Below are 56,058 nucleotides of genomic sequence, written 5' to 3'. Positions count from 1 at the left end.
AGCTCGAACAGATGCGCGGGGAACTCGGCCAGTACGCCCACGGCTTGCGCGGCCATGTCCGGCTGCTGTCGGTCACGGCGGCGGTCGCGGCCTTCCTGCCCGACGCGCTGTCCGGTTTCCTCGCCGCCCACCCGACCATCGACATCGACCTGGAGGAGCGCACCAGCCGCGAGACCGTCGATGCGCTGGCCGGGGGGCTTGCCGATATCGGCATCGTCGCCGACACCACCGATCTCGGCGCCCTGGAGACCCTGCCGCTCTGCCTCGACCGGATCGTCCTCGTCGTGCCGGAGGGGCACGCCCTGGCGCAGCGAAGCGGCGTCGCGTTCCGGGAGGTGCTGGACGAGCCCCTGGTCGGCCTCAGCCACAACCGGGCGCTCCAGGCCCATCTCGCCACGCACGCGGCCCGGGCCGGCCGGCCGTTCAAGCTGAGGGTGCGCCTGAACGGGCTCGACGCGGTCTGCCGGATGGTCGAGCGAGGCGTGGGCGTCGCCATCGTGCCCGAGGCCGCGGCCCGGCGCGCGGGCGAGACGATGGCAATCCGCTCGATCGCGATCGACGAGCCCTGGGCCCTGCGGCGCCTGACTCTGTGCGCCCGCAGCATCGCCGCCCTGCCGCCCCATGCCCGCAGCCTCGTGCAGCATCTCGCGGCGCATCTGGGCGCCGCGCCCGCCTGAACACCGCCACGGGTTCAGGCGCCGCGCGTCGATTGCGGGACCGTCCCCTTCAGCGCCGCGTCGCTCGTCATCAGGTGCGGTCGTCGGGGATGTGGCCCGACAGGCGCGAGGTCAGCCCCTCGACGCCCCGGCGCCTGTCGCGGTGCAGCTCACCGGCCACGGCGAACCCGTTCACGAGCCGGACGCCGACATCCGGTTCCAGGCTCCGCCGCAGCGCCAAGAAACAGAAACGATGGAAACGGATTGTTTTTCCAAAATCGGGTCAGATGGTTTGCCCCCCGTCGACGACCATGGCGTGCCCGATGACGAAGGCCGCCGGCTCGGAGCAGAGATAGAGAACCGCCGCCGCGATCTCCTCGGGCCGGCCCATCCGTCCGACCGGCTCCTGAGCCACGACCCGCGCCACCCCTTCCGGGGTTCCCTCGGTGAAGCGCTGCATCATCGGCGTATCGATGATGCCGGGGCAGATCGCGTTCACCCGGATGTTGCGGGCGGCATAGTCGAGGGCGGCCGCCTTGGTGAGGCCGATCACGCCGAACTTGGCGGCGCAATAGGCGGCCTGCCCGGCAATGCCCTTCACCCCGGCGCCGGAGGACGTGTTGACGATGGCGCCGCCGCCGCGCTCGAGCATCAGCGGGATCTGGTGCTTCATGCAGAGGAACACGCTCCGAAGGTTGACCGCGGCGATCCGGTCCCACTCCGCCTCGTCGAGATCGACCATGGCCGTGACCGGCTGCTCGATGCCGGCATTGTTGAAGGCGAGATCGAGTCCGCCGAACCGGTCGACCGTCCGGTCCAACGCGGCCTTCACGTCGTCCGAGCGCGTCACGTCGCAGCACAGGGCCAGCGCCGTCCCGCCCTCGGCCTCGATCAATCGCGCCGTCTCGCGGCTGCCCTCCTCCGCCAGGTCGGCGACCGCCACGCTGGCGCCCGCCCGGCCGAAGGCCAGGGCCGTCGCGCGGCCGATGCCGCCCGTCGCGCCCGTGACGAAGGCGACCTTGCCCGTGAGTTCTGCCCGTCCGTCGCGCGTCATGCCGTCCGCCTTCCTGCTTCCGCCGCGGCGGGAGGTTCGTCCGCGCCGCTTCCGGAAGAGCTAAGGCCTGCGCCGGCGAGGGATTAGCTGCTAAAACCAGCACGGGCTCATAAGCAGGACGGATGAATGGCGCGGGAGAGCCTGGACGACCTGTTCGCCTTCCGGGCCGTCGCCCGGGAACGCAGCTTCACCCGCGCCGCCGCACGGCTCGGCGTGTCGCAGCCGGCCCTGAGCCAGACGATTCGCGATCTCGAGGCGCGGCTCGGCCTGCGGCTCCTGGCGCGCACCACCCGCAGCGTCGCCCCGACCGAGGCCGGCGAGCGCCTTCTCCTCTCGATCGGTCCTCACCTCGACGGGATCGAGGCCGGGCTGGAAACGCTGACCGCCCTGCGCGACCGGCCCGCGGGCGCCCTGCGGATCACCGCGCCCGAACACGCCGCCGAAACCCTTCTCTGGCCGACCCTGGAGCGATTGCTGCCGGATTACCCGGACATCACCGTCGAGGTCGTCACCGACCAGAGCCTGACGGACATCGTGGCCGGCCGCTTCGATGCGGGCATCCGCATCGGCGAGCACATCGAGAAGGACATGGTCGCCCTGCGCATCGGCCCGGACATGCGCATGGCCGTCGTCGGGGCGCCGGCCTACTTCGAGGGGCGGAGGCGGCCCGAGCGTCCCGAGGAGCTGACCGCACATCGCTGCATCAACCTGCGCCGCCAGACCCGCGGCGACCACTACCCCTGGGAGTTCGAGCGGCGGGGGCGCGCCCTCAACCTGCGCGTCGAGGGCCCTCTCGTGTTCACCGGCCTGCGCCTGATCCGCAGCGCCGCCCTGGCCGGATTCGGGCTGGCCTACCTGCCCGAGGACCAAGTGCAGGACGACCTGACCCGGGGCAGGCTCGAGCGGGTTCTGGCGGATTGGTGCGAGCCGTTCTCCGGCTATCACCTGTACTATCCGAGCCGGCGTCAGCACGCCGCCGCCTTCGCCGTCCTGGTCGAGGCTCTGCGCTACCGGCCGTCGGGGCCGTAGCGCCGGTTCATCGAAAGTCGGCGCCGGCAAAGAGCGGGTTCGGCGCGCGGGCGAAAGACTTGCAACAGTCGATCGGCGGGGACGCTGATCTGCGGAGACGCAGGGAAATCGCGAGCAGCCGGCAAAGTTTCACAGTCCTGTGATGTGGCGACCGTAGCGGAAAGCGGGGCCGGCCATCCGCCGAAACACTCCGTCTCCGTGCCGCGATCACCACTGTCCCGGTGTGATCGCGAACGGCGGCGCGTGCTCGCGATCCGGCCCGCGACCGATCCTTCTGCTTCGCTGCGCAGGGGCCGTCCCGAGACCGGCCCGCGACAGCCGTCCGGAGTCGTACATGGCCACCTCGCTTGCCGCCGGCGACATCGCGCTGGTCGGGTACGATGCGGACAATCCGGACGATTTCGCCTTCGTCGTCCTGCGCGACATCGAGGCGGGGACGGCGATCACCTTCACGGATAACGGCTGGACCGCGGTCGGCGGCTTCCGCGGCGGCGAGGGCAGCTACACCTACACGGCCCCGACCGCGCTCGCGGCCGGCACGGTGATCCGCCCGACCACCGACGCCACGGCGGGCGGCCCGATCTCCCCCGTCTTCACTGCGGCGAACTTCGCGCTGAACGCCTCGGGCGATCAGATCATCGCCTATCAGGGGCCGGCAACCAACCCGACCTTCCTCTACGCCATCGATTTCGCCGACGATAACGCCAGCTTCGCCGCCGACGCGACCAATGCCAGCACCTCGGCGCTGCCGCCCGGCCTCGTGCTCGGCCGGACCGCGATCGCGCTGCCGGCCGACAACGGCACCTATGCGGGTCCGCTGACGGGCACGCGCGAGTCGCTGCTCGCCGCGATCGGCTCCGCCGGCTCCTGGCGCCAGGACGACGCGAGCCGCGTCGGCGACCGGAGCTACGCGGCCTTCACGGTCACCCCCGAGCAGGTCCTGTCCGCCCTGTCGATCAACGACGTCCAGGCCGCCGAGGGCAATGCGGGGCGCACCCCACTCACCTTTACGATCTCCCTCGATGCACCGGCCCCCACGGGCGGCGTGACCTTCGACGTCGCCACCGCCGACGGCAGCGCGACGGCCGGCACGGATTACGTGGCGCGCAGCCTCACCGGCCTGACCATCGCGGCCGGCGAGAGCCGGACCACCGTCACGGTCGACCTGATCGGCGACACGCTCGACGAGGCGTCCGAGAGCTTCACCCTCGCCGTGCGGAACGTCAGAGGGGCGAGCGTCGCCGACGGCGAGGGCACGGGCACGGGCACCCTCCTCAACGACGATGCCGGGCTGCGGATCAACGGCGTCACGGTCTACGACACCGCCCCCTCCCTGCAGGGGCTCTCGGGCGCGACCGCCACGGCGGCCCCCGTCGCCAGCAACGCCCTCAACTTGGTGCGCCTGGGCGCCTTCGCCGCCACGAACGATCCGGCGACCGCCGCGTCCCCGAACGCCGAGGTCGTGGCCTACGACGCCGCCGCGAACCGGCTCTACATCCAGAACACCAACGAGAACCGCATCGAGATCGTGGCGATCTCCTCGGCGGGCGGCCTGGAGAAGACCGGCGAGATCGCGCTCGCGGGCCTCGAGCGCTACGGGGCGGTGAACTCGGTCGCCGTCTCGAACGGGATCGTGGCGGTGGCCTATGCCGACGCGGCGGGCGACCAGCCGGGCCGGGTCGCCCTGTTCGACGGAGCCGGCACCCTGCTGCGCTCGATTCCCGTCGGCATCGGCCCCGATCAGATCGTGTTCACCCGCGACGGCACCCGGCTCCTCGTCGCCAACGAGGGCGAGCAGGCGAGTGCCGCGAGCAACCCCGTCGGCAGCGTCTCGATCATCGACGTGTCGGGCGGCGCGGCCGCCGCGTCGGTCGTCGCCACCGTCGGCTTCGAGGGCCTGAACGGCAGCGAGGACGCCCTGCGCGCCCGCGGCCTCGCCCTCACCCCCGGCAAATCGGCCGCGGCCGACATCGAGCCGGAATACATCGCGATCTCCCCCGACAACCGCTTCGCCTACGTCACCCTGCAGGAGGTGAACGGCGTCGCGGTCATCGATCTGGCCAATCCCGGCACGGCCCCCATCGCGATCCAGCCACTCGGGTCGGTGAACCATTCGCTGGCGGGCAACGAGTTCGACGCCTCCGACCGGGACGGCGCCGGCGGCGGCTCGGCGATCCGCATCGCCAGCACGCCCGCGAACGCGCCGATCTACGGCCTGCTCCAGCCGGACGCGCTGGCGAGCTTCTCGACGGGCGGCGCGACCTACTTCGTCACGGCCAACGAGGGCGACCAGCGCGTCATCGGCGGCGTGGACGACGGGGGCGACGTGGCGCGCCTCAGCAGCATCGCCAACAACCGCCTCACGCCGGAGCTTCAGGCCTTGAAGGCCGATCCGGCCTATGCCCGCCTCAACGTCCTGCTGCGCACGGGCGACACCAACGGCGACGGCGTCATCGACCAGCTCCACACGCTGGGCGGGCGCGGCATCTCGATCTTCCGCCAGAACGCCGACGGCACGATCACCAAGGTGCGCGAGACCGGCGGCGAGTTCGAGAAGATCTTCGCGCAGATCGCGCCGGAGCGGTTCAACAACGATCAGGTCACCGGCAACACCCCGGACGACCGCTCGGACAACAAGGGGCCGGAGCCCGAGGGCATCACGATCGGCACCGTCAACGGGCGGACCTACGCCTTCGTCGGCCTGGAGCGGCAGAGCGGCGTCATCGTCTACGACGTGACCGATCCGGCCAACGCGTCCTACGTCTCCTACGTCCCGCCCCAGCCGGGCGCGACCACGGATCTCGGCCCGGAGGTGCTCACCTTCATCCCCGCCGACCGCAACCCGACGGGCACGCCGCTCCTCGTCAGTGCCAACGAGGTCGCCAATGGCGGCGTCGTCCTCTACGCGGCCCTGCCCCGGGGCTTCACCCAGGAGGTCGCCTTCTCCGCGAACTCGCTCGCGGTGAGCCGGGCCGAGGGCGACGCGGGCGAGACCGTGTTCACCTTCACGGTCGAGCGCAGCAACGGCACCCTGGGCGCCATCACCTTCACCGCCGAGCTCACGGGCAGCGGCGCCAACGGGGCCAACGGGGCCAACGCCGCCGACTTTTCCGGCGCGCCGGCCCTTCCGCTGACGATTGCGGGTACCATTCCCGCCGGCGCCGCCTCCGCACAGATCAGCGTCCGCGTCCAGGCGGACGCCGTGCCGGAGGCCGACGAGACCTTCGCCCTGACCTTACGCACGGCGGGTTCGGACCAGCCCGGCATCGCCGCCGCCGTGCGCGCTGCGGCAGGCACCGCCACGGGCACCATCGTCAACGACGACGCGACCCTGATCTCGGCGGTGCAGGGCGCGGGCGCGGCGAGCCCGCTCGTCGGCCGGACCGTGATCGTCGAGGCGATCGTCGTCGGCGACTTCCAGAACGGCGACGGCGACGCCCGGCGCAACCTCGGCGGCTTCCACCTGCAGGAGGAGGCGGCCGATCAGGACGGCAACCCGCTCACCTCCGAGGGCGTCTTCGTCTACGAGGGCACCGGCAACCGCCTCGTCGACGTGAACGAGGGCGACCGGGTCCGCGTCATCGGCACGGTCACCGAGTTCAACGGCGAGACCCAGATCACCGTCTCCAACGCGGCGGCGATCCAGGTGGTACGGGTCGGCGCGCTGAGCCCGGCCGAGGTCAAAGCCTCGGCGGTCGCCGTCGACCTGCCGGCGGCGGGAGTGATCGGCACCGGCACGACCGCGCAGCCCGACCTCGAGCGCTACGAGGGCATGCTGGTCCGCCTGCCTCAGACGCTGACGATCACCGAGCAGTTCAACCTCGACCGCTTCAACGAGATCCGCCTCGCCGCCGGCGGACGGACCGAGACCTTCACCAACGAGTTCGAGCCGAACGCGGCCGCCTACGCCGCCTATCTCGCCCAGACGGCGGCGCGCTCGATCACCTACGACGACGGCCTCAACGCCCAGAACCAGCCGATCGAGAATCTCGACGGCTTCGGCCCCACCTACGGCACGGCGAGCGCCCCGCGCATGGGCGACACCGTGACGGGTCTCACCGGTACCCTCGGCTTCGGCCCGACCGGCGCCTACCGGGTGCGGGCCATCGACGACGGCGACAACCGCTTCGTCGCGGCCAACCCGCGCCCCGCCGAGCCCGACCCGGTCGGCGGCACGCTCAAGGTCGGCAGCCTCAACGTCCTCAACTACTTCACCACCCTCGACACCAGTTCGGCCGCCCGCACCGCGATCGGTCTCGCGCCGCGCGGCGCGAACGCGCCGGAGGAACTCGCCCGGCAGACCGAGAAACTCGTCACGACCCTGATCGGCACCGGGGCGGACGTGCTCGGCCTGACCGAGATCGAGAACCAGTTCCGCCCGGGCGACCCGGGCAACGCGCTGGAATACCTCGTCGGGCAGCTCAACCTGCGCGCGGGCGCCGGCACCTACGCCTACGTGAATCCGGGCGTCCAGCTCGATCAGGGCCAATTCCTCGGCGGCGACGCGATCGCGGTCGGCTTCATCTACAAGCCGAGCAAGGTCAGCGTGGCGATGAACACCACGATCGAGCGGCTCGACGACGCCGACGTGGCGGCCTTCAACCCGGCCCTGCTGCAGCAGAGCACGATCGGGCACATCTACAACGGCGCCAATACCAGCCGCGCCGCGCTCGCGGTGACCTTCAACGAGATCGCCACGGGTGAGGACTTCACCGCAATCATCAACCACTTCAAGTCGAAGAGCGGTGCCGGCACCGGCGCGGATGCCGACCAGGGCGACGGCCAGGGCGGCTGGCAGCAGCAGCGCGAACTGGCGGCCACGGCACTCGCCCAGTGGGTGGCATTGCGGCCGACGGGGACGGGCGACAGCGACACGATCCTGCTCGGCGACTTCAACGCCTACATCAAGGAGGATGCCCTCGACATCCTCAAGGCGGGCAGGTTCACCAACCTCGCCGAGGACCGCCTCGCCAACCCCTATTCCTACGTCTTCGACGGGGCCTACGGCGCGCTCGACCACGCCTTCGCCAGCGGGAGCCTAAACCGGCAGGTCACCGGCGTCACCGAGTGGCACATCAACGCCGACGAGGCGGACGCGATCGACTACAACCTCGATTTCGGCCGCTCGCCCAGCTACTTCGACGGCCGCTCGCCCGCCCGGGAATCCGATCACGACCCGGTCCTCGTCGGCCTGCGCCTCGACCAGACCGCGCCGGTCCTCGTGTCCTCGACACCCGCCGACGACGCCGCGCGGGTGGCGGTGAACGCCGACATCGTCCTGCGCTTCAGCGAGGCGGTCCGGGCCGGCACCGGCAGCATCACCCTCACCGACGGCGCGGGCGACGTGCGCACCATCGCGGTCGCCGACGCCGCGCAGGTCGCGATCGCGGGCGACACCGTCACGATCAACCCGAGCGCCGACCTGCGGCCCGGGACCGCCTACGACGTGATCGTGCCGGCCGGCGCCTTCACGGACGCCGCCGGCAACGCCTCGGCCGCCATCCCCCAAGACCGTCTCGACTTCTCGACCGAGCAGGCCAAACCGATGACCTACACGCTCCAGATCCTGCACGCCTCCGACTGGGAGGGCGGGCTGCTCGCGACCCAGCGAGCGGCGAACTTCGCGGCCATCGTCGATCGGCTCGAGGATACGACGCCGAACTCGATCACGCTCTCGACCGGCGACGGCTGGATCCCGAGCCCGTTCTTCATCGCGGGCGCCGACCCGCAGATGGCGGCGACCTATAACGGGGTCTACAACCAGTTCTTCGGGCTCTCCGGCGCGGCCGCCTACGGGCGGCTGGCCGCCTCGCCCGGCCGGGCCGACATCACCATCCAGAACATCATCGGCGTCCAGGCGGCGGTGTTCGGCAACCACGAGTTCGATGCCGGCCCGACGGAAGTCGCCAACATCATCGGCGCCAATCTCGGCACGGCGGCCGGCGCGGCCGACGACACCTGGGTCGGCGCGCTCTTCCCCTACCTGTCGGCGAACCTGAACTTCTCCCGCGAGGCGGCCCTGTCGGGCCTCGTCCACCGCGACGGCGACCTCGCCACCTTCGCCCAGACCGGCCCGACCTCGACCCAGACCGGCACGGGCGCCGACAAGATCGCCCGCTCCACGGTCATCGTCGAGAACGGCGAGAAGATCGCCTTCATCGGCGCCACCACGCAGCTCGAACCGCTGCTGACCACGCTGGGCAACGTCACCCTCGACGGCTTCACCGGCCGCGACGAGATCGCGCTCCTCGCGAGCCAGATCAACGCCGAGGTCGACCGGGTGCTCGCGGCCAATCCGGGCCTCAACAAGGTGATCGTCGGCACGCACCTGCAACAGCTCGCCAACGAGCAGGCGCTGGCCCCGCTCCTGCGCAACGTCGACGTGCTGATCGGCGGCGGTTCGCACACCCTGCTCGCCGACGGCAACGACCGGCTCCTGCCCGGCGACACGGCGGGCGGGGGCTACCCGCAATTCTTCACCAACGCGAGCGGCCAGACCCTGGCGCTCGTCAACACCGCCTCCGAATACGCCTATGTCGGCCGCCTCAACGTCACCTTCGACGACCAGGGCAACATCATCCGCGACTCGATCAACCCGGCCACCTCCGGCGCCGTCGCGGTGGACGACGCCACGGTGGCGCAGCTCTACGGCTCGACCGCGGCCGCCTTCACGCCCGGCTCCAAGGGATTCCTCGTGCGGCAGGTGATCGAGGGCCTCGACGTCAACAACGACGGCATCCAGGAGACCGCGGGCGTCGCCGACATCATCCGCCAGCAGGACGGCAACATCCTCGGCCGCTCCAGCGTCTACCTAGAAGGCCGCCGCGGCGAGGTCCGTACCGAGGAGACCAACCTCGGCAACCTCACGGCGGATGCCAACCTCTGGTACGCCAAGCAGTTCGACGGGGCGGTCACCGTCTCGATCAAGAACGGCGGCGGCATCCGCGACTCGATCGGCTCGTTCTCGACCACCGGCGGCGGCACCGCCGAGCTTCCCCCGGCGGCCAACCCGGCGGCGGGCAAGGCGGCCGGCGACATCTCGCAGCTCGACGTCACCAACTCGCTGCGCTTCAACAACGCGCTCGCCCTCGTCACGGTCTCGGCCTCCGAGCTGGAGCGGGTGCTCGAACACGCCGTCTCCTCCGTCGCCCCGGGCGCCACGCCCGGCGCCTTCCCGCAGATCGGCGGCATCAGCTTCTCGTTCGACGCGACCCGGCAGGCCCAGACCCTGGACGTGAACGGCAACGTCACCCGCGAGGGGCAGCGGATCGTCTCGGCGGCGATCGTCGATGCCGACGGCTACATCCTCGACACCCTAGTCCGGGACGGCCAGTTCGTCGGCGATCCGAACCGCGGCATCCGCACCGTGACCCTCGACTTCCTGACCGCGGGCACGAGCACCGCCCCGGGCCTGGGCGGCGACAACTACCCCTTCCCGGCCTACGGCGAGAGCCGGGTGGCGCTGAGCAGCGCCGCGCCGACCTCGCTGCCCAACGTGGCGACCTTCGCGGCGCAGGGCTCCGAGCAGGACGCGCTCGCCGAGTACCTCAAGGCGTTCCACGCCGTGACGCCGTTCGGGCAGGCCGATACGGGACCGGCCGCCGACACCCGCATCCAGAACCTCGCCGTGCGCGGCGACACCATCCTCCAGAACGGCGTCAGCCGCACCGGGACGAGCGGCAACGACGTGCTGCAGGGCACGGCCTTCAACGACCGGCTCGTGGGCGGCGCGGGCGACGACATCATCGTCAACAGCACGGGCGACGACATCCTGATCGGCGGCCAGACCGGCTCGGCGCGCGGCAACGACACGCTCGTCTTCAACACGAGCTTTGCCTCCGTCACCGTCGAGGAAGCCGGCCGCTTCACCGCCATCACCGGGCCGGAAGGCCGCGACCTCGTCGCCGGGTTCGAGCGCTACCTGTTCTCGGACGCGACGATCGTGGTCGATGACGGCCAGCCGCTGGTGGACGACCTGTTCTACCTTTCGCGCAACAAGGACGTGTTCCAGGCGGGTCAGGACGCCGACGCGCATTACGCCGCCTACGGCGCCCGCGAGGGACGCGACCCGAACGCCTTCTTCTCGACGACGGGCTACCTCGCCGCCAACCCGGAGGTGCGAGCCTCGGGCGTCAACCCGCTCCAGCACTACGACCAGACGGGTTGGAAGGAGGGCCGGGATCCCGGCGCCGGTTTCGACAACGAGTTCTATCTGGCCACCAACGCGGACGTGAAGGCGGCCGGGATCGACCCGCTCAAGCACTACCTCGAATACGGCCAAGCCGAGGGCCGCGCGATCCACGACGCCGTCGGGCGGTCGGCCGACATCCGCGGCGGCTTCGACGCGGAATACTACCTGCTCGCCAACACGGACGTGGCGCGGGCGGCCGTGGGCAGCGACACCTTCGCCTTCGCCGCCCGCCACTTCGAGCAGAACGGCTGGAAGGAAGGCCGCAACCCGAACGCGGTGTTCGACACCAAGGGCTATCTGGCGGCCTACGGCGACGTGAAGGCGGCGGGCCTCAACCCGCTCACCCATTACGACCAGTACGGCTGGAAAGAGGGCCGCGACCCCTCGGCCGGCTTCGACTCCTCGACCTACCTCTCGACCTATACCGACGTGGCGGCGGCCAAGATCGACCCGATGCAGCACTTCCTGCAATACGGGCTCTACGAGGGCCGCTCCCCCTTCGCGGACGGCACCTTCGGCGGCGGCACCCTCGGCTGAGGAGGCCGCGCGGCGCACCGGTTCGTCCGATCGCGGGGGGCCGCCGGCGCCCGGGCCGAACGCCCGGCGCGGGCGGTCCCCCGGGCCGGGCCGGCGGTCAGTAGCGGTAGTCCCGGCGCGGGTAGGCCTGCGGGGTCGCGTAGCCGGCCCCGCGGGGCTGGACGCGCGAGCCGTACTCGATTTCCCGCCGCGCCCGCCGGTTCGCCAGGGCCCGTCCGGTCAGGCAGCCAGCCACCGCGCCGACCACGCCGCGCTCCGCCAGGTAATGCCCGGCGAGGCCGCCGATGATCGCCCCCTTGATGCATCCCTTCGCCTCCGCCGTCCCGACACTCAGAAGTGTCGCGACCGTCAGCGCCGATGCCGTCGCCATGATGCGCATGCTGTTCCTCCCGGATTTGGCGAGGTTAACAGCGCCGGCACCGCCGTGTTCCGCGGATGCGCCTACCGCGCCGCGGATCGCTCCACCCGCCGCAGGCTCGACAGCAGGGCGCGCGCGGCGGCGTGGCGGACCGCGCCGGTTTCGCAGGTCTTGCAGATCGCACCGAAATAGCGGCCGTCGACCACCGTCTCGGCGAACAGACCCGATTTGAACCGCGGCGCCGCCTCGGTCTCGACGGCGATCCAGTCGCGCGTCCCGAGGCGCTCGGGTCCGAACGAGCGGCGGATGGAGGCGCCGGGGCTCGTGCTTTTCAGGACCGCGCGCAGGCGGAAGTAGCGGGAGAGCGGCGAGGCGTGGAGTCCGGCGAGGCGGGCCGCGTCGTCCTCGCCCTCGACCGCCTTCATGCGCAGGCGCAGGGTGCAGGCCTCCTTGGTGCGGGCGCAGGCCGGGGTCTCGCACACGATCCGAACGACGCGCCGGCCGGTGGCGTCGCCGGCATCGTCGGCATCGTCGGCATCCTCCAGCACCCAGCCCGCGGGCAGATCGAGCACGAAGCCCTGGTCGAGGCGCAGGGTCGTCGGTCCCGGAAGGGGCTCGGCTCCGTCGGTGCTCGCCTCCGGAGCAGGTTCATCGGTGGAATTCGGCATCTCCTCGGCCCGGGCCGGGGCGATGGCGAGCAGGCACGACAGGAGAAGAGCCGCACGGCCGAGGCGGACAAGATCGGTCATCGGGCGCGAACCTCCGGGAGGTGGCGTTCGATCAAGGCCTCGGCGCGGGCGCGCGCCTCCGGCGCGAAGATCCGCAGCGGCACGGGCAGGACCTCGTCCCAGCGCATCGGCAGGATCATCAGGTCGCCGGCCCGCGCGCGCCCGCGGAACAGCGGCCAGCCGAGATGCGCGTGCGCCCCGTCCTTCGCGGTGACGATGCCGGTCTCGCCGATCGCGATTTCGGCCTCGCCGGGCGGCGCCTCGGCTTCGAGTCGACGGGCGAGATCCCCCGCGAACCAGCGGCGCGCGTAAGCGTGGACCGCGAAGAACCCTGCGATCACCACGGCAGTGAAGGCGGCGGGCTTCCAGAAGTCGCTGGCGATCATCTCGGCGAAGAGCGGCAGCGCGTCGGACAGCGGCACCCGGTAGGGATCGACCGCCCAGAGCATCAGGAGCAGGGCGGGATAGAGCAGGGACAGGCCGAGGAGCCACGCGGCAGCCCCGGTGAGCCGGGCGCGGCGAGCCCAGGGATTCTCCAGGCTGCGCAGGATGAGCGGCACCCGCTCCTCCGCGGTCAGGCGCATCGTGGCGCGCACGGAATCGGGCCCCGTCTCCGGTTCGGCCGGCGGCGGGGCGGGGGCAGGCCGGTCGGCGCAGGCCTCCACCCAGCGCCGGATGCCCGCGATCGTCTCCGCGCTCAGGGACGCCTTGGGCAGGACGATCGGTACCTCGCCGATCTCCGTCGTCAGGAAGAGGTGGTGCCGGTCCTCCGCGAGTCCGCCGATGCGCGGCCAGGGCACGAAGCTCACGAGATCCGGCGCGGTCTGGATCAGCCCGGCCCCGTCGAGACGGTAGCGCACCGGGACCGGTCCGGGATCGTGACCGCCGCCGCCTGGCGGCCCCATCAGGGCCCGCACCCGGCGGCGGGCGAACCAGGGGTGGAGCGCGTAATTCGTGAGCAGGGCGAGCGCGATGAGCCCGAGGCCGGCGGCAAGCGGCAGCCCGTCGAAGCTCGGCAGGTCGCGCCAGAGCGCCGACAGGCTGCGCCGGCCGCCCGAGGTCGCCCAGGCCGAGACCGCCCCGAGCAGCGCCAGGAACCACAACAGCGGCAGGCCAAGCGTGAGGATGCGCCGCCGCTGCGCCGCGAGCGGTGCCCTCTGCGCGTAGAGGTTGCCGGTGACCCGGTGCGCGAAGGTGAGCGGGGCCTCAAAAGTGAGCGGTGCCTCCGGAGCGGGTGGGCGGCCGGAGAGGGCGGGGACGACGGGCAGGACGAGACTCCGGGACTTGCGTTCGAGGATGTCGGGGCCGCTCAGCCGTCATGGGCGGCCGGGACGGCGGCGATGCCGGCGCCCGCGGCCCAGGCGTTGAGATCCTGCTTGCGGATCGCCGCCGCCATCATGTCGGGGAAGAGGTCCGGCGTGCAGGCGAAGGCGGGCACGCCGAGCGCGGCGAGGCGCGCGGCGAGCCTTCGGTCGTAGGCCGGTGCCCCCTCGTCGGAGAGGGCCAGGAGCGCCACCACCTGCACGCCGGCCCCGACGAGGCGCTGGGCCTGGGCAAGCAGGCCGGCCTCGACCCCGCCCTCGTAGAGGTCGGAGATCAGGACCAAGACCGTGTCCTCGGGCCGGGTGATGCGCGAGGCGCAGTATCCCACCGCCCGGTTGATGTCGGTGCCGCCGCCGAGCTGCACCGAGAACAGCACCTCGACCGGATCGTCCATCTCATCGGAGAGATCGACCACCTCGGTGTCGAACACCACGAGCCGGGTCGAGACGGCCGGCAGCGAGGCCATCACCGCCCCGAAGATGCTCGAATAGACCACGGAATTGGCCATCGAGCCGGATTGGTCGATGCACAGGATCACGTCCTTGAGCGATCCGCGGCTTTTCCGCCCGTGGCCGAGGCGAGTCTCGGGGATGATGGTGCGGTACTCCGCCTGATAGTGGCGCAGGTTCGCCCGGATGGTGCGGTTCCAGTCGATCTCGGCGTGGCGCGGGCGACGGTTGATGCTGGCGCGGTCGATCGCCCCGGTCACGGCCTGGCGCAGGGGCTCCTCCAGCCGCTTCATCAGCGCGTCCACCACCTTGCGCACCACGAGGCGCGCCGTCTCCTTGGTGCGGCCGCCGAGCAGGCCGCGCATCGAGATCAGGGTCGAGACGAGGGAGACGTCCGGCTGGACCGCCTCCAGCATCTCCGGCTCGGTCAGCATCCGCTTGAGGTCGAGCCGCTCGAAGGCGTCGCGCTGCATCACCTGCACCACGGAGGCCGGGAAATAGTCGCGGATGTCGCCGAGCCAGCGCGGCACGGAGGGCGCTGAGGCGCCGAGGCCCCCCTTGCGGTCGGAATCGTAGAGGGCGCCCATCGCCCGGTCGAGCCGCTGGTCGCGCTCGCTCAAAGTGCAGCCGGTGCCCTCGGCCGCCCCGCCGCCGAGCACGAGGCGCCAGCGGCGCAGGCGTTCCGCTTCGCTCGCGCTCATGCGGCGTCTCCCGTGGTTTCGTCCGCGGTTCGGGCGGGCTCCGGGCCGAGCAGCAGGCGCAGGATCGGCAGGACCTTGGCCGCGCGCGCCGCGTCGAAGCCCTGCGCGCCTTCCGCCTCGCCGGGGCCAGCCCCGCCCGGCCGGGCCAGAGCCTCGCCGACCGCCCGGCGCTCGGCCGGCGCCAGGGTCGCGAAGGTGCGGCGCACGAGCGGCAGCAACTCGGTGAAGAGATCCGCGTCGAGGCCGCAGAGCCAGTCATCGACCACGGCGAGCAGCTCCCGCCCGTGGATCAGCACCGTGCCGCTATCCTCCAGGAACCCCTCGATCCAGGCGGCGGCCGGGACGGCGCCGGAGGCCCGGGACAGGGCGAGGCGCAGGCGCTCGCCGGCCTCCGCGGCCGTGATGGCGCGCTCGTCGAAGAGCAGGCGCACGGCGCGGCCGACGACACGGCCGTGGACATGCTCCTGATCGGCCAGCGCCCGCAACGCATCCTGCCACACCGTCTTCAGCTCGGGCTCCTCGATCAGTGCCACCGCGCCGGAAACGGCGACGATGCGCGCCTTGGCCGCCGCCGCCGCGTCGTCGTCGAGGCTCTGGCAGGCGGCGACGAGCCCGGCGGCGGCACGCGGCACGAGGCCCCGCACCACCGCGAGCACGGGTTCGGTGTCGGAGGAGCGCACCGAGCCGTAGCGGGCGAGTTCGGCGAGCGGGGGCAGCGCCTCCATCAGGTCGAACACGTCGGCCGAGACCGCGGCGCGGTCGTTGAGCGCGCGGATCACCTCCGCCGTGGCGTCGGCGAGGTCGGCGTCGAGCAGCGTGCCGATCAGGCCGGAGAGTTCGGCGACGCGGGTCGCCTCCCGCGCGCGGACCCGCACCCGGCCGGCGGCGGCCTCGGCGACCGTGCCGCCTTCGGCCGAGGCCGCCACCAGCTCCACCACCCATTCCGGCTGCCAAGCCAGGAACCAGCCTTCCTTGAAGGTGCCGCGCCCGCGCGCCTCCCGCCGCTCCCCCCAGGGGATGCCGATCAGGGTGAGCCGGTTGAGAAAGTGGCTGCGGGCGAGATCCGTCTCCTTGCGCAGGTCGAGAGTGATCTCGCCGGCCGCCGCGCCGGGTTTGAGGCGCAGGCGCCGGCACTGCGCCTCGAAATCCGCCTCGACCGGCGTGCCGGGGCTGTCCGGCGGGGTAGCGCCGAGCCGCTCGCCGATGACGAGCTTGCGCCGGATCAGCCCCATCGGCGCCGGGTCGGCGAAGCACAGGGTTGCCTGGGCGGCTTCATCGAGGTCGTCGAGGGAGGGCCGGGACCGCCCGCGAAAACCGGCCAGCGCCTCGGCGAGCCGGGCCGCCTCGATCACCGAGGCCGGCGAGGCGTCGAGATCGTTCTCCCGCAGCAGGGCGGCGGCGCGGGCGAGCCAGCGGGCGGCGACCCGTCCCTCGTGGTGCCACAGGGTGTCGTACCATTCCGGCGAGAGCACCCCGGCGCGGTAGCCGGAGGCGAAGGCCAGCCGCTCGTAGGACCAGGGCGCCCAGGCGGCGGCGACCTTGGTCTTGGGCAGGCTTTTCAGGGTCGCGGTGTCCGCCGTGGCTTGGCCCTTGGCATCGTGGCGCATGAGCGCCGGCACGTGCCACGCGCCGCAGACCACGGCGATGCGCTCGAACCCCTCCTTGGCCGCCCGCCGGATCGCACTGCGCATATGCGCCTCGCGCGCCTCCTCGCGAAAGGCGTCGTCGGGGTCGGTCTCGGCGCCCTCGCGCAGGGCCGCCATCGCCTCATGGATCGCAGCGAACACGTCGCCGTCGGCGCCCGCGCGGCTCTCGACCAGCGCGTCCCACCAGCGCTCGCCGTCCGGATAGCCGGCGAGCGCCGCGAGTTCGCCGAGCGGATCGCGCCGGATCGCGGCCGCAGCCGGGGCGGGCTCATGTTCGGACGGCGCTTCGGTCGCCTCGGAGACCGGCTCCGCATCGATCGGCGCAGCCTCCGGCGGGGCGTCCGGCGCGCCGAAGCCGTCGGCGAGCTGGTTGGCGTGCGGCAGGTCGATGAAGCGCAGGGTCGCGCCCGCCGCGACGCCGAAGCGCATCGCCACCCATTCCGGCGAGAAGGCCGCGAAGGGGAAGAAGGCGCAGTCCCGTGGCCGGTCCGGTCGGTAGACGAGGAGCGCGACGGGCGGCGCCATCGCCGCGTGGGCGGCCAGGGGGATCAGCGCGTCGGCGTCCGGCGGCCCCTCGATCAGCAGGCAATCGGGGTTGAGCGCGTCGAGCGCCGCCCGGAGCGAGCGGGCCGAACCGGGGCCGTGGTGGCGGATGCCGAAGAGGCGGATATCGGGCATCGCTCGGGTCACGCGCTCGCGCGAGCGGCCTTATAGAAATCCTTCCAGCCGTCGCGCTCCTTGACCACGGTCTCGAGGTATTCGCGCCAGACGATGGCGTCCTGCACCGGGTCCTTCACCACGGCCCCCGCGATGCCGGAAACGAGGTCGTGCGCCGAGAGGCGGCCGTCGCCGAAATGCGCCGCGAGCGCCAGCCCGCTGCCGACGACGCTGATGGCTTCGGCCGTCGAGAGCGTGCCCGAGGGCTGCTTCACCTTGCTCTTGCCGTCGGCGGTGACGCCCTCGCGCAGCTCGCGGAAGATCGTGACGACGCGGCGGATCTGCTCGGCGCCCGGTGGTTCGGCCGGAATCTCGAAGGCGCGCCCGAGCGCGGCGACGCGGGTCTCGACGATGGCGATCTCCGCCTCGATCGTGGCGGGCGGGGGCAGCACCACGGTGTTGAAGCGGCGCTTGAGCGCGCTCGACAACTCGTTGACGCCGCGGTCCCGGTTGTTGGCCGTGGCGATGAGGTTGAAGCCCTTCTGGGCCGCGACCTCCTCGTTCAGCTCGGGGATCGGCAGGGTCTTTTCCGAGAGGACGGTGATGAAGCTGTCCTGCGTCTCGGAGGGGATGCGGGTCAGCTCCTCGACGCGGGCGATGCGGCCCTCGTTCATCGCCCGCATGATCGGCGAGGCCACCACCGCCTCGCGGCTCGGGCCCTTGGCCAGCAGCAGCGCGTAGTTCCAGCCGTAGCGGATCGCCTCCTCGCTGGTGCCGGCGGTGCCCTGCACGATCAGGCGCGAGGTGCCGCAGATCGCGGCGGCGAGATGCTCGCTGACCCAGCTCTTGGCGGTGCCCGGCACGCCGAGCAGCAGCAGGGCCCGGTCGGTGGCGAGCGTGGCCACCGCGACCTCCATCAGGCGCCGGTCGCCGATGTATTTCGGGGTGACCTCGAAGCCTGACGGGAGTTTGCCGCCGAGCAGGTAGGTGACGACGGCCTGCGGCGACATCTGCCAGTTCGGCGGGCGCGGCCGGTCGTCGGATTCGCGGAGCGCCGCGATCTCCTCGGCGAAGGCATCCTCGGCGGCCTGGCGCAGCTGCGCGGCCTTGACGGTGTTCGTCGATGTCATCCTTGAGCCGTTCCCCCTGTGGTGGTCTCCGGTCGGAAGTCGCGCCGGATCGCGGCGCGCAGTTCCAGCACGCTCGTCAATCCCGTGAGCTGCGTGCGCAGGCGGTCGCCGTCCCCCTCCGGCAGGCGCGCCAGGATGGCGGCGGCGGCGGCGGCGCTGTCGTCACCCGGCCAGAGCCGGTCGCCGAGGCGGGCGATCACCCAGGGCTTGGCGAGATCCCGCCGCAGGGCGTCAGAGCCGCGGGTGACGAAGGCGAGCCAGTCGAGCAGGGTGGCGCTGAAGGCTTCCGAGAAATGCTCCGGGCCCTGGCCCAGCACGGCCAGCACCACCTCGATCTTGCGGGCGCGGATCAGGCCTGCGACCCGTGCTTCCCACACGGCGTCGGGCAGGAGGTCGAGCGCCTCCGCCCACATCCCGAGAACCTCGTTGGTGCGGCGGACGCCGGTGACCTTACCCTCGTAGGCTTCCGCCGTGATGTCGGCCATCGCCTCCGCCCAGGCCGGGTCGAGGGTGCGCTTGGCCGCCGAGAACAGCCCGTGGAAGACCGGGTCGGCCCACTCGCTGCGCAGGGCCAGCTCGATCCAGAGCCGCGGCGGATGCGCGGCGAAGGCGTGGAGCGGCGCGCGCGCCAGGATCGCCCGCAGCAGGCCGGCCCGGGCACCGCCGCCGCGTCGCTCCCAGGAATTGGCCTCGACGCCGTCGCGGGCCAGCTCCGGGCTCTCCTCCGGCAGGATGACGACGAGATTGTGCGTGGTGCCGCCCAGCAGCTTGCGCTTGCTCTCGACGCTCAGCGCGGCCCGGGCGCGAGCCGCCATACGCTCGGCAAAGCGCGAGCCGGGAAGCCCCGGCAGCAGGTGCTGCGCGGCGAGCCGCACGCCGTTGGCGCGGTCGTCGAGGCAGGCTTCGAGAAAGGGTTCGTCGGCCGCCGACAGGCCGGTCGCCAAAGCGTGAACCAGGGCCTCGCGCGCATCGGCCTTCTCCTTGCGGAAGACCGGTTCCAGGGCGGCGCGCGCGCCTTCCGGATCGCGGGCGCGGAAGGCGGTGAAGGCGGCGCGCCGCTCGGTCACCGTGCCCTCGGTCCAGTCCGAAGGGTCCGCCGCAGCTCCTCCTTCGGCCGGGGCCTCGCCACAGGCGCGGGCGAGCCAGTCGAGTTCGGCGCCCACTACCGCCTCCGCCGCGGCGGGCAGGGTGCCGCGCTGGAGCATCAAGGCCTGGAGCAGCCAAGCGGGCGGGCGCGAGCCCGCTGCGGCGGCGCGTTCGAACCACTCCTCGACGCGGGTGCGCGCGCTGGTGCCCTGGGTGAGGAGGCCGTGGAGCCGCGTCGCGGCGGCGGGCGGGCAGTCCGGCCCGAAGCGGCCGCGCTCCTCCAGCGGCGCCAGCGCCTCCGGCCCGAGTTCCAGGCCGGCGAGGTGGTGGGCGCCCTCGGCGGCGAGCCGCGCCAGCAGGGCGGCGCCGGGATCGGCCTCGGCGACGAGGGCGGCCAGCGTCGAGGGCGCCGCGGGCGGGGCGCGCTCGGCCCCGAGCAGCGCGGCGGCGAGCGTCGGCTCCCAACCGTCCGGGGCACGTTCGGTCGCGTCCATCAGGCCACCTGCAGCAGGACGGGCTGCGAATCCTGCGCCGGCATCGCGTAGAGGCGGCCCTCCGCGATCAGGGCGAGGGGGCTCAGGCCGTAGCCGTCGTAGAGGCCGAACAGGTCGACCGGGCGGCCCGCCGCCACCGCGAGCAGGCTCGGCAGGCGCGGCTCGGCCCGCAGGGCGAGGCTGCCGGTCTCGTCGCCCGCCGCGAAGGCCGCCGCGCTGCCGGCGGCGAGGCGCCCGAGCCGCACGCTCCCCAGCCGCACCGGCCAGCGCTCGAGCCAGGGCGCGCGCGACAGCGCGTCGGCGAAGGCGTCCCGCGCCGCCGCGACGCTCGCCGCACCGGGCAAGACCGCGCCCGCGGCCGGGCCGGCGCGGCCCTCGCGAAAGACCGCCCGCAGCGGCGGGTCGCCGGGCTGGAAGGCGAGCGCGCCGGAAAAATCCTGGCCGGCAGCGGGCGCCGGCGGCAGGGGCGAGCCCGCGGTTCCGTAATCGATCACCTGGGCCAGCGCGCCGCTGGCGCGGCCGACGAGCCAGACCGAGCGGGCGGTCAGCCGGTCCTCCTCCTCGACGGCGTGGGCCAGCACCGCCCAGGTGTCGGCTTGGTCCGGCCGGGCCGCCATCTCCTCGGCGGTGACGGGGTAGCCGAGCGCCGCGCGCACGCCCGCCGCCTGTTCGGGCGACAGCGCATCGAGGCGGCGCGCGGCCCGGAGCAACAGGGCGAGCCGGCCGAGGCCGAGGCCGAGCGCAGCTTCCGGCCGGGGGGCGCCGGCCTGAGGCGCCGCCGCGATCAGCCCCGGCAGGGTGCGCACCCGGCGGGCGAGGCCCGGCGCCTGCCCGTCCACGAGGCGTCCGGCCATGCGGTCCCAGAAGGCGTAGGGTTCGCTGCGCGCGGCCGCGAGCCCGCGCCGCATCAGGTCGCGCAGCCAGAGGTCGAGTTCGTCCAGCGCCGCCGCGACCCGGTCCTCGCGGGCCTGACGCCGCTTGGCCTGCGCCCGCTCGTCGACGGGCTTGGCGGGTTCCTTCGCCCGGGTCTCGGCCGCGGCGGCGCGGCTCTCGCGCCCCTTCATCCAGGCGGCGGCCCAGTCCGGCGGCTCGCCCTCCGCGATCGGAGCGCTCGCGTCGACCAGCATCAGGCCGAGGCCGTGCTTGCAGGGGAACTTGCGGCTCGGGCAGGTGCATTTCGAGGACGGCCCGGCGAGATCCGCGACCGTGCGGTAGGGGCTCGCCCCGCTGCCCTTGATCTCGCCCCAGATCACCGTGCCCGCCCGGCCGAGGCCGGCCCATTTCTGCGGTTTCGCCTGATCCTGCCCGGCCTTGCGGCTCGACGCGTCGGGGGCGAGATCGAGGATCTGGGCAGTCGTCAGGCTCATGCGGCGGGGCGGCTTGAATGTCCGTCTATCGATACAGGCGTGAGATCAATCTGCATAAATTCAATTGCCCCGCAAGCTTGACGCGCATCGCATAGTCGGCTCAGACGTATTGTTGGGTTTCTCCTTAGACCTATTCGAACTTATTCCCTTGCGCCCAACCCGGTTGGACAAATCTGGCCGAGCCGGTGCTTCCCGGCTGTTTCGCTTCTGTCCGGCGGTTCTTGAACCGCGCCGATCCCGTGAGCCGAACCCACGCCTCAACGCTGCCTGGACGAGGTGCAAAGCCGCCAGCGCCGCTGGTATCCGGCCTCGCCGGGGCGCCCGTAGCACCAGCCGGCGGCGGTGAGGCGCTGGTCGAGGGCGTCCCGGCGGGTGCAGGCCTCAAGGGTCCTCGGATCGTCGCCGCGCCCGCCGCGGCAGGCACTGTTGAGGGCGGCCCAGTCCTCCAGCAGCGAGGGCGCGGCGGCGGCAGGGCCCGACAGAGCGGCGGCCGCGAGGAGGATCAGGCATCGTCGCGCGCTGCGTCTCCCGCGGGCAGGCTCGGGATCGGCGCGATCGAGGGGATTCATCGGGCGTCCCCGTTCCGGCGCGTCGCGATCGAGGCGGCGACGCGCTCGGCACGGGCGAGTGCGTCGGGCCGGTCCGCGCTCGTGAGGCCGAGGACCCGGACGTAGCCCGGCCCCTCGAACAGGATGGTCTGCGTCACCGCGACCGGACGGCCCGAGCGCGCATCCGCGCCGGAGCCGCGCAGGCGCAGGACGACGGCGTCCCCGCGGGTCGAGCGCTCCTCGTCCGTGACCGTGAGATCCTTGACCTCGCGCAGGGTGCCGAGCGCCTTGCGGGCGAAGGCACTTTCCTGGCCGGCTCCCACGGCGGCCCGGCCCAGGGAGGGCGCGACGATGACCATGGTCTGGCTGCCCTCGGGATCGACGTCCTTCGGGCCGTCGGTGAGCAGCAGGGCATTGCCCATCAGCGTGCGCACCGGGCGGAATCCCGCCATGTCGCCGACCGTGTAGGGCAGGGCGGCGATCTGGTCGGCGACGCTGCCGGGCGCCCGGAAGGCGACCGTGCGCAGGGCGGCCTCGACGGCGGCCTCCGGCACCTGCTCCGCCGCGCTCTCGGGAACCTGCACGGTGACGAGGCCGGTGCCGGCCCCGCCCCGGACGACCGCGACCCACTTGGCGTAGGTGAGCCCGTTGGCCCCCTGCGTGCCGCGCAGGACGAAGCCCTCGCCGCCGGCCACCGGCAGCGCCTCCGAACCGCCCTTCACCCGGAAGCCGGTCGCGGCCAGCGCCTCGGGCGTGAAGCGGCCGTTGATCTGCGCCCAGGCCTCGGGCGGCATCTCGACGAGGATGATCGAGGCGCCCGAGCGGTGCTCGAAGCCCGCGAATTTTTCGGATGGGGTCATGCCGGGCGGCGGCACGAGGCCAAGGGAGCCGGCGGGCGGGAACACCGGCTCGGCCGCGTGCGCCGGGCCGGGCGCGGCGGAGGCCAGGAGCGCGCTGGCGAGGCCGGCGAGCAGGGCGCGCAGCCCCGCGCGGCGCGGGACGAAGCGGGCGAGCAGGCCGCGCGGCGGGTGAGGGTCGGTCATGGCGGGCTCCTCGTGGGGCAGGCGCGGACGGCCGGTGCCGGGTTCAGCGCGTCGCGACGCGGCTGATGACGAAGGTGTTGCCGGAGAACTGGACCTGCCCGGGCGCGCTCATGTGCTCCAGCATCAGGCGCAGGTTGCGGCCGAGGCGGGCGGAATCGGAGCGGGTCTCGTACCAGTACTCGGCGCTCGCCCCGCTCGCGCGCACCGGGCGGTGGTGCTCGTAGCAGCGGAAGGCGGCCATGTACTCCTCGGCCGCCTGGACCTCCTGGGCCGAGAAGCCGCTCAGCTTGACCGTGTAGGCGGTGGGCAGGCCGCCGCAGGCCTCGCCGCCGGGCGCCGCCGCGACCGCGCCGGGGGAGGGCGGCGGAGCGCCGGGAGCGCCGTCGAGGAGGGGGCCCGCATCGGCGCCCCGGCGGGGAGCCACGACGCCGTCGAGCTTGGCCGTCAGCGCCGCCGCGACGTCGCCCGCGATCCCCTTCGCCTCGGCGCCGACCCGCTCCAGCAGGCAGTCGCGGTCGCACCCTTGCGGCAGGGGCGGGAGCTGCACGCCCGCCACCTCGAACGAGCCCAGCGACTGGCCGGTGCGCACGTTGAGGAGGCGGCCGGGAATGCGCACCTCCGGCCGCACGATGTCGGAATAGCCCGATTTCGAGGCCGAGGCGTAGATCTGGAACACCGCCACCACGTCGAGCGGCGGGTTCTGGACGGCGCGGGCCACCTCGATCAGCTCCGCGTCCCGGCGGCGCACGCGGTTGGGCTGGGTGAAGCCCATCGCCACGGCGGTCTCGTCGTAGACGTTGTAGCCGCGCAGGTTCATCGTCTCGGCGAGTTCGGCGATCACCCGCTGGAAGATGCGGTTGCCGCGCGGCACCGAATCCTCGTCGGCATCCTCGCCCATCACCACGACGTTGGGCTTGGCCTGGGCGAGGGCGGGAGCGGCGAGGCCGAGGAGGCCGAGCGAGAAAAGGGCCGAGGCGGCGAAGGCGCTGCGGAGGGCCTTGAGACGGGCATGCGACATCGGGATTCTCCTGAAGGGCAGGTCGGCGTTCATTCGGTGCAGGGGAGCGGCGTCGGGGCCGCGTCGAAATCGTCGAGGTCGAGCGCGCGGGCCAAGCGCGGATCGGCGAGCCCGGAGCCGGCGCAGGCCTGCTCCGATGCGGGCAGCACGAAGCGCAGGCCCCCGCGGCGAGCCGGCGCGATCAGGCTGACCTCGACCCGGCGGTTGACCCGCGAGCGGGGCGCGGCCGGATCCTTCGGGCGGCCGGGTCCCCAGCCGTGGACGCGCAGGCGCTCCGGGGCGATGCCGTAGGTCTCGACGAGATGCGCCTTCACGGCCCGCGCCCGGGCGAGCGACAGGCGGCGGTTGTAGGCGAGGCCCCCGGAGGCGTCGGTGTGGCCGGCGATGAGGAAGCCGTGGCCGGCCAGCGCCCGGTCGCGCAGGGCTTCGCCCAGCGGCTCGAGCTGGATGCGCGCCTCCGGCGTCAGGCGGGCGCTGTCGTAGGCGAAGAACACCGTGAGATCGACCGAGCGGGCGGGATCGACCCGCAGGGGCGGGCCGCCATCGCCGGGCGCCACCGCGAGCGGGGCGCCGGGATTGCCGTCGGCGAAGGGGGCGAGCGAGCGGATGATCGCGGTGGCGTTCGGGTTCAACGCCCGCGCCTCGGTCTCGGCCTCCGCCCGCTCCGCCGCCTCGTCCCGGGGCGGGGGCGCCTCCTCCGGTGCGGGCGGCCGGGACCCCGGCACCTCGGTCAGCGGATTGGCCTGCGCGGGCACGGCGAGCGCCAGGACGAGGCCGGCGGCCAGCATCAGGCTCGCGCGGCACGGGCGGCGCATGGACGCCCCTTGCTTCTGCATGGGCACATCGTGGGTCCGCATCGTTCCCCCCCTCGTCCGTCCCGGGCCTTGCTCCGGCCCCTCACACCCTGACCCGTGGGCGAGCCAGAGCGGCTTTCGCGCTCGGGCGACGAAAATTCTTCGTGGTGCGCTCAGCGCCCGCGCAGGATCGCGTTCATCCGGGCCGGATCGAGCGGGCCGTCCGCGGCGGGGGCGGGCTGGGCCGCGGTGGAGGGCGTAGCGGGCGGCGTGGTGGGCCGCGCGCCCGGGTCGGTGGCGGCGACCGGGCGCCCCTGCGCCGCCGCGATCCGCGACAGGACCGGGCTGCGGCCCAGGATGGCCGAGAGCCGGGTGGCGTTGTTGAAGCTGGTGGTGTCCTTCGGGTCGAGGCCACCCTCCTTGTGAAGGGCGATGCCCGCGACCGAGGCGTCGAACATCAGCGAGCCGGAGGATCCGCCGAGCGTGTCGCAGCGGTGGCGCAGGTCCGGCCCCTCGGCCTGGTCCTTCAGGGCGAAGCAGCGGAAGCGGCTCATCACCTTCGGGCGCCCGAGGGGGTGGTGGATGACGAGCATCGAGCGGTTGCCGGGCACGGCCTCGCCCGAGAGCCGGGCCGCACCGTAGACCGCCGTCGGGTTTCCGGCGACGCGGGCCAGCGCGTAGTCGAGCCGGGCATCGTGCTCGACGGGCTTGGGGTCGATCTCGAAGCGCCGCGAGCCTTTGCCGTCGAGCGTCAGGTAATCCATCAGGATCGAGGCCTTGACCGGGGTCAGCTCGCCCGATTGCGGCAGGCAATGGTGGTTGGTCAGCACGTAGTCGCCGGGCAGGAGCGTCCCGGTGCAGGAGGCGCCGACCTGCTGGCCGCTGCGGGTGTTGCGCAGGACGATGTCGACCCGGCCGATTGGGCGGGCGAGCGCCGCCAGCCCGTCCTTCGGGTCGAGTTCGGCAATGGGCTCGAACGCGCCCTTGTTCTGATCGACATAGGCCGCCGCGTCGCCCGTGGTCTGGCGCAGGGGCAGCTGCGCCCGGCCGTAATCGGCGGGATCGAAGCCGACGCTCTGCGCCCGCGCGGGACCGGCCGCGCCGAGCGCGAGCAGCAGGCAGGCGCCCAGCCGGGCGCGCCTCCGCCGGATCGGAACCATCGTCTTCCTCCCTCTGGCCGGCATCGCGGTCCGGTCGGACGGCGCGGGGGCGGACCGCATTCCCATCATCGTGTCACCGTGTCAGTGCGTGGAGGAGGCGGGAGCCGGGCGTCGGCGCGCCCGCCTCCGGGATTGCTTGGACGGCGTAGACGAGGTTCTGCCGGGCGCCCTCGCGCAGGAAGTAGCCCTGCGCGCCGTCCGCGAGCCGCACCGGGGGCAGGGCGGCGCCCCGCAACTCGGGGCCCACCTCGATCCGCAGGCCGGGCGCCTCCGCCCGCACGGCGAGGCCGCACAGCTCCGGCGCGAGCCGGCTCGGGGCGAGCCGTCCTTCGGCCTCGACCGCCACCGGGCGCCGCTCGGGCGGGTCGGCGCCGAAGGCGACCCGGCGGCAGGACGAGCCGGGCGGCGCGCGCAGCTCCTCGACGCGGAGCGCGGCCGGCTTCTCGACCGGAGCGGGTTCGGGAACGTTCGGCGCCGGAGCCGGCGCGGCATTCGCGGCCTGGGGCGGAACCGTCTCCGTCACCGGAGCCTCGACCGGGCCGGCGACGGGAGCCTGCCGGGCGCCGAGGGCGAGGGCTGCCGCGATCCCGGCGGCGGCGAGGGCGCCCGCCGGCAAGGCGAGGCGCCCTCGCCGCCGGGCCGCCGGCCGAACCGCTTCTCCCGGGCGCATCCCCGTCTCCAGCGCCGCCAGCGCGGCCATGATGGAGCCGGCCGGCAGGAAGAGCGGATCGCCGGAGCGGCCGAGGGCGCGGATCGCCGCCTCGGCCTGCGCCCGCTCCGGGCCCTCGGGCAACAGCACCGCGAGGCGCGCGTCCGGCGCCTCGGCCAGCAGGGCGCGGGCGCGCTCGATCTTGTCGAGGAGCGCGTAATCGCCGGGCCGCACCGCGAGGTCGAGATCGACCGCGCCGGTGGCCCAGAGGATCAGCCCGGCCTCGGCCGGCTCCGCGGCGAAGCGGGCGCCCCGCGCCGCGAGCCCGTGGGCGAGGCAGACCGGCACCTCCCAGGAGCGGCCGGCATCGAAGGAGCCCGAGAGGCGCAATTCGTGCGGCGGGAGCGGGCCGTCCGTGAGCCGGGCGAGCGGCCCGCCCGCCGCGCAGAGCCGGGCATAGTCGGCCGACCAGGGCAGGGGGCGGTAATCGCCGTCGGCGAAGGCGGCCGGCGCCGGCAGGCCCGGCCGGGCCTTGAGGGCGCGCAGGTGGAGCGGGCCGCGGGTCGTCGGGATCACGACGAGGATGGCGGGTCCGCTCATGCGGCGGCGAGCCCGCATCGACGCGCGCACCCGATGGCTGTCATCCGAGAGGTGGGACCGGGCCGGACGCTCACAGCAGGAACACCGCGCAGGCCGGGTCGCGCAGCATCCGGCCGAGCAGGGCGGCCTCCGGCACGGCCGGATCGAGGGCGAGCAGGATCGCGCCCTCCACCGGTTCACCGAGGTCGAGCCGCACCGCCGCGTCGCCGAGCCACGCCTCGATCGTGCGGGGCATCGGCGCCTGCGCCCCGCGCAGGATCAGGAGCGGCGGCGCGCCGTCCTCACCTTCCAGGATCTCCAGCTCGAACGGGCCGACCCGGCGCCGCAGGAGGGCGCCGTCGGAGGCGGCGGCAGCGAGCGGCGCGTGGGCGAGCGCCTGGGCGCCGAGCAGGGTCCGGTAGCGCCGGGCGGTGTCGGGATCGCTGCGGATCGCCCGCTCCAAGGCGAGGTCGACCGGCTGCCCGGGCGCCCGGATGGCGTGCGCCCAGAGCGCGGCGTGGCTCGGCCGGACGGCCGGGCCCTTCGCCCGCACCAGGGCGCGGGCCGCGTGGAGTTCGGCGAGAAGCCGGGCCTCGTCGCTCACGCCGCCTCCCCCGCATAGGCCGCGGTCAAGGCCTCGGCGAAGACCGCCCGGTCGGCCGCGAAGGCCGCCTCCAGCGGGCGCTGCCGGTCGAGCGCCGCGAGCGCCCGCTCCAGCCGCCCGGCTTCTTCCGCGAGGCGCAACAGGGCGGATGCGGCGGCGGCGAAGCCCGCAGTGAGGGCGGCGCGGTCCTCGAAGCCGGCCCGGCGCACCCGGCGCAGATCCGCCTCGGCCGCCTCCAGGGCGGCCTGCGTCTGCGGGGAGAGCCCGTCGCGCTCGGCGATGGCGAGCGCCGCGGCGATGCGCAGCATCCGGGCGAGATGCGCCGCGAGCGCCCCGGCGCGGGCCTGCAGGTCGGCGTAGGTCTCGGCCTCCGTGCAGGCGGCGCGCTCGGCGAGGTCGGCCCCGCCGCCGCCCCGGCGCAGGCGGTTGGCGATGCCCGATTGCACGCGCCCGAAGCTCGCCGCCCGCAGGGTCGTCAGCGGGCGGGTGCGGTGGAACGGCTCCAGGCGCAGGAAATCGGCCAGATCCTCGCGCTCGGCCCCGGTGAGGATCTTGGGGCCGTCCGGCCACGCGGCGAGCAGGGCGGCCAGGGCCTCGGCGGGCTCGGCGGCGGTGAGGTCGGCCAAGCTCGCGTCGAGGCGCTCCTCCCAACCGTCGGCGGCGGCCAGAGAGGCGGCCGACGCCAACCCCTCCAGGCCGTCGAGCAGGTGGGCCCCCGCCTCGAAGGTCACGAAATGCTCGGCCACGGTGCGGAAGCCCGGCCGCTCGCCCCCGCGCATCTCCTCGCGCCAGAAGGCGAGGATGTCGTCGTCGCCGAAGGCACGGCGCCCGGCCAGGAAGACGAGGATGGCGCGGAAGCGCCGCTCCAGCGGCGCGAGCGGCAGGTGGGCGTTGCGGTAGGCCGCGCTTTGCCGGGCGAGGCGCTTGGCCAGGAAGGCGGCGCCCTCCGCGTCGGGCGAGGCGGCCAGCTCGTCGAGCCAGCCGGTGACGGTCGCGAATTGCGCCAGATCCTCCGCCGTCAGCACGAATTCGGCCAGCGCCAGGAGCCGGGCGAGGCCGGACCAGCCGGTGCGCCAGCCCCCGTCGAGCACGAGGCCGCGCGCGTCGGTGGCCGCATTCCCGGCAAAGCGCGCCTCGACCGCGGCGGGCGTCGCGAGGCCCGGATCGAGGGCGAGGGAGACGAGGGCGCGCCCATCCCGGGCGCCGCCGGCCCGCGCCAGGGCGGCCAGCGCGTGGGCGAGGTCCCAGAGCGGCTTGTCGCGGTTGGGACGCACGGCCCCGGTCACGACGCGGGCGAGCCAGGCGCGGTCGGCCCGGGAGAGGTCGCGGCCCTCGCCCACACCCGCAAGGTCGGCCGCGCAGCGCTCGTCGTATCCGCCGGTCATGCGCCTCCCGGTGCCGGGGCTGCGCGCAACCCCTTGTGATTCCTCGATTCGCCGTATGGTTATCCCGAGCCCGGCCATCCGTCACCCTCCGGCGGCGCCCGGAAGGCGCGGCACGCTTCGTCCTGGGCCGGCCAGAGCCCGATCCGCGCGGGCCCTCAGATGAGCAGGAAGACGAGGAGCGCGGCCACGATGAGGAAGGCGCTCCAGACCAGGACCGGGCGCCGCCCGCCCGAGAGGACGCGCAGGATCATGAAGATCAGCAGTTGCGCGATCACGAGGAGCCGCAGCAGCCGCAGGAAGGTGCCGGCCGCGTGCCAGGCCGTGCGGTCCCCGGGCACGTAGCGCGCCTCCTCGCTCGCGGCCCCCAAGGCGGCGAGCGCCACCGTCAGGATCGCCACGAGGACGAGCCGCTCGCCGGCGGCCCGGCGGCGCCACGGGGCGGCGATCTCGACGGCGTAGAAGCTCAGCACCGGCGTCACGAACGCCGCCGCGACGGCCAGGGCCCGCATCGGCGCCGGCCGCCCGGTAAGGCCGGGGCCGCGGGCGAGCCGGACGACCCAGAGGAGATGCGCGACGAGCACGCCCGCGAGCACGACGAGGGCGAAGAGGAGGAGCCAGAGCGTGACGGCCAGCGCCGGACCGTTGACGAACATGCCTGAAGCGGTCCTCTCCCCCGAGCCCGGAACGGCGGCCGGACATCAGCGCGGGAGGATGTCGGCCTCGCGGGCGATCCCGACCATCGCCTCCTGCATCTTCCCGTCATCCACGTCGCCCGTCAGTTCATAGAGGGCGTCGTCGAAGGCCTTGTCCTGGCGGGCCATGAAGGCGCGGCGCGTGTTCAGATCCCGCGGGAAGGGGCTCGGGAACTTCGCGATGCCGCGCCGCACCGCCGCGGCGTGGCCGGGCAGGTCCATCGCGTCCAGGGCGTCGGCGACGTCGGGGGCGAGGCCGCCGGAGGAGTTGAAGAAGAACTGGTGCACCGAGCCGTTCAGCATCTCCGCCTGGAAGATCTCGGTGACGATGATCCGCCCGTGCGCCGTCGGCAGGGCGGCGAGGCGGGCGGCCACGGCCGGCGGCGTTCCGTAATGGTCGAGGCAGCGCCACAGGCCGCCGGTGAGGAAGCGCAGGCGGTCGTCCGCGTCGGTCCCGGCCCGAAGGGTCTCGTAGGACGCCGCGAGATCGGGGGAGCGCTCGACGCGCCGCACCGCCTCGTCCAGCGGGCGCGGCAGCGCCCGGAAGCGCTCGGCGAGGCGGTCGAGGGCGGCATCGAGCGCCGGGTCGCGGATCTCGCCACCGCCGTCGCTCCAGCGGGCGTAGCGCTCGGCCTGGGTGCCGTAGCGGGGGCCGAACAGCGCCGCCCCCTCGCGCACCAGGGCCGCGTGCTCGGAGAGCCCCGCGCCGTCCAGGGTCTCCAGCACGTCGTCGAGGAAGACGCCCTCCGGCAGGACGAAGAAGCCCTTGAGGCCGGCCCCTTGCGCGGTCCAGTGGTCGAAGGCGGCGAGCATCAGCACCGGCCGCTCGCCGGGTCGGAAGCCCGCGAGCCCCCGCTCCAGGGCGGCCCTGAGCTTCGCCGCCCCCGCCGCATCGAGGCTGTCACGGTCGAGGCCCGGATCGCGCCCTGCAGGATCGGGGAAGAACACGTCCGGCAGGCGCAAGGGGAGCGCGCGGTTCTCCACCGCCATCGCCAGGGGATAATGGCGCAGGCGCTCCAGGTCGCAGGACGCCGTCGGCGTCGGCGCGCAGGCAACGGGCAGCGCGAAGGCGGCCCCCGCCAGCGCGACGAACGCCGCCCCGACGGCGCGGCGGCGCCAGGGGAGGGCGGCCCGCCTCACCGCACCACGATCCGCGCGCTTGCCTCGGTCACGCCCGGCGTGCGGCGGATCCGCTCCAGCAGGTCGAGCACGTCCGGCGGCTGCAGCAGCGCGGCGTCTGCCCCCGCCCCCGGCGCCGCCGCGCGCCAGCGGGCCTCCAGCTCCGGCGGCAGGCCGCCCTCGACGCCGAAGCAGGCGAACAGGTTCTCGAAGGGCTCGGCGGCGACGATCTCCTCCAGGCCGTAGCCGCGGGGATAGCGCCGGGTGTCGCCGGGCCCCAGGGGCGCCTCCGAGACCGCGTTGCCGCGCACGGGCAGGGCAACGAAGGCGGTCTCGTCCGGGGCCACCACCCAGCAATAGAGGTTCTGGCGCGACTTCGACTCGATGCGCATCTCCAGGCGCTGGCCGCGGGCGAAGGGCGCGGCCGTGGCCGAGACCGCGAGCCGCCCTCCGTCCGTGCGGGCGCTGGCGGCGAGGTGATCGAGGAAGGGGCGCGGGGTGGGGTCGCAGCCCAGGCCCTCGATGCCGATGCGGCGGCGCCCCGTGGGGGCGAGCACGGCGCCCTCGCGCCCGAACTCCAGCTCCAGGTAGGAGGCGCCGTCCCGCTCCGTGCGGAAGCGCCCGCTCGCCGTCAGGACGCCCTCGGCACTTCCCTGGCAGGCGGTGCCGGGCGGGCGGCGGCGCACGTCGAGGCGGGCGCCCTTGAGGATGCGGTTGGCCGAGCGCGCCTCGGCATCGAGCGCGATGACGAGGCGGTCGGTGAGAGCCCCCGCGCAGCTCGAATGGCCGCCCTCGGCCACGAAGGGGCAGACCTCGATCGTGCGCGCGTTCGGCGCGGCCTGCTGGAGCGCCCGCACCGCGCCCTCCATCACCGCGTCGATGTCCGAGACGCCGGCCCCGACGCGGATCGGCACGATCAGGGGCTCGCTCGTCGCCTTGCAGGCGGCCGACTTGGTGATCGCCTGGAGGCGCAAAGCGGCGGTCTCGCCGGCCCGGCGCGGCTCCACGAGGAAGACGCTGGCATCGCCCGCGAAGGCCTGCCGGATCTGCGCCTCGGCCTCGGCTCCCGAAAGCCCGGTCGTGCCCTCGCGCAGGGCCTTGATCCGCACCACGTCGGCGGCGGCCGCGAGCCGCACGCGGCCGCTCGCCTGGAGCCGGCTCTCGACCGCGAGGCGCACCTCCTCGGCCTGCTCGCGCGAGAGCGCGGTCTGGCCCGGCTCGACGCCGACCACCGCCAGCGTCAGGTCGGGCCGCCCGGCGCAGGCCGCCACGGCGTCGAGGAAGGGGGTGAGCGCGGCGGTTGCGGGATCGGCGCGGGCGGGCGCGGACAGGATCAGGAGCGCGGCGAGGAGGAGGAGCCTCATTCCGTCTCGTTCGCCCGAGCGTACTGGTCAAGCGCCCGCACGAAGACCGGGTTGAAGCGCCCGTCCAGCGCCCCCGAGTAATAGTCCGCCTCCTTCACCGCGCGCTGGACGCTGCGGATCGTCTCCGGCTTCAGCTTCTGCGCCGCCGTGTCGGTGGCCGAGACGGAGGCAGCGCCGAGTTCGCCCTTCTTCAGGGCCCGCAGCACCATGTCGGCGGAGCGCACGCCCGGGAAGAAGCGGCCGAAGCCGTTGTCGATCAGCGTGGCCATCGTCGCCATTGCCACGGGGTCGCCCTTGTCGGCCGCGCGCCGGAACAGCTCGAAGCCCTGGCGCAGGTCCTTCGGGAAGCCGTAGGCGCCGGTGGCGTAGTGGGGCACCAGCTTCGAGATCGAGGGCACGTCGCCGCCCTCGGCCGCGCGCTTGTAGAGCGCCACCGCCTGCGCCTCGTTCTTGGGGATGCCGTTGCCGTATTCGAGCATCCGGGCGGCGTTGGCGAGCGCCACCACGTTGCCGCCCTCGCCCGCCTGCCGGTAGAGCCGGAAGGCCTCGCCCTGCGCGCGCTTCACGCCCTGGCCGTTCTCGTAGAGCGTGGCGAGGTTGTTCATCGCCGAGACGCTGCCCGCCTTGGCCGCCCGGTCGTAGGCGGAGAACGCCTCCTTGGAGCGGTCGGCCCGGTCGTAGGCCCGGCCGAGCTGGTAGGCGAGGCGGCGCAGCTGCGGATAGGCGGCGGAGGCCCCGCGGCAGGCCTCGATCGCGGCCGACGCCTCGATCCGCCCGAGCTTGACCCCGCTCACGCCGTTGGGGCGATCGGGATCGTCGGTGCCCGCGGCGAGCTCATCGCAGCGCTTCACCCGCGGGTCGGTGCTCGGGTTCGCGCCGCCGAGATAGCCTTCCGCGATCGAGCGGTAGGCGCAGACCTCGCCGCAGGAATCGAGATAGGCCTGATACTGCCGGGCGCTGCCGAACCGCGTCCAGTTCTCCTGGTCGATCGCCGCCGCGTCGCGCTTGCGGCCGGCGAGCAGCCGGTCCATCGCCTGGGGGCGGTAGGCGCAGGTTTCGCCGCAGGCGCCGACATAGGCCTCGAAGGCCTCGCGGGTGCCGAGACTTTCCGCGCGCCGCCACGCCGCCTCGTCGCGGATCGCGGCGACACCGCCGGACACCGCCGCCACGGGCAGCGAGGCCTTGAGCACGATCGGCGCGTCGTCGATCTCCGGTACCTGCTCGCGGCCCGAGGCGCGCCGCGCCGCCTCCTCGACCTCGCGGGCGAGGTAGCGCTTCAGCTCCGGCCACTCGACGAGTCCGTCGCCGCCATCCGGCCCTTCCTTCGCATCGGCCAGCCCCGAGACGCCCATCAGGAAGCGGCTGGTGAGGAGGCCGAGCCGGTTCGGCTCGTCCCAGTTCGCGGGGCTGGCGCCGGAGGTGGCGACCAGCCGCACGATCCCGCTCTGCGCCTTCGGCCGGGCCGGCGCGAAGCCGGGCGCCGAGACCGCGAGCAGGCTTTCGCCCTTGCGGCCGGTCTCGCCGGTGAAGCAGGCATCGACCATGACCACGAGCTGGCGCTCCGCGCCGATCTTGCGCTTCACGAGGTCGAGGTTGCGGTAGAGCGTCTCCAGGCTGTAGCCGCTCTCGCCCTGGTTCGGGTTGCCGTCCTCGGGCAGCAGGAAGGGCTGCTTGGTGGCCAGATCCGGCACGCCGTGGCCGGAATAGTAGACGAAGACGTTGGAGCGGCCCTCGCGCACGTTGCGCCAGAGCCGGCCCGATTGCGGGTTGCGCTCGGTGCCGAAGACTTGGTTGAACTCGTTGAGCGTCGCGTCCTTCAGGACGAAGACGTTGCTCTCGCGGTAGCCGAGGCGCTCGGTGAGGTACGCGCGGATCGCGTCGGCGTCGTTGTGCGCGTAATCGACCGGGACCGTCTGCTTGTAGCTCCGGTTGCCGATCACCACCGCGACCGAGTCGGCGTTGTCGGCGAAAGGGGCCGGATCGGGGGCCGCCCGCGCCGGCAGGGCGAGGGAGAGCATCGTCAGAAGCGCCGCCGCGGCCGATCGGATGGCCCGGATGGATGCCTGTCTCGCCACAATCGTCTCCCCGTCGGTCTTCGGGATTTCTGTCCTCGATCGGGGCGCCGCCCGGCGCCGTCCCTGCCCGGGGCAGGGTTAGCCCGGCGAGGATTGGGAAACAATGTCGCCCCGGGCACCGGCGGGCGGCTCGATCGCGACCGGCCACGGGACGCACCGAGCGCATCGGCTGCGCGCCCGACCTTGGTCGAATCCGGCTTCAGCATCCCGCGATCACCGCGAAGATCAACCCGAGGGCGGCCAGATGGAGGGGCGAGAGCGCGGCCAGCAGCATCGCGTTCCGCCCTACGGCAGGTAGAGGCCGCGCCCGCAGCGGCGGACGCGTCGGGCCTCGACATAACCCGTATAGCGGTTGAACACCTCGACCGTGCGGTAGAGGCAGTACCGGCCCGAGTTGCGGCCGTTGTAGTAGACGCCGCCGTTGTCGAGATCGACGCCGAGGAACTCCTGGTTGCTCCGGCTGGCCGGCTCCCCGGCCGCTTCCTGCGAGAGGGCCGGCGCCGTCGCGAGGACCAGACCGACGAAGGCGAGGATCGAAACCGTTCTCATGGTGCATCTCCCTGACGAGGCGGCATCGGCCGCCCTCGCCTGGGCCATGGACGGGCCAGACCGGTTTTCGCGGGGGACGCTTTCGCGGGAGCGATTTTTTCGTGCGGACCGGCCCGGCGACGCTCTCCGGAGCGACGATCCGCTCAGGCCCGCGAGGCGCGCAGGCTCATGCGCCGGACGCCCGCCCAGGTCAGGATCGCGGTTGCGGCGAGGAAGGGCAGGGCGACGATCAGGCTCGCCAGCGCCTCGTTGCCGAGCAGCACCGCCAGGGCATCCCGCAGCGCGATCAGAAGCAGGGCCAGGGTGACGAGGACGAGCAGGAGCGCGGCGCCGAACAGCAGGACCAGCGCCGCGAGCGCGCGCAGGTTGCCGCGGATCTCGATTCGCGCCAGCCGAAGCAGCCGGCCGAGATGGGCCGCACTCTCCCGTACGGCGACGAGGATCAGGACGGCGGTCGTGCGCGGGTCTTCGTCCGGTCGGACCTTCAGGTCGCTGCGCTCGCTCACAGGCGCTTCCTCGGCCGCATCCCAACCCCCTCGCGCTCCCGGGGAGCGCCGCTCAGTTCATGCTTCGCCATAGCAGAACGATGATCGCAAATCCGAAGAGGTTGTAGCCCAGTGCCCACAGGAGAACGATCTGCAGGGCCCGCTTCGAGGAGGAGGGCTGGGGGCCGGACGACTTGGCGATGGCCGGCCTCTCCGCGTCGCGTTCGGGCGGCCGGCGAACCGGCTGCCGCGGTCCCGGCTCGGCAAGGAACCGGGTCAGGCATTCGGGCAGGGGACGTTGAGGCGAGACATCGTCGGCCATGGCTTCAACCTGAGCGATGTCCTGCGGCGGCGCAACGCCCGAGATCGGCGCTTGGCCCGAGATCGGCGCTTGGCCCGAGATCGGCGCTTGGCCCGAGATCGGCGCTTGGCCCGAGATCGGCGCTTGGCCCGAGATCGGCCTTGCGCAGGGCCGGCGGCCTGAACGATGTTTCGAGGCGCGAGGTTGAAGAGAAAAATAATTCCGAGGATGCGCCGATGCCCCGAGAGTGCTGGCTATACGACACCTTCCAGGGCGAGTTCCGGATCGAGCCGACCTCTCTGGCCGGCCGGCCCTGCTACGCCGTGCTCTGGGACAACGAATTGCTCGGCTGCTTCGAGAGCCCGGAGATCGCGGCCACGCATCTGGCCTACGGCCAGATGCGCCGACCGAGCTGCGGACTCGATCTCAGCCGCCTCGGCCTGCCGCCGGCGCTGGCCGCCTGGGTCTACGTTCCGCCCTGCCACGCCTCCTACGACCACCAGATCGTTCCCGAGGCGGCCCGGCATCCGCTCGGCCGCTAGCGCGCTTTCCGACGAAGCGGACACCGGTTCGTCGAAAGAAGCCGCGGCACAACAGAGGTTTAGATGCACCCCGGAGGACTGAGCCCGCTCAGCCCTCCGCCTTGTCGCCCTGCCCCTCCTTGGCACCGCCCCGCGGATCGGTGCTGTCCTCGCCCGAGACCGTGCCGGAGCTATGGCCCTGCGGGGTCAGGCGCGGACGATCCGGCGCCTCGACCTCCTCCGGCTTGCCGCCCTCGTTCCGCTTCGACGGGTCGCTCATGATGCACCTCCGCCGGGCCAACCGGGCGGAGGGCGGAAGGGTTCATGAGAACGGTTCATGAGACGCCGCGCCTGGGCGCAGGGCGGCCGGGGCATGTCAGCCCAGGACCTGTCGTCGGTGCGGGCGGAGGGCCACAACACCCGCAAAAACAAGCCGCGAACCGGCGCGCCGTTTAACGTTCTGGTTGTCTTGCCCCGACAATCGCGGCAGGAACCGGTCCGGCGGCGCGCGGGCGCCAAGCTCCGGCAGCCGCGCCCCCTCCGACGTGCACTCGTCGATGCGCACTCTTCGACCTGCGAGGCCTCGTCCCGTGACGCCGACCGGCCAGACCGTCTGCCTGTGCATGATCGTCAAGAACGAGGCGCACGTCATCCGGCGCTGCCTCGCCTCGGTCCGGCCGATCATCGACCGCTGGATCGTCGTCGATACCGGCTCGTCCGATGGGACGCAGGAGCGCGTGCGCGCGGCGATGGCCGGATTGCCCGGCGAGGTGATCGAGCGACCCTGGCGCGACTTCGCCCAGAACCGCTCCGAAGCCCTGGCGCTGGCGCGGGGCCACGGCGACTACACGCTGATCATCGACGCCGACGACGAACTGGTCCTCGCCCCCGGCTACGCGCTCCCCGCGCTCTCGGCCGATTCCTACACGATCGACATCACCTATGCCGGCTCGGCCTATCGCCGGCCGCAACTGATCCGCAACGCGCTCTCCTGGCGCTATCGCGGCGTCCTGCACGAGTTCCTCGACTGCCCGGAAGCGGTGACGCAGAACCATCTGCCGATCCTGATGCGCATCCACCACGAGGGCGCCCGCAGCACCGATCCGACGACCTATGCCAGGGACGCCGCCGTGCTGGAGCGGGCGCTGCGCACGGAAACCGATCCGCTCCTGGTGGCCCGCTACACCTTCTATCTCGGCCAGAGCTACCGCGATTGCGGGCAGTTCGCCGAGGCGCTGGAAGCCTATCTGCGCCGGGCCGAACTCGGGCACTGGGTCGAGGAGGTCTATGTCAGCCTGCTCCAGGCCGGGCGGATGATGGAGCGGCTGGGCCGCCCCCCCGACCTCATCCTCGCGACCTATGCCCAGGCCAGCGCGGCCGTGCCCGGGCGGGCCGAGGCCGCCCACGCCGCCAGCCGCCTCTGCCGCGTCCTGTTCCGCTACGCGCAGGGACGGTCCGTCGCCGAGCCGGCCCTCGGCCTGCCGGCACCGGCGGAGGGCCTCTTCGTCGAGAGCTGGATCTACGCCTACGGCCTCTACGACGAGTTCGCGGTCAACGCCTATTGGTGCGGGCGCCACCGCGAGTGCCTCGACGCGTGCCTGCGCGCCTTGCAAGGCGGGCAGGTGCCGGAGGCCGAGCACCGCCGCTTTCTGGCCAACATGCGCTTTGCTCTCGACAGGCTGCCGCCGGCTCCGTGACCGCGAGGGGGCGCGGCCCTCAGCGGCGGCGCTCCCGCGCGGCGAGGGCGTGCACGAGGGGCACGCGCAGATCCGCCGCCGCCCAGGGCGTGTGCGCCTCGGGCGGCGGACCCGCCATCTTGGATCGTCGGTAGCGCCCCGCATCGAAATGCGGCGACGGGTCGAGGTCTCGCGCCGCCCCGAAGCGCAGGTGGTGCGCGAAGGGATCGCGGTTCGGGCCGATCTCGGCCCCGTAGCGGTCGAGGTAGAAGGCGAGATCGAAATCCGGGTTCGGCGCGACGCGCTGGCTGCGCCGATGGGCGAGGTAATGGGCCAGCGCGCAGGCCCGGCGCGGCAATCCGTAGGTCCGCGCGTACCAGTGCGGATCGAAGTAGCAGACCGGGCGGCAGCCGGCCCGTTCGCCGGCCGTGAGGTAATGCACGAGCGGGTTGCGGTCGGCGCCTTCGAGATAGCGCTCGCGATACCAGAGCGGGTCGAAGTAGAGGTTGGGCCGCCGGCCCTCGCGCCAGCCGAAGCGGCAGAAATGCTCGATCGGCTCCGCCGCCTCCCGCATCACGTCGGGGGCTTCGAAGAGGTAGAGCGACTCGTCGAACAGCCCGGAGCCGGCGATCAGGCGCCGCTCCCTGAGCAGCCGGATCTGCGCGGTCCAGGCACGGGCCGCCGCTCTCCACCGACGAAGCCGCTGGGCCATCACATCCGACTCGGCTGAGGCCGCACGGGCTTTTGCGCGGCTGGGGACGGCCGCGGGCGGCCGGTCGGCGCGGCCCGGGCCGGGATGCGGGCGAGCCCGGCGGCGAAGCGCGCCTCGCAGCGGGTGCAACGCGGCGCCGGGAAAGCCCGGCGCCGCGCGGTCTCGTCAGGCGACGCGGCGCCCGAAGCCGAGGCGGGCCCGCCAGCGGTTGCCCGCCGCGCGTTCCGCCGCCCCGGCCTGCGCCAACCGGTCGAGGCGCGCCCGCACCGCCTTCAGCTTGGCCCCGGCGATCACGTAGGGCGCGCAGCCCCCCTCATGCGCCATCGCCGCGAAAGTCGGGTGCAGGATCAGCGGCACCCCGCCGTTCTCGAAGAAGCCGCGGTTGTCCACGTCGAGGTAGCTTTCCGTGGGCATCCCCTCGGCGAGCAGGAGCGCGTGCTGCGCCAGCTCGACGTGCAGGTACTCGACCGACGGGACCGCCACCCGCGTGATCGTGCGATCGTTGACGAGGCAGATCGCGGGGATGAGGACGCCGTCGCAGTAGAGGCCGTGGCCGGGGGAGACGACGAGATCGCGCCGCGGCAGCCCCCCGCCGAAGGCTCCGGCGGCGATCCGCACCGGGTGGGCGCTCGCCGGCTGCGGATGCGTCCGCAGGTCGAGGCGGCGGCGGCCGATCCAGCGCACGATGGCGACGGCGCCGTCGGCGAGGCGCACGGCGTCGCTGGGCCGCAGGTTCTCGATCGCCGTCTCGCCCTCGGGCGTCGCGATGCGGGTGCCGGGCGTGAAGCAGATGACCGGACCCGTCGGGCCGGTGGCACCCGTCGCGCCTGTATCGCCCGTGGCTCCCTGCGCACCGGTTGTGCCCGTCGCTCCGGTCGAACCGACTGCGCCCGTGGCACCCGTCGGACCAGCCGAGCCGGTGGCACCCGTGGCGCCGGTCACACCTACTCCCGTGGCGCCCGTCGGACCGACCGAACCCGTTGCACCCGTGGCACCGGTCGCGCCCGTGCCCGCGGTGCCCGTCGCGCCCATATCACCGGTCGCACCCGTGGCGCCTTGGATACCCGTGGCGCCGGTTGCGCCCGTGGCCCCCGCCCCCGTAGCGCCGGTTGAGCCCGTCGGACCGACCGAACCTGTCGCGCCCGTGGCACCGGTCACACCCGTCGCGCCCACTCCTGTCGCACCCGTGGCACCGGGCGCGCCCGTGGCACCCGCTCCCGTGGGGCCCGTCGAACCCGTCGCGCCCGTATTACCGGCCGCGCCCGTCGCTCCGGTGGCGCCTTGGATACCCGTCGCACCAGTCGCACCCGTGGCACCCGCTCCCGTCGGACCGACCGAACCCGTAGCACCCGTGGCACCCACTCCTGTCGCACCCGTGGCGCCCGTCGCTCCGGTGGCACCTTGGATACCCGTCGCACCGGTCCCGCCTGTCGGACCGACCGAACCCGTCGCGCCCGTAGCACCCACTCCTGTCGCACCCGTGGCGCCCAGCGCTCCAGTGGCACCTTGGATACCGGTCGCACCGGTCGCACCCGTGGCACCCGCCCCCGTGGGGCCCGCCGAACCCGTCGCGCCCGTATCACCGGTCGCGCCCGTCGCACCCGTGGCACCTTGGATACCCGTGGCACCGGTCGCGCCCGTGGCGCCGGTTGCACCCGTCGGACCGACCGAACCCGTCGCGCCCGTGGTACCGGTCACACCCGTCGCGCCTACTCCTGTCGCACCCGTGGCGCCCGTCGCTCCGGTGGCGCCTTGGATACCCGTCGCACCGGTCCCGCCCGTCGGACCGACCGAACCCGTAGCACCCGTGGCACCGGTCGTCCCCTGAATACCTGTCGCGCCTGTGGCGCCGGTCGCACCCTGAGTGCCTGTGGCGCCCGTGGCACCGGTCGCGCCTACGCCCGTGGCACCCGTAGCGCCGGTCACACCCTGAATACCTGTTGCACCCGTAGCGCCCGTGGCACCGGTCACGCCCTGAATACCTGTCGCGCCCGTGGCACCGGTCGCGCCCTGAATACCGGTTGCACCCGTGGCGCCGGCCGCACCCACGCCCGTGGCACCCGTGGCACCCGTGGCGCCGGTTGGACCCGTCGGCCCGGTCGCACCCGCAGCCACCGGCACGACGACCCGGCCGTAGGATACTCTATAGAAGGCTGTCGTGGAGCCGGACGCACCGCCGGCCGCCGTGGTGCCGGACGTGGTCGGACCGGCCAATCCCACGGTTGGCGCCGCTCCGCCCAGCGCCGAAACGGAATATTGGGCGGAGCGGCTGTCGAAAGCGGCCGTGTTGGATGTTTGAGTACCGCTCGGTACGACGTAGGCAACGATGCCCGTTCCGTTGGCAGGATCGTAAGTACCGGCCGGCAAAGTCGCCGTGTACGACCAGATGTTGTCAGTCGTTCCAGGGCCTCCGGATGTCGACGTTCCGACGGGAAAACTCGAAAGAGTCGAACCTATAAAGTTTCCAAGATCGGTTGCCGTCGAGTTACTATAAAACAAAACTGTCTGAGCGGTAAAAGATCCGCCACCACTATTGGTCGGACTGACGGATGCCCCTTTGAGAGTAACGACACCGCTTGCCATCTGAGTCCAGCCCCTGCTTCCGCCACCCGCCGAATAGACTTCGGCTTTGCCGCGACGTTGGGCCTGACAGGCACCTTGTCGTTCGAAGCGGATGATCCGCAAGCTAGCAGTCCTCACCTCTGATTGAAATATGATGAAAATTTATCCCCTGATTGTGCCCATGGCGCAACATCGGGTTGTGACCACGTTTCGACATCGGGAGCCGCGTGAGGCCCAGCAGGAGCCCGCACGGATCGATCCGGCCGTGGAAAACCTGCCCGGCATCGATCTTGATGGCCCCGGCGCGTCGCCCGCCGCTCTCAGGCGCCGCAGGCCGGCAGGAGCGTCCTGTCTTCGAGCTAAGCCGTCAGGCCCGCGCGCGGGCGGCATCGAAGGCATCGAGGACCGGCCCGTGGATCGCTTCGGCGCCCTCGATCCAGCGGGCGTCCTCGCTCCGCTTTTCCACGCGGTCGTCGCGGTAGGCGAGCCCGGGCCGCTGGGCGTTCCGCGCGGCGGCCGCATTCGGAACGACGCCGAAATGGGCGGTCATCCGGGTCAGCAGGGCGCCCGGGAGGTCGTCGTGGCGCAGGAAGAGGCCGAGAACTTGACGAAGAGCCGCGCCTGCCCCGCCTGACACGTCTGGCCATAGGCGTTGAAGAGGCCGCCGAACCACGCCGCGCATCGTTCGGCGCTTGCCGGACCGTGGCTTTCGGCCTGAGGGGCCGCCTGCAGCGGGGCGGCCTCAGAGATCACGATGTTGCGCGGCGAGGCGGCGAGGATCTGGGCCGCGAGGGTCGAGCCGCAGCGGGTCATGTGGAAGATGAAGCCGCTCGGTCGCAGACCCGGGGGAAGGCGCGCCAGGATGCCGGCCTCCCTCCGGCGCCGGAACGCCATGTTGAAGGGCCGCGTCATCGCCAGCGCCACGCTCTCGTAGAAGAACGGCTCGGTCATTCCTGCGCCCGCGCGGCCGGGGCTCATGCCTGCGCCCGCCCGAACAGGTCGGCGAGCCACGGATTCACGCCCGCGTCGATGACGAGGTGGATGCGCGCCGCCGCGCCGCGGTTGGCGACGCCGTGCGGATCGGACAGCCGCAGATACCAGGCGCTGCCGGGCTCCATCGTCACCGGCCGGCCGTTGAGGCGGAAATCGACCCCCGGATTGGTGACGACGGGCACGTGGATGCGCACGCTGCCCTGCTCGAAGGCGAGATCGTGGTCGCGGTGCTCCCGGATCACCGCGCCGGGGCCGAGCCGCATCAGCCGCACCGCCCGGAGCGGGCAGGCGAAGGCCGCCAGGACGGCGGCGAAGGCGGGGCATTGCGCCAGGAAGGGCGTGTCCGCGAAAGCCGCCGCCGCGGGGTGGGAATAGGCCATGGAGACGGGATGGGTCGCGCCCGCAGGGCCGCGCAAGGGGATCACGCTCCAGTCGCCCGTGTAGTGGCCAGTGACGAAATGCGCGATCCAGCCGGAGGCCGCCAGCGTATCGAGATCCCGCAGGAGGGGCACGGGATCAAAGACGAGCGGCAGGCGCAGCCGGTCGGGAACGGGGCTGCCGGACGCGGCCGGCGCCCAGACCAGGGCGATGTCGGGCCGGTCGGCGCGCGGATGCGCGTGGAAGCCCAGGCCCTCGAACAGGCGCAGCGAAGCGGTGTTACCCGCCAGCACGCTGGCCTGCCCCGCCTGCCCGGCGCGGCACCAGCGCGCCTGCGCCGCTGCGAGAACGGCCCGCGCGACTCCGCGGCGGCGGCGAGCCCGCAGGACGGCGATGTCGACGATCCGGGCCGCGGCCTCGTCCTCGACGAGGCGGCCGATCGGCACGCCGTCGTGCAGGATGATCGAGAAGCGCGCCTCGGGGAACTGCGCGCGGTAGCCCTCGCCGCGCGCCCGGTGCTGGATCGCCGCGAGCTGCTCGGCCCGACGGCCGTCGAGTCCCGCCTCGCACAGGGCGGGCACGGCCTCCTCGGCGAAGAGGGCGCGGAGGAAGGCCTCGTCCTCCGGCGACTCGGGGCGCAGGGCCGGCCCGCTCACAGAAGCCGCCCGGACCGATCAGGGGCGAAGACTTTTTGTGCGATCACATTTTCTTCCGTTGCACTTATCTCTACAAATCTATCCATAAGATACGAGAGAGAAAACAGCATGCTCGAACAGCTGACCTATGACGACTTCAAGGATTACCGCGGCAAAGCCTTCGATCTCCACGGCAGCGGCGGGCGCGTCGAGATTACCCTCCTCGATGCGCGGCTCTCGCCCTACCTGCGGACCTCGCTCGTGCGGCGCCAGCCCTTCGCCATCCTGTTCGCGGCCCCGCGGGAGCCGGCGCTCGGCAGCACGCTCTACACCATCGCGCATCCCGAGCGGGGCCTGATCGAGGGGATCTTCCTGTCCCCGGTCGTGCCGCCGGAAGAGGACACCGAGCGCACCCGGCACCTGGGCTTCTACGAGGCGGTCTTCAACTGAAGGGCGCGGCCCCGCCGGAGCGGGGCCGCCGGAAGCTCAGTTCCGGGACGGGAAGATGCCCTGCAGGCAGATGATCGACTGGACCACCAGATAAGGCTGCATGATCGGCAGCGGCTGGGAGCCGCCGGCCATCCCGATGGTGATGGTGCCCGTGACCTGTCCGGCCGGCAGCGTGGTGTTGGCGGTGCTGGCGGGCGCGTAGCCGTTGACGGTAACGGTTTCGCCAATCTGCGCGGCCTCGCCATTAGGAGCGGCCGGGATGTTTCCGTTGCCCGGCCCGGCCACGGTGGCCGCATTGGTCGTGGCGGGGATCGCCCCTCCGGTCAGGTTCGGCATCGCGGTGTGCGTGTGCATCGGCATCTGGCTCATCATCATCGTCACGCTCTCGGAGCCGCCGGACTCCCCTTGCACGTGAGAAGCGCCTCCTGCGGCTTGACCGACGGTCATGGCGACCCGGCCCGAGAGATTGGGCAGACCGAAGGTGGTCTGCCCGTTGCCGCCATAGGTCGTACCCAGAAGTGAGAACATCGCGGTCTGCTGGGCGACGGGGAGCAATTGTCCCTGGCAGAAGGCCCATCCGCGCGGCGCGAAGTTCGGCGCCCAATGACAGATCAATCCCATAAACGCTTCCATGGGTCACTCCTCCCGCAAGCCGGACGGCATGAACCGCCGATCCGCCGCGCCTTCATCAGACACGCTTCGATATTGACTGCTATATTTGCTAAATCATCTGCAATAATTATTTGATTTCGACTATTTTTATTTACATTTTGCCGTCGCGGATAATACAAATATCTGAGTTATTCAACGAATGGGCTGATTAATAAATCACTCAAACGAGCAAGTTGGTAGTGATCATCATTATTTATAAATGATCGCCCTTACGCGGAAAATTACAAAACTTGCGCTATCACACCGTCCAGTATGAGCAAATCAATAATCGGTGATTGTTTCCATTATTTCGTCCGAACCTTGTCGGTGTTGGATTCGCACTTCAAGATACAATTCTAAGGTTGCATTGGCAAGGCGCATTTCACCAAGGCGCGAGAGACTCAGATCGGTGGGCGTCACACGCCCCGGACCCGCACGCCGATCCAGGTCGGACGGATCGCGCCACAATCACCGCAAGACGAAACCCGGCGCGGTTGCCAGAATTCGGGCAAAAAGGCCAAGCTTACGTAACATCCACCGCCTCGGGCTGCCGCGAATAGCCTTTCTTCGATCCCGTATTTTTGCGCGAACCCTTTCGCCACTTCCGACGTTTCGAGGCGTCTTATCAATTCGGAGGTGACGTCATGAAGACCGTTGCAATGGGGTTGGCAGCGTTGCTGATGAGCACGTCGGTCTATGCGCAGAGCGCGGCGACGGGCGGCGAGCGCGGCGGCGCCCGGGCCGGAGCCGAGCAGTCCCAGTCCTCCGGCGGGGAGCGCGGTGCCCAGGCCAGGGTCGGCGAGGCGAGAGGCGGCGAGTCCCGAGGCGGGGAGGGCGCCATGGGCGGCGAGCGCGGCGCCTCCCGCGGCGACACGGCCAGGGGCGAGATGGGCCGGGGTCAAATGGGCCGGGGCGAGGGCACACGCGGCGAGATGGCCCGCGGCGAGCGCGGCGCGGAGCGGGGCATGGACGGCCGCGGGGAGCGCCGCGAGAGCGCCGCGCGCGGCGAGCGGCGCGACGAGATCCGCAGCGGATCGCGCAGCGAGCGCGTCGAGCGGGGCCACGACCGCGTCCATGACCGCACGCATGTCAGCAGCCGCACCGACGTGCGCTCGACCACGGTCGATGGCGGCTACCGCCGTGAGGGCCGTTACGTCTTCATCGGCGGCCGGCGCGTCGTCTACGGTTCGCCCGAGTACCGCCGCCTGATCGTCACCGAGCGCCGCGGCACCGGCCCGCGCCGCTACGTGACCATCCGCGGCCAGCGGGTGATCTACGGCTCGCCCGAGTATCGCCGCCTCGTCAGCGTGGGCGAGGAGCGCCGCTACGTCACCATCCGCGGCCAGCGCGCCCTCTACGGCTCGCCGGAATATCGCCGCCTCTCCACCACCGTCTCGACCACCGAGCGGCGCGGCGGCACGGTGAATGCGGGCTTCCGCGAGCGCAGCGAGGTCCGCGGCTCCGCGACCCGGACCGACCTGCGCAGCAGCGAGAGCCGTCGCAGTGAGACGCGCGGCAGCGAGCGCGAGGGGATGCACGCCTCAGATCAGGCCCGCGGCGAGCGCGGCGGCCGGTCGATGGAGCGCGGCCAGGGCATGGAGCGCGACGGCGTGCGCAATGCCGGCATGCGGGGCGAGGGCGGCGCGCGCGAGGGCGTCCGCAACACCTCCGAGCAGGGCGGCGGCATGGGTGGCCGCACGGGCGGCGAGCGTGGCGGCGGCGAGCGTGGCGGCGCCCAGCGCGGCGGCATGGAAGGCGGCGCCCGCGGCGGCAGCGAGGGCGGCGGCGGCATGAGCGGCCGCTGATCGAAGACCGGCCCCTTGTCCGGGGGCCGAAGGAACAGGGGCGCCGGAGCCTGCCGCTCCGGCGCCCCTTCTTCGCCGAAGCGCGCGTCAAGCGTGCAGGAAGTCGATCAGCGCCGTGTTGACCGCCTCGGGCGCCTCGTGCTGCACCCAGTGGGTCGCGTCCGGAAAGCGCTGCAGGCGTCCCCGTTCGCACAGGGCGAGGCTCGCGGTCGCCAGGCCCGGTTGGAGTGCCGCGTCGCGCTCGCCCCACAGGATCAGCGTCGGCGCGGTGACCGGGGGCGGGTGGCGCGCGCGGGGCAGGCGGGCCAGCGCCCTGTACCAGTCGAGCATCGCCGTGACCGCGCCGGGGCGCGCCCATTCCCGGGCGTAACGGTCGAGTTCGGCCGGGCCGAAGGTCCCGGGGCGAGCGGAGCGCCGCATCAACGCCCGCAGGAGAGAGCTGTCCCGCGCGGTCAGGAGCCGCTCGGGCAGTCGCGGCACCTGGAAGAGGCCGGCATAGGCGCTGCGCAGAAGCTGGCCCGGATGGGCCCGGAGATAGGGGCCGAACACGCCCGGATGGAAGGCGTTCAGCACCGCGAGCCGCTCGACCCGCTCCGGGTGGATGCTCGCCACCCAGAAGGCGACGAGCCCGCCCCAGTCGTGCCCGACGAGGCGGAAGCGGCCGGCGCCGCAGGCATCGGCCAGGGCGACCACGTCGGCGGCCAGCCGGTCGAGATGGTAGGCGGCGAGCCCCCGCGGCCGGTCGCTGAGACCGTAGCCCCGCTGGTCGGGGACGAGCAGGCGCAGGCCGCTTCCCGCGAGCGGCCCGATCTGGTGGCGCCAGCCGAACCAGAATTCGGGAAAGCCGTGCAGCAGGATCGTCGGCGGACCGTCCTCCGGCCCCGCCTCGGCGAGGTGCAAGCGAAGCCCGTCGAGGGCGACGTGGCGGTGGCGGACGGCCGGTTCGAGCATCGGTGGGACGATCTCGCGGGAGGAACGGTGCCGGAGCAACCGGGCAGGGCGAGCGCGGTTCGGACGCGACGCCAACCGGGCGCGCAGGCGCTATAGGTTGGGGCGATACCACGGGAGAGATCTGCCCCCGATGCCCTCGCTCCGTCTCCGGCTCGCCCTGGCGCTCGCCTGCCTCTGGCCCTGCCTCGCCCCCGACCCCGCGGCCGCGCGTCCGGTCACCGACGCGGCCGGACGCCGGGTCGAGGTGCCAGAGCGGGTGACCCGCGTGCTGGCCGCCGGGCCGCCCGCGGCGGTGCTGCTCTACACCCTGGCGCCGGACAAGATGGTCGGCTGGCCCCGCGCGCCGAGCCCCGACGAGCGCGACTTTCTCAGCCCGGAGGCGCGAGACCTGCCCGCCTACGGGCGGCTGACGGGCCGGGGCAACACGGCCAATGTCGAGGCGGTGCTGGCCCTCAAGCCCGACCTCATCATCGATGTGGGCAGCACGGGCGCGACCTACGCCTCCCTCGCCGACCGGGTGCAGGCCCAGACCGGCATTCCCTACCTGCTGCTCGACGGCAGCTTCGGGGCCACGCCGGAGACCTACCGCACCCTCGGCGCGCTGATCGGCGCGCAGGAGAACGGCGAGGCGCTCGCCGCGGAGGCCGAAACGATCCTGCGGGCGGTGAAGGAAGCCGTGGCCGCGATCCCGGAGGAGAAGCGCCCGCGGGTCTATTACGGGCGGGGGCCGCGGGGCCTGGAGACGGGGCTCGCCGGCTCGATCAACACCGAGATCATCGAGGCCGCGGGCGGGCGCAACGTGGCGGGGCCGGGCCCCGGCGGGCTCGCCGCGGTCTCGCCCGAGCAGGTTCTGGTCTGGGACCCGGACGTGATCCTCGCCCTCGACCCCGACTTCCCGAAGCTGGCCGCCGCCGACCCGCTCTGGAACGGGCTGAAGGCCGTGCGCGAGGGCCGCGTCCACGCCACGCCCGTGCTGCCCTTCGGCTGGATCGACGCGCCGCCCGGCGTCAACCGCCTGATCGGCCTGCGCTGGCTCGCCGGACTGTTCTATCCGGAGCGCTTCCCGCAGACCCTGGGGGACGCCGTGCGCGACTTCTACCGGCGCTTCTACCGGGTGGAGCTGACGCCCGCGCAGCTCGACCGCCTCCTGCGCACGGCCGCCGGGCCGGGGGCCACCCGGTGAGCGGAACGGCGAGCACCGCCGCCGCCCGGCCGGCGCGCTGGCGCGGCCTCGGGCTGGCCGTGCTGGCCCCGGCCGCGCTGATCCTCCTCGTGCTGGTCTCGCTCGGCATCGGCCGCTACCCCGTGGCGCTGGCCGACGTCTTCTCCGTCCTCGCCGCCAAGCTGTTCGGCGGCGCCGCCGTGCTCGACCCGACCGTCGCGACCGTGGTCTGGCAGGTGCGCCTGCCCCGGGTGCTCGGGGCGCTCGTGGTCGGCGCCGGGCTCGCCGCGGCGGGGGCGACCTATCAGGGATTGTTCCGCAATCCCCTGGTCTCGCCGGACATCCTGGGGGTCTCGGCGGGGGCGAGCCTGGGGGCGGTGCTCGGCATCGTGCTCGCCCTGCCGGTGGCGGCGATCCAGGGGCTCGCCTTCGCGGGCGGGCTCGCCGCGGTCGGCAGCGTCTACGCCGTCGGGCTCGCGGTGCGGCGGCACGATCCGGTGCTGACGCTGGTGCTCGCGGGCGTCGCCGTCGGGGCGCTCTTGGGGGCGGGCATCTCGCTGCTGAAGGTGCTCGCCGACCCCTACAACCAGCTGCCCGCCATCACCTTCTGGCTGCTCGGCAGCCTCGCCTCCGTGACCCCGGGCGATGTCGGCGCGATCCTGCCGGCGATGCTCGCCGGGCTGGCGCCGCTGGTGCTGCTGCGCTGGCGCGTGAACCTGATGAGCCTCGGCGACGAGGAGGCGAGGGCGCTTGGGCTCGAGACGCGGGTGATCCGCCCCGTCCTGGTGACGGGCGCGACGCTGGTCACCGCCGCCGCGGTCTCGGTCACGGGGGTGATCGGCTGGATCGGGCTGATCGTGCCGCACGTGGCCCGCCTGCTGGTCGGGCCGGATTTCCGGCGCCTGCTGCCGACCTCGATGCTGCTCGGCGCGGGCTACCTCACCGCCGTCGATCTCCTGGCCCGCACGATCGCCCCGATCGAGGTGCCGCTCGGCATCCTCACGGCGCTCGTCGGCGCGCCGTTCTTCCTCTGGCTGCTGGCGACCGCCCGGCGGGGATGGGCCTGATGCTGGAGGTCCAGGATCTCGCCTTCGGCTACGGCGCCCGCGCGGTCGGCTCTCAGGTTGGCCTGACGCTGGCCGAGGGCGAGGCGCTGTGCCTGCTCGGGCCGAACGGCGGCGGCAAGACCACACTGTTCAAGACCCTGCTCGGGCTGCTGCGCCCGCTCGCCGGCCGCGTCCTTCTGGACGGCGTCGACCTGGCGGACCTGCCGCGCCGCGAGATCGCGAAGAAGATCGGCTACGTGCCGCAGGCCCACGCCGCCTTCTTCCCCTTCAGCGTGCGCGACGTGGTGCTGATGGGCCGCGCGAGCCGGCTGCCCGCCTTCGCCGGGCCCGGCCCCGCCGACCGGGCGGCCGCCGAGCGGGCACTGGCGATGCTCGGCATCGGGCATCTGGCGGAGCGGATCTACACCGAGATCAGCGGCGGCGAGCGCCAACTCGCCCTGATCGCCCGGGCGCTGGCGGGGGAGCCGCGCCTCCTCGTGATGGACGAGCCGACGGCGAGCCTCGATTTCGGCAATCAGGCCCGGGTCCTGACCCAGGTGCGGCGCCTGTCCGAGCGCGGCATCGCCGTGGTGCTCTCGACCCACGATCCGGGCCACGCCTTCCTCTGCGCCGACCGGGTGGCGCTGCTGCATGGCGGGCGCCTCGTGGCGCTGGGGCCCCCGGCGGAGACGGTGACGCCGGAGAGCCTGCGGTTGCTCTACGGGGTCGAGGTGGCGGTGGTACCGCTGCCGGGGCAGGGCCGGACGGTCTGCACGCCGCTGATCGGGTGAGCAGACCGGATCAGACCGTTTGCGTTGAACGCTTCGGGTTCGGCCCGCTTTCGTCATCGCGAGCGTCAGCCAAGCGATCCGGGGCGCGACGTCTCCGGAAAGGTCACGCCCCGAATGGCCACGGCTTCGCCCCGCAGGGACGAGAGAGGCCGAACGGACGGCCTGAAACCAATCTCAAATCCCCGCGTACCAGGAAAACCCCAGCTCCGAGACCATGCTGCCCCGGCCCTGGCCGAGCCCGTCCACGCGGTCGGTGGCCTCGATGCTGGCGAGGTATTTGAGCGACTTGTAGCCGAGTTGGCGTTCCACCCGCAGGCGCACCGGCGCGCCGTGGGCCACGGGCAGGTCGCCGCCGTTCATGCCGTAGGCGAGGATCGTCTGCGGGTGCAGGGCGTCGAACAGGTCGTAGGTGTCCCACCAGCCGTCCACGCTGCGGATGACGATGAAGCGGGCCTCGCGCTTCAGGCCGACGCTGGCCAGCACGTGGGAGAGGGGCACGCCGGTCCAGCCGCCGATGGCCGACCAGCCCTGCTCGCAGGCGTGCAGCGTCACCTGCGTGCGGGCCGGCATCGCCCTCAGTTCGGCCAGCGTGAAGGCGGCGGGCCGCTCCACGAGCCCGCTCACCGGCAAGCGCCAGTCGGAGAACCCGGCCGCCTTCGAGCGCCGGTAGGCGGGATCGTCCGGGTCGGTGGTGTTGATGGTGGGAAACACCGCCGAGATCGCCTCCGGCCCGAACTCCCGCACCAGCGGCTGGTCGCGCAGGAGGAAGCGTTGCGTCGCGAGCGTCAGGGTGTCGCTCAGGCCGTAGAGGCCGGATCGGCGCGGGCCGCCGTTCTCGATCAGCTCGCAGCTGCCCAGAGCGCTGCCCAAGACGCCGCCGAGCCCGAGTGCCGAGGAGCCGAGGACCAGCCTGCGGCGCGTGAGATCGCTCATCGCACGTCCTCTCTCGCTTGGATCGGCCCCGACTTGGCCCGGGCGGCGCGCCCGGTGATCATGCCCCGCATCAGGTCGAGCGGCCCGTTGGCGAGCACCTGCCAGATGTGGATGAGGAGGAAGCCGACGAACAGGGCCGCCGCCAGGAAATGGATCGTGCGCGCCGATTGCCGCCCGCCGAACAGGGTGAACAGCTCGGGGTAGGCCGCCGTGACGCCGGGCGACATGGTGAGGCCCGAGAGCAGCATCACCGGCCCGAGCACGAGGATGACGCCGAGATAGGCGAGCTTCTGCAGGACGTTGTAGCGGCTCGCCACGCCCGGCCCCTTGAGATGCAGGTGCGCGCGGATGTCGGCCGCGACGTGCCGGGGCCGAAGCTGGTCGCCGTCGGGGGCGAGGCGGCGCAGGAGATGCCCGCTGACCAGCGCGAGGAGGAGATAGAGCGCGCCGTTGAGCACGAAGATCCAGGCGGCGAGGAAGTGGAGGTTGCGGCCCCAGCCCGTCTGTTCGAGGTTCACCGGCAGCGGCAGGACGATCCAGGCCGGAGCGGCGTTGGCGCCGGTCTCGCCCCAGAACAGGCGGGGCAGGGCGAGCAGGATGGCAAATCCGCTGACGACGAGGGCCAGGAAGGCGCCGGTGCTGATCCAGTGGGTCAGGCGCACCCAGAGCGGGTGACGCGGGATCGACCTTCCCTCACGACCCGCCATCGCGCCCCGCCTCCCCGGCACCGTCGAACCGCCGCAGCACGTCGAGGCGGTACTGCGCCGTACGCGCGCCGGCCAGCGGATGGCAGAATGCCCGCGTCCCGGCGATGAAGCCCTCCGACGCCGCGTCGCCGGAGAGGGGGTAATCCGTCTCGCCGAGCCAGTGCACGAGGACGCAGTCGCCGCCCGGCTCCAGGCTCGCCGCCACGCGCGCGACCAGTCGCTCCAGGTCCGGCGGGCTGAGGAAGTACAGGACCTCGCCGAACACCATGAGGTCGAACCGGCCCTCCGGCCAGACTTCCGGCACCGCGCCGCGGACGAAGCGGACCTGGGGGAACTCGGCGCACCGCGCCCGGGCCGCCGCGAGGGCCGCCTCGGCCGGGTCGAGCGCGGTCAGCGACGCGCAGCGGGGAGCGAGCGCGCCGGTGAAGACGCCGATCGAGCAGCCGATCTCCAGGGCGTGGCCGTAGCGCGCCCGCGGCAGGGCGCGCAGGGTCGCGGCGTACTTCTCCGCCTCGTAGGGGCTGGAGGTGAAGCGCCAGGGATCGGGATCGGAGGCGTAGATCTCCGAAAAGTAGCGCTCCGGCAGCGTCTCCGTCCGCCGGCCGCTCATCCGAACACCTTCGTCGGGCGGGGGGCCGGCTCGGGGGCGGGCGCGTCGGGCCAGAGGGCGTGGAGCGGCTCGCGGGCCGCCATCACGTGCGCGGCCATGCCCGTCAGGGCGGCGTCCGGCGCGGGCTGGCGCAGATAGGTGGCGAGGTCGCGCATCAGGCCCTCCAGCGGATGCGATTCGAGAAAGCCCGCCAGCCCGATCGAGCGCTGGGCCAGCGCGATCACGTCGAGCCCGGCCTGCTCGACCGCGGCCCGGGCGAGGTTGACGTAGGCGATGATCCGCTCGGGCGCGCCCTCCTCGGCCGCGGCGAGCCGGGCGGCGCGCTCCACGAGCAGCCGGCTCGTCTCCGCCGCGACCATGGCCCGCCCGAACCGGGCCTGCTGGTGCGGGTCGCCCGCCCGGTCCGTGGCGGCCAGATGCGCGCGGTGGGTCTCGATCACCGCCTCGATGCCGCCGAGTTGGACCGCCAGGAAGCGCCACGCCCCCGCGAAGAAGAAGGGCTGGCGCCCGTAATCGTCGGGGGCGCCGATTACCGTCCCGTCCCGCAGGCCGAGCCCCGAGAAATCGACCGTGCCGGTCGCGGTCGCCCGCATGCCGTGGACGCGCCACGCCGACAGGTCGGCCCGGCGGCCGGCCTCCATCCGCATCACCAGCATCAGGCGGCGCCCGTCGGGAAGCCGCGCCGTCACGAGCGGGCGGGTGACGAAGCCGGCCCCCGAGGCGTAGTTCTTGGCGCCGTGCAGCCCGCCCTCGGCGTCGAGGGCGAGGCCGCCCTCGGCCGGCTCGGTGTTCCAGACGCCGAAGAGGTGACCCTCGCGGGCGTCGCGGGCGAGGGCCCCGATCACGGCGGCGTCGGCGTAGCGCAGCACGAGGGCGAGTGCGTTGACGTGCCCCTCGTAGAGCCGCCCGACCGCGAGGTTCTCCCGGCCGACCTCGGTGAGCAGCGCCCGCAGCGCGTCCACGCGTTCGGGCGCACACAGGCCGGTGCCGCCGAGCGAGACGGGAAGCGGTGCGGTGAGGAACCCGGCGCGGCGCAGCCGCGCGATCGATGCGGTCGGAAAGCCGCCGGGAACATCCTCCGATGAATCCTTCGATGCTTCCTCCGCTCTCGCGTCGCACGGTTCCTCGTCGGACGCCGTGGGGGGCCAGGCAAGGGGAAGGAGAACGGAGGGCGGCAAAGGGGACTCGATGGCGAGGGGCTGCCGGAACAGCCCGAGAAGCGTCGCGGGAGTTCCCAGTCCCGCTTACACGAACCCGTGAACGAAGCGAGCGCGACGGGAGCCGGGAACCGGGAGGCTCGCCCTCGGCGTTCCCCCGTCGACCGGGGCGTGATCGCGACGCCCTCGGCGGGCGGAGGGATGCATGGCGGACGAGACCGAGCGGCTCGGCCTTCTCGTGGGCGTGTTCGAACTGGCGCTCGCCCGGCTGTTCGAGGCGAGTCCGGAGGGAGGGCAGGCACGGGAGCGGTTCGTGGAGGACGTCCAGCGCCTGCTCGCCGACACCCGCGAAGTCCAGGCCGGCTCCCCGGCGGTGCAGACCTACGCGGCGCTGCTGCGACGCCTGGGCGCCGCCGAGCCCGGCGACCCGGGCGGCCTCGGCGTCATCCCGACACCCGAGCACGGCCTGCCGCCGGCCGGGTCGGGCCAATGAAGCGGGGAGGGCGAGAGAGCGTGCAAGAGACTGTCCAGGAGGGCTCGCAGGAGAGCCCGCAAAGGAGCTCGAACGACAGCGAGCCCCCGTCCGGGCCGAAGCTCGCCGGCATCCTGACCTTCCCGCCGGAGGTCGTGGCGGCGCTCGACGAGCATTGCGCAGTCGAGCGCCTGGCCCGGGACCGGGCGATCTGCGAGATCGTCGCCGAGTACCTGCGCATCAAGGGCTACCTGCGGGCCCGCCCCGTGCGTGCGCACCACGCGTCCCCGGGCGAGAAACCGGCGGGAGCCTGAGCGATGGCCACCTCGTTCAAGGGCCTCTTCCTCTGCCCGCCGAAACAGCCGCGCCCGACCCATGTCCGGGTGCAGGATGCGGAGGGCGGCGAGACCACCCTGCCGCTGGAAGAGTACGAGGCCCGCGCCGGCCAGCCGCCCTGGCAGAGCCTGCCCTGGCAGGGCGAGGCCGGCCCCGTACCGGATGACGGCGACAAGCACGGCCCCGAGATCAGCCTGTAGTTTCGTTTCAGGTTGAACGCTTCGGGTCCTGCCCGCTCCGTCATCGCGAGCGTGCGCGAAGCGATCCGGAGCACGACGTCTCCGGAAGGGTCGCGCCCTGGATTGCCACGGCTTCGCCTCGCAACGACGAAAGGGGACGAACGGATTGGCCTGAAGCCGTCCGACGCCAACCGGCGTCGGCGCGAGGCTTCAGGCCGAAGCGATCCGGCAGGCCGGCCCGTCCGGAGACGCCGCGGAGCCGAATCGCCTCACCACGCCGTGGGCTTGGGGTTGCGCTCGTCGAAGCCGGTCTGGTGCCAGTAGGGATAGATCGGCTGCTCCCGGCTCGCCGCGTCGAGGCGGGCGATCTGGTCCTCGGTCAGCGACCAGCCCACCGCACCGAGATTCTGCTTCAGCTGCTCCTCGTTGCGGGCGCCGATGACGATGTTGCACACGGTCGGGCGCGTCAGCAGCCAGTTCAGCGCCACCTGCGGCACGCTCTTGCCGGTCTCGGCGGCGACCGCGTCGAGGGCATCCACCACGTCGTAGAGATACGCGTCGGGAACGGTCGGCCCGCCCTCGGCGCCGCCCGCGGCGATGCGCCCGCCGGAGGCCGCCTGTCCCCGGCGGATCTTGCCCGTGAGCCGGCCCCAGCCGAGCGGGCTCCACACCATCAGGCCGACGCCCTGATCGAGGCCCAGCGGCATCAGCTCCCACTCGTAGTGGCGGCCGATCAGCGAGTAGTAGCCCTGATAGACGACGTAGCGGGCGAGCCCGTCCCGCTCCGAGGTCGCCAGCGCCTTCATCAGCTGCCAGCCGGAGAAGTTCGAGGCGCCGATATAGCCGATCTTGCCGGCCCGGGTGAGGTCGTCGAGCGCGCGCAAGGTCTCCTCGACGGGGGTGAGCGCGTCGAAGCCGTGCATGAAGTAGACGTCGATGTGGTCGGTCTTCAGCCGCTTCAGGCTGGCCTCGCAGGCGCGGATCAGGTGGTAGCGCGACGAGCCCACGTCGTTGGGCCCCTCGCCCGCGCGGAAGGTCGCCTTGGTGGAGATCAGCACCCGCTCGCGGCGGCCCTTGAGGGCCTCGCCGAGGATCGCCTCGGAATCGCCGCCCGAATAGATGTCGGCGGTGTCGAGGAAGTTGACGCCCGCGTCGAGGCAGAGATCGATCAGGCGGCTCGCCTCCGCCACGCCGGTGCTGCCCCATTTCTGGAAGAAGGCGTCGGTGCCGCCGAAGGTGCCCGTGCCGAGGCTGAGCACCGGCACCTTGAGGCCCGAGCGTCCGAACTGCCGGTATTCCATGGCCCTGCTCCGCTATGGCTGTCTGGATGCGGTCCCGAGCGGCCGCCCACCCAGGTCTTAGGAGCCTAGCGCGCTTTCCGACGAAGTGGACACCGGTTCGTCGGAAAGCGCAGCACAGCAAAGGCTTAGAGATGCGTCCCGACCCAACGTGGTCGGGCGCAGCTCTAGGAGCCCGTCCGAGTAACGGGTTCGCGTGTCGAGATTGGCATGGGGATTTCGACGGTCAGATGGTTTGCTGCGGGTTTAACTCCTGGCCTGT

General features: G+C 72.8%; 50 protein-coding genes (1 of these 50 only partly in view). 13 read left to right on the top strand and 37 right to left on the bottom strand.

Annotated elements, in window-relative coordinates; translation table 11 throughout:
* Positions 1-677, top strand: partial view of a LysR substrate-binding domain-containing protein gene (locus tag BY998_RS19205; RefSeq protein ID WP_110353263.1) — the 3' portion only. It extends 226 nt beyond the left edge of the window; 677 of the gene's 903 nt are visible here — the last part of the coding sequence; its start codon lies off the left edge, out of view; it ends in the stop codon at positions 675-677.
* A 262-nt stretch (positions 678-939) separates the two neighbouring features.
* On the opposite strand, the gene BY998_RS19200 is transcribed toward BY998_RS19205, so the two are convergent.
* On the bottom strand, positions 940-1,710 hold the full coding sequence (locus BY998_RS19200) for a glucose 1-dehydrogenase (RefSeq protein WP_110353261.1): 771 nt from the start codon (positions 1,708-1,710) through the stop codon (positions 940-942).
* A gap of 126 nt (positions 1,711-1,836) precedes the next feature.
* Between BY998_RS19200 and BY998_RS19195 the strand changes: the two genes are divergently transcribed.
* A complete protein-coding gene (locus tag BY998_RS19195) occupies positions 1,837-2,739 on the top strand; it encodes a LysR family transcriptional regulator (protein WP_110353259.1) in 903 nt (300 codons plus the stop codon).
* A gap of 334 nt (positions 2,740-3,073) precedes the next feature.
* A complete protein-coding gene (locus BY998_RS19190) occupies positions 3,074-11,467 on the top strand; it encodes an ExeM/NucH family extracellular endonuclease (RefSeq protein WP_110353257.1) in 8,394 nt (2,797 codons plus the stop codon).
* A gap of 97 nt (positions 11,468-11,564) precedes the next feature.
* Here the strand turns inward: BY998_RS19190 and BY998_RS19185 are convergent, their stop codons facing one another.
* The 23 genes from BY998_RS19185 to BY998_RS19075 form a co-directional block, all read right to left on the bottom strand.
* Complete coding sequence (locus tag BY998_RS19185) at positions 11,565-11,846, bottom strand: hypothetical protein (RefSeq protein ID WP_110353255.1); 282 nt, start codon at positions 11,844-11,846, stop codon at positions 11,565-11,567.
* A gap of 62 nt (positions 11,847-11,908) precedes the next feature.
* Positions 11,909-12,574, bottom strand: coding sequence for a hypothetical protein (locus tag BY998_RS19180; protein WP_110353253.1), 666 nt, complete (start codon positions 12,572-12,574; stop codon positions 11,909-11,911).
* On the bottom strand, positions 12,571-13,656 hold the full coding sequence (locus BY998_RS19175; RefSeq protein WP_110353251.1) for a YcxB family protein: 1,086 nt from the start codon (positions 13,654-13,656) through the stop codon (positions 12,571-12,573). Before BY998_RS19175 ends, BY998_RS19180 begins: the two co-directional genes overlap by 4 nt.
* A 206-nt stretch (positions 13,657-13,862) precedes the next feature.
* Positions 13,863-15,026, bottom strand: coding sequence for a VWA domain-containing protein (locus BY998_RS19170; RefSeq protein ID WP_110353250.1), 1,164 nt, complete (start codon positions 15,024-15,026; stop codon positions 13,863-13,865).
* Positions 15,023-17,350: a DUF5682 family protein gene (locus BY998_RS19165; protein WP_181425568.1), complete on the bottom strand. Its 2,328-nt coding sequence runs from the start codon at positions 17,348-17,350 to the stop codon at positions 15,023-15,025. Before BY998_RS19165 ends, BY998_RS19170 begins: the two co-directional genes overlap by 4 nt.
* Positions 17,351-17,358: 8 nt before the next feature.
* Positions 17,359-18,459, bottom strand: coding sequence for an AAA family ATPase (locus BY998_RS19160; protein WP_110353248.1), 1,101 nt, complete (start codon positions 18,457-18,459; stop codon positions 17,359-17,361).
* Positions 18,456-20,039: a DUF5691 domain-containing protein gene (locus tag BY998_RS19155; RefSeq protein WP_110353246.1), complete on the bottom strand. Its 1,584-nt coding sequence runs from the start codon at positions 20,037-20,039 to the stop codon at positions 18,456-18,458. Before BY998_RS19155 ends, BY998_RS19160 begins: the two co-directional genes overlap by 4 nt.
* Entirely contained in the window at positions 20,039-21,406 is a 1,368-nt protein-coding gene (locus BY998_RS19150) for an SWIM zinc finger family protein (RefSeq protein WP_110353244.1), read from the bottom strand. The genes BY998_RS19155 and BY998_RS19150 overlap by 1 nt, the downstream gene beginning before the upstream one ends.
* A 257-nt stretch (positions 21,407-21,663) precedes the next feature.
* Positions 21,664-21,975 carry a hypothetical protein gene (locus BY998_RS19145; RefSeq protein WP_110353242.1) on the bottom strand — a complete coding sequence of 104 codons (312 nt, stop codon included), beginning with the start codon at positions 21,973-21,975 and terminating at the stop codon, positions 21,664-21,666.
* Positions 21,972-22,997: a hypothetical protein gene (locus BY998_RS19140; protein ID WP_110353240.1), complete on the bottom strand. Its 1,026-nt coding sequence runs from the start codon at positions 22,995-22,997 to the stop codon at positions 21,972-21,974. Before BY998_RS19140 ends, BY998_RS19145 begins: the two co-directional genes overlap by 4 nt.
* A 43-nt stretch (positions 22,998-23,040) precedes the next feature.
* A complete protein-coding gene (locus BY998_RS19135) occupies positions 23,041-24,015 on the bottom strand; it encodes a hypothetical protein (protein ID WP_110353239.1) in 975 nt (324 codons plus the stop codon).
* 29 nt (positions 24,016-24,044) lie between these two features.
* The gene (locus tag BY998_RS19130) at positions 24,045-24,851 is read right to left on the bottom strand and encodes an OmpA family protein (protein WP_245421653.1); all 807 of its coding nucleotides are present in this window, start codon (positions 24,849-24,851) and stop codon (positions 24,045-24,047) included.
* Positions 24,852-24,982: 131 nt separating this feature from the next.
* Positions 24,983-25,969 carry a serine protease gene (locus BY998_RS19125; RefSeq protein WP_110353236.1) on the bottom strand — a complete coding sequence of 329 codons (987 nt, stop codon included), beginning with the start codon at positions 25,967-25,969 and terminating at the stop codon, positions 24,983-24,985.
* A 73-nt stretch (positions 25,970-26,042) separates the two neighbouring features.
* Positions 26,043-27,218, bottom strand: a complete 1,176-nt coding sequence (locus tag BY998_RS19120) for a hypothetical protein (RefSeq protein WP_110353234.1) — start codon at positions 27,216-27,218, stop codon at positions 26,043-26,045.
* Between the two features lie 70 nt (positions 27,219-27,288).
* The gene (locus BY998_RS19115) at positions 27,289-27,801 is read right to left on the bottom strand and encodes a hypothetical protein (RefSeq protein WP_110353232.1); all 513 of its coding nucleotides are present in this window, start codon (positions 27,799-27,801) and stop codon (positions 27,289-27,291) included.
* Complete coding sequence (locus tag BY998_RS19110; RefSeq protein WP_110353230.1) at positions 27,798-29,186, bottom strand: hypothetical protein; 1,389 nt, start codon at positions 29,184-29,186, stop codon at positions 27,798-27,800. The genes BY998_RS19115 and BY998_RS19110 overlap by 4 nt, the downstream gene beginning before the upstream one ends.
* A 155-nt stretch (positions 29,187-29,341) precedes the next feature.
* Positions 29,342-29,839 (bottom strand): hypothetical protein, encoded by a 498-nt coding sequence (locus BY998_RS19105; RefSeq protein WP_110353229.1) that lies wholly within the window; start codon positions 29,837-29,839, stop codon positions 29,342-29,344.
* A 45-nt stretch (positions 29,840-29,884) separates the two neighbouring features.
* A complete protein-coding gene (locus tag BY998_RS19100; protein ID WP_110353227.1) occupies positions 29,885-31,018 on the bottom strand; it encodes a DUF4375 domain-containing protein in 1,134 nt (377 codons plus the stop codon).
* Positions 31,015-32,361, bottom strand: coding sequence for a hypothetical protein (locus BY998_RS19095; protein WP_110353225.1), 1,347 nt, complete (start codon positions 32,359-32,361; stop codon positions 31,015-31,017). Before BY998_RS19095 ends, BY998_RS19100 begins: the two co-directional genes overlap by 4 nt.
* On the bottom strand, positions 32,358-34,436 hold the full coding sequence (locus tag BY998_RS19090) for a caspase family protein (protein ID WP_245421652.1): 2,079 nt from the start codon (positions 34,434-34,436) through the stop codon (positions 32,358-32,360). Before BY998_RS19090 ends, BY998_RS19095 begins: the two co-directional genes overlap by 4 nt.
* Positions 34,437-34,721: 285 nt before the next feature.
* Positions 34,722-34,985, bottom strand: coding sequence for a hypothetical protein (locus BY998_RS19085; RefSeq protein WP_110353223.1), 264 nt, complete (start codon positions 34,983-34,985; stop codon positions 34,722-34,724).
* Positions 34,986-35,128: 143 nt separating this feature from the next.
* Positions 35,129-35,491 (bottom strand): phage holin family protein, encoded by a 363-nt coding sequence (locus tag BY998_RS19080; protein ID WP_110353222.1) that lies wholly within the window; start codon positions 35,489-35,491, stop codon positions 35,129-35,131.
* A 52-nt stretch (positions 35,492-35,543) separates the two neighbouring features.
* Positions 35,544-35,792: a hypothetical protein gene (locus tag BY998_RS19075; RefSeq protein WP_110353221.1), complete on the bottom strand. Its 249-nt coding sequence runs from the start codon at positions 35,790-35,792 to the stop codon at positions 35,544-35,546.
* Positions 35,793-36,007: 215 nt separating this feature from the next.
* Between BY998_RS19075 and BY998_RS19070 the strand changes: the two genes are divergently transcribed.
* Positions 36,008-36,313, top strand: a complete 306-nt coding sequence (locus tag BY998_RS19070; RefSeq protein WP_181425567.1) for a hypothetical protein — start codon at positions 36,008-36,010, stop codon at positions 36,311-36,313.
* 88 nt (positions 36,314-36,401) lie between these two features.
* Here BY998_RS19070 and BY998_RS24485 read toward each other — a convergent pair whose 3' ends face one another.
* On the bottom strand, positions 36,402-36,572 hold the full coding sequence (locus tag BY998_RS24485) for a hypothetical protein (RefSeq protein WP_181425566.1): 171 nt from the start codon (positions 36,570-36,572) through the stop codon (positions 36,402-36,404).
* Between the two features lie 310 nt (positions 36,573-36,882).
* On the opposite strand from BY998_RS24485, the gene BY998_RS19065 reads away from it, so the two are divergent.
* Positions 36,883-37,989, top strand: a complete 1,107-nt coding sequence (locus BY998_RS19065) for a glycosyltransferase (protein ID WP_245421651.1) — start codon at positions 36,883-36,885, stop codon at positions 37,987-37,989.
* 19 nt (positions 37,990-38,008) lie between these two features.
* Here BY998_RS19065 and BY998_RS19060 read toward each other — a convergent pair whose 3' ends face one another.
* The 5 genes from BY998_RS19060 to BY998_RS19040 all read right to left on the bottom strand — a co-directional run bounded on the left by BY998_RS19060 (position 38,009) and on the right by BY998_RS19040 (position 43,269).
* Positions 38,009-38,680, bottom strand: a complete 672-nt coding sequence (locus BY998_RS19060) for a hypothetical protein (protein WP_110353218.1) — start codon at positions 38,678-38,680, stop codon at positions 38,009-38,011.
* A 165-nt stretch (positions 38,681-38,845) separates the two neighbouring features.
* A complete protein-coding gene (locus BY998_RS25095) occupies positions 38,846-39,712 on the bottom strand; it encodes a Hint domain-containing protein (RefSeq protein ID WP_280952921.1) in 867 nt (288 codons plus the stop codon).
* A gap of 1,897 nt (positions 39,713-41,609) precedes the next feature.
* Positions 41,610-41,792 (bottom strand): hypothetical protein, encoded by a 183-nt coding sequence (locus BY998_RS19050; protein ID WP_110353214.1) that lies wholly within the window; start codon positions 41,790-41,792, stop codon positions 41,610-41,612.
* A 5-nt stretch (positions 41,793-41,797) separates the two neighbouring features.
* Positions 41,798-42,193, bottom strand: coding sequence for a hypothetical protein (locus BY998_RS19045; protein WP_110353212.1), 396 nt, complete (start codon positions 42,191-42,193; stop codon positions 41,798-41,800).
* A gap of 23 nt (positions 42,194-42,216) precedes the next feature.
* Positions 42,217-43,269: a GNAT family N-acetyltransferase gene (locus BY998_RS19040; protein WP_110353210.1), complete on the bottom strand. Its 1,053-nt coding sequence runs from the start codon at positions 43,267-43,269 to the stop codon at positions 42,217-42,219.
* A gap of 108 nt (positions 43,270-43,377) precedes the next feature.
* Here BY998_RS19040 and BY998_RS19035 point away from each other — a divergent pair, with 108 nt between their 5' ends.
* A complete protein-coding gene (locus tag BY998_RS19035; RefSeq protein WP_110353208.1) occupies positions 43,378-43,698 on the top strand; it encodes a hypothetical protein in 321 nt (106 codons plus the stop codon).
* A 36-nt stretch (positions 43,699-43,734) separates the two neighbouring features.
* Here BY998_RS19035 and BY998_RS19030 read toward each other — a convergent pair whose 3' ends face one another.
* Positions 43,735-44,331, bottom strand: coding sequence for a tail fiber protein (locus tag BY998_RS19030; RefSeq protein ID WP_110353207.1), 597 nt, complete (start codon positions 44,329-44,331; stop codon positions 43,735-43,737).
* Between the two features lie 662 nt (positions 44,332-44,993).
* Here BY998_RS19030 and BY998_RS19025 point away from each other — a divergent pair.
* Entirely contained in the window at positions 44,994-46,154 is a 1,161-nt protein-coding gene (locus BY998_RS19025; RefSeq protein ID WP_110353205.1) for a hypothetical protein, read from the top strand.
* An 87-nt stretch (positions 46,155-46,241) separates the two neighbouring features.
* On the opposite strand, the gene BY998_RS19020 is transcribed toward BY998_RS19025, so the two are convergent.
* Positions 46,242-47,105, bottom strand: a complete 864-nt coding sequence (locus BY998_RS19020) for an alpha/beta hydrolase (protein ID WP_110353203.1) — start codon at positions 47,103-47,105, stop codon at positions 46,242-46,244.
* A gap of 130 nt (positions 47,106-47,235) precedes the next feature.
* Here BY998_RS19020 and BY998_RS19015 point away from each other — a divergent pair, with 130 nt between their 5' ends.
* The 3 genes from BY998_RS19015 to BY998_RS19005 are packed head-to-tail and all read left to right on the top strand — an operon-like array spanning position 47,236 to position 50,104.
* Positions 47,236-48,288 (top strand): iron ABC transporter substrate-binding protein, encoded by a 1,053-nt coding sequence (locus BY998_RS19015; protein WP_110353201.1) that lies wholly within the window; start codon positions 47,236-47,238, stop codon positions 48,286-48,288.
* Positions 48,285-49,334, top strand: a complete 1,050-nt coding sequence (locus BY998_RS19010) for an iron ABC transporter permease (protein WP_110353199.1) — start codon at positions 48,285-48,287, stop codon at positions 49,332-49,334. Before BY998_RS19015 ends, BY998_RS19010 begins: the two co-directional genes overlap by 4 nt.
* Positions 49,331-50,104, top strand: a complete 774-nt coding sequence (locus tag BY998_RS19005; RefSeq protein WP_110353281.1) for an ABC transporter ATP-binding protein — start codon at positions 49,331-49,333, stop codon at positions 50,102-50,104. Before BY998_RS19010 ends, BY998_RS19005 begins: the two co-directional genes overlap by 4 nt.
* Positions 50,105-50,278: 174 nt before the next feature.
* On the opposite strand, the gene BY998_RS19000 is transcribed toward BY998_RS19005, so the two are convergent.
* The 4 genes from BY998_RS19000 to BY998_RS18985 are packed head-to-tail and all read right to left on the bottom strand — an operon-like array spanning position 50,279 to position 53,316.
* Positions 50,279-51,037 (bottom strand): molybdopterin-dependent oxidoreductase, encoded by a 759-nt coding sequence (locus BY998_RS19000; RefSeq protein ID WP_110353197.1) that lies wholly within the window; start codon positions 51,035-51,037, stop codon positions 50,279-50,281.
* Complete coding sequence (locus BY998_RS18995) at positions 51,034-51,744, bottom strand: cytochrome b/b6 domain-containing protein (RefSeq protein ID WP_110353195.1); 711 nt, start codon at positions 51,742-51,744, stop codon at positions 51,034-51,036. The genes BY998_RS19000 and BY998_RS18995 overlap by 4 nt, the downstream gene beginning before the upstream one ends.
* Complete coding sequence (locus tag BY998_RS18990; RefSeq protein ID WP_110353194.1) at positions 51,731-52,354, bottom strand: SAM-dependent methyltransferase; 624 nt, start codon at positions 52,352-52,354, stop codon at positions 51,731-51,733. Before BY998_RS18990 ends, BY998_RS18995 begins: the two co-directional genes overlap by 14 nt.
* Positions 52,351-53,316 carry an acyl-CoA dehydrogenase family protein gene (locus BY998_RS18985; RefSeq protein ID WP_245421650.1) on the bottom strand — a complete coding sequence of 322 codons (966 nt, stop codon included), beginning with the start codon at positions 53,314-53,316 and terminating at the stop codon, positions 52,351-52,353. Before BY998_RS18985 ends, BY998_RS18990 begins: the two co-directional genes overlap by 4 nt.
* Before the next feature lie 400 nt (positions 53,317-53,716).
* On the opposite strand from BY998_RS18985, the gene BY998_RS18980 reads away from it, so the two are divergent.
* The 3 genes from BY998_RS18980 (at position 53,717) to BY998_RS18970 (ending at position 54,519) form a co-directional block, all read left to right on the top strand.
* Positions 53,717-54,004, top strand: a complete 288-nt coding sequence (locus BY998_RS18980; RefSeq protein WP_110353192.1) for a hypothetical protein — start codon at positions 53,717-53,719, stop codon at positions 54,002-54,004.
* Positions 54,005-54,114: 110 nt separating this feature from the next.
* Positions 54,115-54,297 carry a hypothetical protein gene (locus BY998_RS18975; protein WP_245421657.1) on the top strand — a complete coding sequence of 61 codons (183 nt, stop codon included), beginning with the start codon at positions 54,115-54,117 and terminating at the stop codon, positions 54,295-54,297.
* Positions 54,298-54,300: 3 nt separating this feature from the next.
* Positions 54,301-54,519: a hypothetical protein gene (locus tag BY998_RS18970; protein WP_110353189.1), complete on the top strand. Its 219-nt coding sequence runs from the start codon at positions 54,301-54,303 to the stop codon at positions 54,517-54,519.
* A gap of 248 nt (positions 54,520-54,767) precedes the next feature.
* Here BY998_RS18970 and BY998_RS18965 read toward each other — a convergent pair whose 3' ends face one another.
* Complete coding sequence (locus BY998_RS18965) at positions 54,768-55,799, bottom strand: aldo/keto reductase (protein WP_110353187.1); 1,032 nt, start codon at positions 55,797-55,799, stop codon at positions 54,768-54,770.
* Between the last annotated feature and the right edge of the window lie 259 nt (positions 55,800-56,058).

The sequence above is a fragment of the Methylobacterium sp. B4 genome, assembly GCF_003201865.1.
Lineage (GTDB): Bacteria > Pseudomonadota > Alphaproteobacteria > Rhizobiales > Beijerinckiaceae > Methylobacterium.
Note: the sequence above shows the minus strand (reverse complement) of the source record. Positions and strands in the feature narration are given on the sequence as shown.

Coding starts and splice junctions, on each gene's coding strand:
- BY998_RS19020 (WP_110353203.1), bottom strand. CDS start 47,105: ATGCTCGAACCGGCCGTCCGCCACCGCCACGTCGCCCTCGACGGGCTT.
- BY998_RS19110 (WP_110353230.1), bottom strand. CDS start 29,186: ATGACCGGCGGATACGACGAGCGCTGCGCGGCCGACCTTGCGGGTGTG.
- BY998_RS19195 (WP_110353259.1), top strand. CDS start 1,837: ATGGCGCGGGAGAGCCTGGACGACCTGTTCGCCTTCCGGGCCGTCGCC.
- BY998_RS19050 (WP_110353214.1), bottom strand. CDS start 41,792: ATGACCGCCCATTTCGGCGTCGTTCCGAATGCGGCCGCCGCGCGGAAC.
- BY998_RS19170 (WP_110353250.1), bottom strand. CDS start 15,026: ATGAGCGCGAGCGAAGCGGAACGCCTGCGCCGCTGGCGCCTCGTGCTC.
- BY998_RS19075 (WP_110353221.1), bottom strand. CDS start 35,792: ATGGCCGACGATGTCTCGCCTCAACGTCCCCTGCCCGAATGCCTGACC.
- BY998_RS18990 (WP_110353194.1), bottom strand. CDS start 52,354: ATGAGCGGCCGGCGGACGGAGACGCTGCCGGAGCGCTACTTTTCGGAG.
- BY998_RS18995 (WP_110353195.1), bottom strand. CDS start 51,744: ATGGCGGGTCGTGAGGGAAGGTCGATCCCGCGTCACCCGCTCTGGGTG.
- BY998_RS19070 (WP_181425567.1), top strand. CDS start 36,008: ATGCCCCGAGAGTGCTGGCTATACGACACCTTCCAGGGCGAGTTCCGG.
- BY998_RS19130 (WP_245421653.1), bottom strand. CDS start 24,851: ATGCAGAAGCAAGGGGCGTCCATGCGCCGCCCGTGCCGCGCGAGCCTG.
- BY998_RS19015 (WP_110353201.1), top strand. CDS start 47,236: ATGCCCTCGCTCCGTCTCCGGCTCGCCCTGGCGCTCGCCTGCCTCTGG.
- BY998_RS19160 (WP_110353248.1), bottom strand. CDS start 18,459: ATGACATCGACGAACACCGTCAAGGCCGCGCAGCTGCGCCAGGCCGCC.
- BY998_RS19140 (WP_110353240.1), bottom strand. CDS start 22,997: ATGACCGACCCTCACCCGCCGCGCGGCCTGCTCGCCCGCTTCGTCCCG.
- BY998_RS19145 (WP_110353242.1), bottom strand. CDS start 21,975: ATGAATCCCCTCGATCGCGCCGATCCCGAGCCTGCCCGCGGGAGACGC.
- BY998_RS19200 (WP_110353261.1), bottom strand. CDS start 1,710: ATGACGCGCGACGGACGGGCAGAACTCACGGGCAAGGTCGCCTTCGTC.
- BY998_RS19095 (WP_110353225.1), bottom strand. CDS start 32,361: ATGAGGCTCCTCCTCCTCGCCGCGCTCCTGATCCTGTCCGCGCCCGCC.
- BY998_RS19165 (WP_181425568.1), bottom strand. CDS start 17,350: ATGCCCGATATCCGCCTCTTCGGCATCCGCCACCACGGCCCCGGTTCG.
- BY998_RS19150 (WP_110353244.1), bottom strand. CDS start 21,406: ATGAGCCTGACGACTGCCCAGATCCTCGATCTCGCCCCCGACGCGTCG.
- BY998_RS19180 (WP_110353253.1), bottom strand. CDS start 12,574: ATGACCGATCTTGTCCGCCTCGGCCGTGCGGCTCTTCTCCTGTCGTGC.
- BY998_RS19025 (WP_110353205.1), top strand. CDS start 44,994: ATGAAGACCGTTGCAATGGGGTTGGCAGCGTTGCTGATGAGCACGTCG.
- BY998_RS25095 (WP_280952921.1), bottom strand. CDS start 39,712: ATGGGCGCGACGGGCACCGCGGGCACGGGCGCGACCGGTGCCACGGGT.
- BY998_RS19085 (WP_110353223.1), bottom strand. CDS start 34,985: ATGAGAACGGTTTCGATCCTCGCCTTCGTCGGTCTGGTCCTCGCGACG.
- BY998_RS19120 (WP_110353234.1), bottom strand. CDS start 27,218: ATGAGCGGACCCGCCATCCTCGTCGTGATCCCGACGACCCGCGGCCCG.
- BY998_RS19060 (WP_110353218.1), bottom strand. CDS start 38,680: ATGGCCCAGCGGCTTCGTCGGTGGAGAGCGGCGGCCCGTGCCTGGACC.
- BY998_RS18980 (WP_110353192.1), top strand. CDS start 53,717: ATGGCGGACGAGACCGAGCGGCTCGGCCTTCTCGTGGGCGTGTTCGAA.
- BY998_RS18965 (WP_110353187.1), bottom strand. CDS start 55,799: ATGGAATACCGGCAGTTCGGACGCTCGGGCCTCAAGGTGCCGGTGCTC.
- BY998_RS24485 (WP_181425566.1), bottom strand. CDS start 36,572: ATGAGCGACCCGTCGAAGCGGAACGAGGGCGGCAAGCCGGAGGAGGTC.
- BY998_RS19045 (WP_110353212.1), bottom strand. CDS start 42,193: ATGACCGAGCCGTTCTTCTACGAGAGCGTGGCGCTGGCGATGACGCGG.
- BY998_RS19190 (WP_110353257.1), top strand. CDS start 3,074: ATGGCCACCTCGCTTGCCGCCGGCGACATCGCGCTGGTCGGGTACGAT.
- BY998_RS19125 (WP_110353236.1), bottom strand. CDS start 25,969: ATGGTTCCGATCCGGCGGAGGCGCGCCCGGCTGGGCGCCTGCCTGCTG.
- BY998_RS19155 (WP_110353246.1), bottom strand. CDS start 20,039: ATGGACGCGACCGAACGTGCCCCGGACGGTTGGGAGCCGACGCTCGCC.
- BY998_RS18970 (WP_110353189.1), top strand. CDS start 54,301: ATGGCCACCTCGTTCAAGGGCCTCTTCCTCTGCCCGCCGAAACAGCCG.
- BY998_RS19000 (WP_110353197.1), bottom strand. CDS start 51,037: ATGAGCGATCTCACGCGCCGCAGGCTGGTCCTCGGCTCCTCGGCACTC.
- BY998_RS19135 (WP_110353239.1), bottom strand. CDS start 24,015: ATGTCGCATGCCCGTCTCAAGGCCCTCCGCAGCGCCTTCGCCGCCTCG.
- BY998_RS19030 (WP_110353207.1), bottom strand. CDS start 44,331: ATGGAAGCGTTTATGGGATTGATCTGTCATTGGGCGCCGAACTTCGCG.
- BY998_RS19105 (WP_110353229.1), bottom strand. CDS start 29,839: ATGTTCGTCAACGGTCCGGCGCTGGCCGTCACGCTCTGGCTCCTCCTC.
- BY998_RS19185 (WP_110353255.1), bottom strand. CDS start 11,846: ATGCGCATCATGGCGACGGCATCGGCGCTGACGGTCGCGACACTTCTG.
- BY998_RS19035 (WP_110353208.1), top strand. CDS start 43,378: ATGCTCGAACAGCTGACCTATGACGACTTCAAGGATTACCGCGGCAAA.